The sequence below is a fragment of the Sinorhizobium sp. M4_45 genome (genome assembly GCF_002885915.1).
GTDB classification, from domain to species: domain Bacteria; phylum Pseudomonadota; class Alphaproteobacteria; order Rhizobiales; family Rhizobiaceae; genus Sinorhizobium; species Sinorhizobium meliloti_A.
Window position 1 is genome coordinate 342,268 of sequence record NZ_NWVE01000005.1, and the last position, 57,096, is coordinate 399,363.

Genomic DNA, 57,096 nt, shown 5'->3' on the forward strand with positions numbered 1-57,096 from the left:
TTTCACCGCGCGGCTGAAATGCACATGCACCAGCGTCAGCAGAAAAACGCAGAGAATCTTCGCATGCAGCCAGCCGCCCATAAAGCCGTAGACGCTCCAGGCGAGGTAAAGTCCGAGCACCCAAGAGATCATCATGGCCGGATTCATGATGACCTTGAGCAGTCGCTGTTCCATCATCTTGAAGGTCTCGGACTGTTCCGATCCGGGCGCTGCATCGGTGTGATAGATGAACAGACGCGGCATGTAGAGCAGCGCCGCCATCCAGGAGATCACCGCGATGATGTGGAGCGCCTTGATCCACAGATAGAGGTCGTCCGGCTGCCCGGCGAAGAGGCCGATCAGCAAAGCCGCAAAGGCCGCGACCGCGATCGCCGCACGAAGGCGCGCCCGTTTACCCGGAACGCTGTCGGTTTGGCGTTCCCCTCTCATAGCTGCCCTTTCATCGCGATCCCCGAACGCGGGCGACGAGTGCGGCAACGTGATCCGGATCGGCGTCCGGCGTTATGCCGTGGCCGAGATTGAAGATCAGCGGCCCCTGGCCGAGGACGTCCAGGATGCGATCGGTTCCATGCTCCAGCGCCGCGCCACCTGCCACGACCCGTACCGGATCGAGATTGCCCTGAACGGGACCGTCCTTCTGCAATTCGGCGGCGAAGGAGAGCGGCACCGACCAGTCGAGGCCGATCGCATCCGCACCGGTCGCCTGCCGATAATTCTTCAGCAGAAGGCCCGCACCCTTCGCGAAAGCGATGATTTTCGCAGAGGGGCGGCGCGCGCGGACGGATGCGATCATCCGCCGGACGGGCTCGATCGCGAATCGCTGAAACTCCTCCTCACCAAGCACACCGGCCCAGGAATCGAAGATTTGCACCGCATCGGCGCCGGCATCGATCTGCTCTACCAGATAGTCGGCGGAAATATCGGCGAGCAGCGTCAGAAGGCGCTCGAAAGCCTTGGGATGACGGTAGGCGAAAAGACGCGCAGGCGCCTGATCCGGCGTCCCGCGGCCGGCGATCATATAGGTCGCCACCGTCCAGGGCGCCCCGCAGAAACCGAGGAGCGTGGTCTCCGTCGGCAGTTCGCGTCTCAGCCGGGCGACCGTCTCGAAAACCGGAGCCAGGTGAGCGATGACGCCATCGGGGCTCAGCCGGCCAATCCCGTCCTCGTCGATCGGATCCATTCGTGGACCCTGTCCCTCTTCGAAGCGGACATTGCGCTTGAGCCCATCGGGCACCACGAGAATATCGGAGAAAAGGATCGCGGCGTCGAAGCCGTAGCGGCGGATCGGCTGTAAGGTCACTTCGACCGCGAGATCCGGCGTGTAACAGAGGTCGAGAAAGCTTCCGGCCTTCGCACGCACCGCCCTGTATTCGGGGAGATAGCGTCCTGCCTGTCGCATCAGCCAGATGGGGGGAGGGGTGAGCGTTTTGCCGCTCAAAACCTCCAGCACTTTGCGATGCGTTCCGCTCACTTGCCGCTTCCTAATCTAAAAATAAAACTGAATTTATAAGGTTTCTATTTCTTAGAGTCGGTGGGTATCAAGGATTAAAATCGATCCTCATCCTATCCAGTCCGCCTCAATCTCCCGCAAAAAGGCGGGAGGGATTCCGGCCAATTTGCGCGTTGAGCGGGGAAACCCGGGAAAACACTGCAGAGTCAGTCCTTTGCCGGCGGTCGGGAGTTTGCGGTTCCTGTGGATGAGGAGTCGATCCGCGTGACAATTTGTCGTGGCCATGAGTCTTGTCCACATGCCCCGGCAAGAGATTTCCGGTTCGGTGTCAGATGTGAACAAGTCGCCGCTTTTCCACTTGCCTGAAGCCAGGCGCCGCCGTTAGCTGTTTTTGTCCCGCCTTATCAACAGACCGCGGAGAATTGCGTGGAGAACCGCAAAAACTACTTCCATCTGCATCTGATCTCCGATTCGACCGGCGAAACTCTGATCGCCGCCGGTCGAGCCGCTGCAGCGCAATTCCAGACCTCCCATGCGCTGGAACACGTCTATCCGCTGATCCGCAACCGGAAGCAGCTGATGCAGGTCATGGACGCGGTCGACGGGGCACCGGGAATCGTCCTCTACACGATCGTCGACCGGGAACTTGCCGGCCTCATCGATCAGCGGTGCCGCGAGATCGGCGTGCCCTGCGTCTCGGTCCTCGACCCGATCATCGAACTTTTCCAATCCTATCTCGGCTCGCCCTCGCGCCGCCGCTCGGGCGCGCAGCATGTCATGGATGCCGAATACTTCGCCCGTATCGAGGCGTTGAACTTCACGATGGATCATGACGACGGTCAGATTCCCTCCGATTTCAACGAGGCGGATGTGGTCCTTGTGGGTGTGAGCCGCACGTCGAAAACACCGACGAGCATCTATCTCGCCAATCGCGGTATAAAGACGGCGAACATTCCGATCGTGCCCGGCGTGTCCCTGCCCGATGCGCTCCTGAAGGCGACGAAACCGCTCATCGTCGGGCTCATCGCTTCGGCCGAGCGCCTCTCCCAGGTGCGCCAGCATCGCGTGCTCGGAACGACGCAGAGCTTCCACGGGGAAGACTATACCGACCGGGCGGCGATCGCCGAGGAGCTGAAATATGCCCGCTCGCTTTGCGCGCGCAACAACTGGCCGCTGATCGACGTGACGCGGCGCTCGATAGAGGAGACTGCCGCCGCAATTGTTGCCCTGCGGCCGCGGCTTAGATAGAGCGAGCCGCAAGAACAGCTTGCAGACCGCGAACACGGAACCGGAAAAATGAAATCCTTGCTCGTATTGGCCTCGGCCAGTCCTTTTCGTCGCACTCTGCTTGCCAATGCAGGATTGGCCTTCGAGGCCCGGGCCGCCGCGATCGACGAGCGTGCGCTCGAGCAGCCGCTGGAAGCGTCTGGTGCTTCGCCGGCCGATGTCGCCCTGGCGCTTGCCGAGGCCAAGGGGAAGGATGTCGCACGGTATTTTCCGAACGCCCTTGTCATCGGTTCGGATCAGACGATGTCGCTTGGAACCCGCGTCTATCACAAGCCCCGCGACAAGACGGAAGCCGCCGAGCATCTCCGGTCGCTCTCGGGCAGGACGCACAGTCTCAACAGTGCGATCGTTCTCGTGCGCGACGACGAGGTCGTTTGGCGGCACGTCTCGACTGCGAAGATGACCGTGCGGCCATTGAGCGACGGCTTCATAGATCGACATCTTGCAAGGGTGGGCGAGAAGGCGCTGACAAGCGTCGGCGCCTATCAGCTCGAAGGCGAGGGCATCCAGCTCTTTGAGACCATCGAGGGCGACTACTTCACCATACTCGGCCTGCCGATGCTGCCGCTTCTCTCCAAGCTCCGCGAACTGGGTGCGATCGATGCATGATTCACGTGAAACATTTGTTAACCATGCCTTTGTAACCGGCTATCCGGTGAAGCATTCGCGATCGCCGCTCATTCATGGCCATTGGCTGAAGCAGTTCGGAATTCGGGGAAGCTACCGGGCCCACGAGGTCACGCCCGAGGCCTTCCCCGATTTCATGCGGCAGATCAAGGAAGGAAGAACCGATTTCTGCGGCGGAAATGTCACGATTCCGCATAAGGAGACCGCCTTCCGGCTGGCCGATCGGCCGGACGAGCTCAGCGCCGAACTCGGAGCGGCCAACACCCTCTGGCTCGAAAATGGAGAAATCCGCGCGACGAACACCGACGGGCGTGGCTTCGTCGCCAATCTGGACGAGAACGCCAAAGGATGGGACCGCATCTCGGCCGCAGTGATTCTCGGTGCCGGCGGCGCCAGCCGGGCGGTGATCCAGGCGATCCGGGACCGAGGGGTCAAGACGATCCATGTGGTGAACCGCACCCCCGAGAGGGCGAGGGAACTGGCCGATCGCTTCGGCACGGCGGTGCACGCACATTCGATGGCGGCGCTTCCCGAGGTCGTTTCCGGTGCCGGCCTCTTCGTCAACACGACCTCGCTCGGCATGAACGGCGAGCCGGCGCCGGCGATCGACTTTTCGGGCCTGGCGCCAGAGGCCGTCGTCACCGACATCGTCTACGTGCCGTTGACAACGCCGCTGTTGCGGCAGGCGGAAGAGCAGGGCTTCCGCACCGTCGACGGACTCGGCATGCTTCTCCATCAGGCAGTGCCCGGATTCGAGAAATGGTTCGGTCTGAGGCCGGTCGTCGACGAAACGCTAAGACAGATCATCATCAGCGATATGGACAGGCACGCATGATCATCGTCGGGCTTACCGGCTCCATCGGAATGGGAAAATCGACCGCTGCGGGCATGTTCCGGGAACTCGGCGTGCCGGTGAACGATGCCGACGAAGTGGTGCATATGCTCTATAGCGGTGAAGCGGTGGCTCCGGTCGAAGCGGCCTTTCCGGGCGTTGCCAGGGGCGGCGTCATCGACCGGGCCGAGCTTTCGCTTCGGCTTGTTGCGGCGCCCGAGCGGCTCGCCGAGCTGGAACGGATCGTCCATCCGCTGGTGCGCGCCAAGGAGCAGGAGTTCATTGCGCGGCACAGAGCGGACGGTGCGCCTTTCGTGCTGCTCGATATTCCGCTCCTCTTCGAGACCAAGGCGGAAGCGCGCCTCGACCGCATCGTCGTCGTGACCTGCGATCCGGAGATGCAGAGGGAACGCGTCATGAAGCGCCCGGGAATGACCGCCGAGAAATTTGCGATGATCCTCGAGCGGCAGGTGCCCGACAGCGAGAAGCGCGCCCGCGCCGACTATATCGTCGACACCAGCGACAGCTTCGACGTCACACGGCAGCAGATCCGTGCGATCGTCGATGATTTGCGGGCGGCTTAACCTTCGCAAACGTCCCTGACCCTAGCCGTCTCCCGAATGCGGGGAGAGGGAACGAGTACGACGCTGCCGCGAGTTTCCTTCGCCCCGCTTTCCGGGAGAAGGTGGCCGGCAGGCCGGATGAGGGCGGCGATGGCCTTCAATTGCGCAGCAAATGACATTAAGAATGGAGGTCAGCTTCGGGTGATTCGTCCCGAAACATCGTCCACAGGGCTCCCGCATGCGTGAAATCATCTTCGATACGGAAACGACCGGCCTCGACAATCGCGAGGACCGGGTGATCGAGATCGGCGGAATCGAGCTCGAGAACCAGTTTCCGACGGGGCGCACGATCCATATCTATATCAATCCGGGGGAGCGCAAGGTTCACCCGGAAGCTCTGGCCGTCCACGGCATCACCGACGAGTTTCTGAAAGACAAGCCGCCCTTTGCCGATGTCGCCCGGGAAATCGTCGATTTCTTCGGCGATGCCCGTTGGGTCGCCCACAACGCCACCTTCGATATCGGCTTCATCAATGCGGAGTTCGAGCGGCTCGGCCTGCCGCCGATCGGCAGCGACCGGGTTATCGACACTCTGGCTCTTGCCCGCCGCAAGCACCCGATGGGACCGAATTCGCTCGATGCGCTCTGCCGTCGCTACGGTATAGACAACTCCCATCGAACCAGGCACGGGGCCCTGCTCGACTCCGAGCTGCTGGCCGAGGTCTATATCGAGATGATCGGCGGCCGCCAGGCCGCGCTTGGTCTCGTGATGACGGAGACGGATGGCCGGTCGATGGAGGCCGACGACGGACCGGTCGTCGTCATCAAAAGGGAGCGGCCTTTGCGGCCACGATTGACGGAGGCAGAAATCGCTGCCCATGCGGCGCTCGTCGCGAAGATCGGCGCGAATGCGATCTGGGAGAAATACAGCGAATCCGACTATGCCCTCAGATCGGAAGCCGTTTAGAGCACTTCCAGGAAAAGTGTCTAACGGTTATCCGTCCGCAAGTGCGTGGGATCAAATGCTCTAGGCCTGTCCGTATCGCGGCGCCCGCGGGTCTCTCAAGCGAATCGCGCAGGCCGGGCATAAAAAACCCGGCTCGGTGAGCCGGGTCTACCAGTCGTTCGGACCGATCAGTTGGCCGTGTCGTTGGTATTGGCCACCTGCGCGCGGACCTTTTCCTCAGCCATGCGCTGGGCAAACATCTGCGCGAAATCGATGGGATCGATCATCAGCGGCGGGAAGCCGCCGTTGCGGGTGGCGTCGGCTACGATCTGGCGCGCGAAGGGGAACAAGAGGCGCGGGCACTCGATGAAGAGCAGCGGCAGCATGTGCTCCTGCGGGAAGCCGGCGACGCGGAAGACGCCGCCATAGGCGAGTTCGACGTTGAAGAGCATCTTGTCGCCGTCCTTGGCCTGGGCGCTCAACGACAGGACAACGTCGAAATCATTCTCCGCCAGCGGATTGGCATTGACGTTGACATTGATGTTGATCGACGGGGAGCGGTCGCGAGCCTGCAGCGAACGCGGTGCGCCGGGGTTCTCGAAGGAGAGGTCCTTGACGTACTGGGCCAGGATATTGAGCGACGGGCTCTGCTGCTGCTGGGCACTGCCGTTGCCGTTGGATGCGGTATCAGTCGTCATAAGAGTTTCCTCGGACTTCGAAATGGTGAGGCCATCTAACATTTAGGGCTTGGGCTTACAACCCTCGTGGCCCGGCCCGGCCCGACGCAAGAGCACATCCGGCCCTTCTTTGGAAACCGGATTATAGACCCGATTGGAGCCGGGATCAGAAAAAGTGAAGCTCGGATCAATGAGGCAGACGATCCGGCGGCGGCGGGTCGTCTTCGTCCTTTTTCTTGCGCGAAAATTCGTCCTCGTCGAGATCGATCGTCAGCGGCCCGCGGCGCTCCTCGCGAGGGGTGCCAGCCGACCGGGGCCCTGCGGATTGAGGGCCAGAGGACCGGGAACCGGAGGATTGGGGCCTCGAGGCACGATAGAAGCCGGTTGCGCTGCTCAAAATCGTCATCCGGCTGCGCAGGAAGTCGGCTATGGCGCGCCGGACCGGGGGCAGAAAGATCAGAAGGCCGGCGAGGTCGCTGATGAAACCGGGCACGATCAGGAGGATAGCGGCGATGAAGATCAGCACACCGCCGAGAACGTCCAGCCCCGGATCGTTGCCCGTCCGTGCCGCCTCCTGCACGCGCCGGAGCACGCCGAAACCCTGGATGCGCAGGAGCACGATGCCGGCGACGGCACTTGCGAAAACGAGAAGAAGCGTCATCGCCACGCCGATCTCGCGCCCGACGGCGACGAAGCCAGCGATTTCCGCAAGCGGCAGCCCGAGAATGACGAGCGGGATCAGGAAACGCATCGCCCGTGCTCGCAAGAAGGTGAGTGCAATTGTCCGGTCTCCGGTTTATGGGTGCGACATCGTCGTTTGAATGGTCTATCCTTCCGGACTATATGGAACAGTACGAGAAATTCTAACAGCGGTTCCGGGTGGAAATGGGCTCTTTTGATTTCATCACATTTTTTTTCCTGATCGCTGCCGTGGTCATCTTCCTGCAATTGCGTAGCGTTCTAGGTCGCAGGACCGGCAGCGAGCGGCCTCCTTTCGATCCCTACTCTCCACGGGATATCGCCCAAGGGCCGGAAGCCAAGGATAACGGCAAGGTCGTTCAGCTTCCCCGTCGCGAGACGGCGGAAGACGAGTCGCGCTATGCCGCGATCGAGACCGTCGCCAAGGCCGGGACTCCGCTGAACGCCCAACTCCGGGCGATGACCGACGCGGATCCCAACTTCAATCCCACCGAATTCCTCAACGGTGCGAAGATGGCTTACGAGATGATCGTCATGGCCTTTGCCGATGGCGATCGTAAAACTCTCAAGGGTTTGCTGTCCCGCGAAGTCTATGAGGGTTTCGAGGCCGCGATTGCGGAACGCGAGGCCAAGGGCGAAGTTGTCAAGTCGACCTTCGTCGGCATCGACAAAGCCGATATCGTGCACGCGGAGATCAAGGACGCCGAGGAAAACATAACGGTCAGGATCATCAGCCAGCTTATTTCCGCGACCTACGACAAGCAGGGCAAACTGGTCGACGGAGACGCCGATTCGGTTGCCGAAGTGAACGACCTGTGGACGTTTGCGCGCGATATCCGTTCACGCGACCCGAACTGGAAGCTGATCGCCACCGAATCGGAAAACTGACCGGGAAGCGGGCGGCCATGACTTTTCATCTCGAGCCGGTCTCCTATTCGGAGCTGCCCGGCTGGTCTGCGGACGACCCGGCGCCGGTGATCGCTTCGCTTCGGCGCTGTCACCGGCATGTAACGCAGGTGAAGCCGTACAAGACCGGCTCGCTCGGTATTTCGGTCGCCGACCTCCTGCCCGCCTTCGACGCGGCAGGCAGCGATTTCTCCGATGCGGCCGCCGCACGCGGATTTTTCGAGGCGCAGTTCGTTCCCTTCCGAATCCGCCCGGAAGAGAAAAGGACCGGCTTCGTCACCGCTTTCTACGAACCCGAGGTCGAGGTACGGACTGAGCCGGATGCGGAGTTCCGATTTCCCTTCTACCGGCGTCCCTCGGACCTCGTCGAGGTCGACGACATAAACCGGCCGGCAGGAATGGACCCATATTTCGCCTTCGGCCGCTGTCGCGACGGCAGGATCGAGGAATATCCGGACCGCCGCGCGATCGAAGAAGGATTTCTCGCCGGCCGCGGTCTGGAAATCGCCTATGCCCGCGACAAGGTCGACGTGTTCTTCGTCCATGTGCAGGGCGCCGCGCGGCTGATCTATCCGGACGGATCCCGCCGCCGCATCACCTATGCCGCCAAAACCGGGCATCGCTTTTCCGCCGTCGGGAAGCTGTTGATCGATCGCGGCGAGATCGACGCCGCCACCGTGTCGATGGCGAGCATTCGCGACTGGCTGGCGGCCCATGCCGACAAGGCGGACGAGGTTCTGTGGCACAACCGGTCCTTCATCTTTTTCCGCGAGGCGCCGGTCGAGGAAGAGGGGCTCGGCCCCGTGGCGGCTGCCAAGGTGCCGCTGGAGCCGGGACGCTCGCTTGCTGTCGACCGCCTCATCCACACATTCGGCGTTCCTTTCTACGTCGCGAGCGAAACCCTGCTCCATCTCGACGGCGGACATCCCTTCGGGCGCCTGATGCTCGCGCTGGACACCGGTTCGGCCATCGTCGGCCCGGCGCGCGGCGATATCTTCACGGGCTCCGGCGACCGGGCGGGGAAACTCGCGGGTTCGGTGCGCAACGACGCAGACTTCTTCATTTTCGTGCCTCGCGCGGCCGCGGTCCGATATCTCCCGCAGTCCAGCCATGGCTAAGGACAGGAAGCTTTCCACCGAGGACCGCATTCTCTGGGGGAAGGTCGCGCGTTCGGCGCGGCCCATGCCCGGGCGGTTGGACGCTCTCGAGGAGCTGCTGGGCGGGACCGCGGAAATCAAGGCTGTACCCGGCCCGGAGGCGACGCCTCCCTCGAGCGCGCCCGAAAAGGCCGGCAAAGGCTTTTCACTCAGCCGCGACAAGGCAGAACACCCCCCTCATCATCCGCTGGAGCGGCCGGTCAAACGCAAACTGGCGAAGGGCAGGCTGACGCTCGAGGCGAGGATCGACCTGCACGGCATGATCCAGAGCGAGGCGCACGGACTGCTGCTGCAGTTTCTCCTGAGGGCGCGCGACCGCGGCTTGAGGCATGTCCTCGTCATCACCGGCAAGGGGACGTCGCTCGGCAGCGACGGCGCCCTGAAGCGAGCCGTGCCGCTCTGGTTCTCGCTTCCCGAGTTCCGGCCCTTGATATCGTCCTACGAACCGGCAGCCCGCAATCACGGCGGCGAAGGCGCGCTCTATGTGCGGCTGGCGCGGGCGAAGGGGGGCGCATCATGACTCCCTTCGGCGAGGCAGTGCGCGAACTTCGCCGGCGCAAGGGCGTGTCTCAGAAAGAGATGGCGGCTGCAATAGGGGTTTCGCCCGCCTACCTCTCGGCTCTCGAACACGGCAAGCGGGGAGCGCCGAGCTTCGACTTTCTCCAGCGCGTTGCCGGCTATTTCAACGTGATCTGGGACGAGGCCGACGAACTCTTCCGGATAGCACATCTTTCAGATCCGAAAGTCGTGCTCGACACGTCCGGCCTTCCGCCCGGTCACACTGCCTTCGCCAACCGTTTGAGCATGGAGATTCGCGGACTGTCGGCGGAGACGATTCGGGCACTGGAAGATGTTTTGGAAAAAGCCACATTTCCTGATAAGGACAGGGGATGAAAGCCCATCCCGGCCGCGATCTTCGCGTCGGGATTTGGAACAATTGGACAAATTTTCTATAGTCCGCGAGGCATCTCGCGCTGTGATTCGCAATGAATCGCGACGTCCGAAAACCTGGAAAGATCTGAGCCCGAATGACCGATATTTCTGAGACCGAAGCCGGCGCAATCGCCGAATATGGTGCCGATTCCATCAAGGTGCTGAAAGGCCTCGATGCAGTGCGCAAGCGCCCGGGCATGTATATCGGTGACACCGACGATGGCTCAGGTCTGCACCACATGGTCTACGAGGTCGTGGATAACGCGATCGACGAGGCGCTTGCCGGCCATGCGGACATCGTAACGGTCACGCTCAATCCCGACGGTTCCGTCACGGTGACGGACAACGGTCGCGGCATACCGACGGACATCCACCGGGAAGAAGGCGTCTCGGCGGCGGAAGTCATCATGACGCAGCTTCATGCCGGCGGAAAATTCGACCAGAATTCCTACAAGGTCTCCGGTGGCCTGCACGGCGTCGGCGTTTCGGTCGTCAACGCCCTCTCCGTGTCGCTGAAGCTCAAGATCCGCCGGTCGGGCAAGATTCACGAAATGAGCTTCACCCACGGCGTTGCCGACGGGCCGCTCAAGGTAACGGGCGACGCCGGCGGCGAGACCGGAACCGAGGTCACCTTCACGCCGAGCGAAGAGACCTTCTCGAACATCGAGTTCGAGTTCGGTACGCTCGAGCATCGCCTGCGCGAGCTCGCCTTCCTGAATTCCGGCGTCCGTATCGTGCTGACCGACAAGCGCCATTCCGACATTCGTCGGGAAGAAATGATGTATGACGGCGGTCTCGAAGCCTTCGTCGCCTATCTGGATCGGGCGAAGAAGCCGCTCGTGCAGAAGCCGGTGTCGATCCGCGGCGAGAAGGACGGCATCACCGTCGAAGTGGCAATGTGGTGGAACGACAGCTATCACGAGAACGTGCTGTGCTTCACCAACAACATTCCGCAGCGCGACGGCGGCACGCATATGGCCGGCTTCCGCGGCGCGCTCACGCGTCAGATCACCTCCTATGCCGACACATCCGGCATCACCAAGAAGGAAAAGGTATCGCTCACGGGCGACGATTGCCGCGAGGGGCTGACGGCTGTGCTTTCGGTGAAGGTTCCCGATCCCAAATTCTCCTCGCAGACCAAGGACAAGCTGGTGTCCTCGGAAGTCCGCCCGGTCGTCGAAAGCCTGGTCAACGAGGCCCTGAGCGTCTGGCTTGAAGAACATCCTTCGGATGCCAAGATTCTCGTGGGCAAGGTCGTGGAAGCGGCCGCCGCGCGCGAAGCCGCGCGCAAGGCACGCGAGTTGACGCGCCGAAAAGGTGCGCTCGATATCTCGTCGCTGCCCGGCAAGCTCGCCGATTGCTCCGAGCGCGACCCGGCCAAATCCGAACTCTTCCTGGTGGAGGGCGACTCGGCAGGCGGCTCGGCCAAGCAGGGCCGCTCGCGTGAAAACCAGGCGATCCTGCCACTGCGCGGCAAGATCCTCAATGTCGAGCGCGCGCGTTTCGACAAGATGCTGTCGAGCCAGGAAATCGGCACGCTGATCACCGCGCTCGGCACGTCGATCGGCAGTGACGAGTTCAACGCCGACAAGCTGCGCTATCACAAGATCATCATCATGACGGACGCCGACGTCGACGGCGCCCACATCCGCACGCTGCTGCTCACCTTCTTCTTCCGGCAGATGCCGGTGCTGATCGAGCGGGGCCACCTCTATATCGCCCAGCCGCCGCTCTACAAGGTGGCCCGCGGCAAGTCCGTCCAGTATCTCAAGGACGAGAAGGCGCTTGAAGATTATCTGATCAACATGGGCCTCGAGGAGGCTTCGCTCGAACTCGCTTCGGGCGAAGTGCGCGTCGGCCAGGATCTCCGCGAGGTCATTAACGATGCGCTGCGACTGCGCTCGCTGATGGATGGGCTCCACTCCCGCTACAATCGCTCGGTCGTGGAGCAGGCTGCCATCGCCGGAGCGCTCAACGTGGAACTCAACGGCGAGCGCGACGAATATCAGTTGATCGCCGCCGAAGTGGCCCGCCGGCTGGATGTCATCGCCGAGGAGACCGAGCGCGGGTGGGAGGCAACGGTGACGGCGGAAGGCGGGCTGAAGCTCGAGCGCATGGTGCGCGGCGTCAAGGAAGCGGCTGTGCTCGACATGGCGCTGATCGGTTCTTCGGATGCACGCCATATCGATCAGCTCAAGGCACGGCTGAAGGAGGTCTATGGCGCTCCGCCGGTGCTGCGCCGCCGCGACGGCACGCAGGAGATCAGCGGTCCGCGCGCACTTCTCGACGCGATCTTCGCCGCCGGCCGCAAGGGGCTCACCATGCAGCGCTACAAGGGCCTGGGCGAAATGAACGCCGAGCAATTGTGGGAGACGACCCTCGATCCGAACGTCCGTTCGCTGCTGCAGGTCAAGGTTACCGATGCGACGGATGCGGATGGTCTGTTCTCGCGCCTGATGGGCGACGAAGTGGAGCCGCGGCGCGACTTCATCCAGGAAAACGCACTGAGCGTTGCCAATCTCGACATCTGACGCGCAAATATAGCCGCGGCACTTTGATATGGTTCCGACGAGAGCAGGGCGGTCCTCCGCCCTGCTCTCGTCTTACGGAAGCTCGATCGCTCGCGTATCATTCGCCCGTGAAACGTCCTTCGAAGACGAATTCGCTGACGGGCTTGCGCTGGCTTGGTTTTTCGCGTTCCCGCAGATCGTCCGGCAGGGTGGAAGGATCTGCAATCCTGCCGATCGCGACGGCTGCCTCGACCCGGTAGTGCTCCGGAACACCGAGCACCTGCATGGCCTTCTCCCTGTCGACCCCCGCCATCGCATGGGCATGCCATCCGGCGAGCTGCGCCTGCAGCGCGAGCGCGAACCAGGACGCCCCCGTGTCGAAGGCGTGCGTATAGGCCGGCCTCAGCTCGCCGGTCGATGTGACCCTGTGGGTCTTCGAAAGGATGATCACCAGGGCAGAGGCGTTTTTCGCCCAGCGCTGATTGCCTTCGTCGAGCGTCGACAGCAGGCGAGCGAAATGCTCGGTGCCGTGGCGGGCGTAGACGAAGCGCCAGTGCTGTAGATTGCTGGCCGAGGGCGCCCAGCGAGCGGCTTCGAAGAGGGCGAGCAGATCCTTTTCCCCGATCTCCTCGCCGGTGAAGGCGCGCGGCGACCAGCGCTCCAGAAAGATCGAGTGGATGGGGTGATCGGCTCTTCTATGGTTGATTTCTGTCACGAACGAACATCCTTATTTCTTGCAGATACGCACCCGTCCGACGCATCGCCATTCCTGCGCGTCAGCTCAGTAGGCGCGGAGGATCCGTAAACCGCAATCATGTGATTGTCGAACCGGCGAAAAAAGTTGTATAAGTTCTGTAGATTTTTTGAGGAAGGACTCGACATGAATCTGAAAGACCCGTCGCTGTTTCGCCAGGCTGCTCTCGTGGGCGATACCTGGATCGAAGCCGACCCCAAGAATGCGATCGAGGTGAACAATCCGGCGACCGGCGAAATCATCGGCCGCGTTCCGAAGCTCGGCGCCGCCGAGACCAGAACGGCGATCGAGGCCGCGGCGCGGGTGCAGAAGGAATGGGCGGCGCGGACCGCCAAGGAGCGCTCGGCGGTGCTGCGCCGCTGGTTCGAGCTGATGATCGAAAACAAGGACGATCTCGGCCGGATTCTGACGATGGAGCAGGGCAAGCCGCTCGCGGAGGCGACCGGCGAGATCGTCTACGGAGCGAGCTTCATCGAATGGTTCGCGGAAGAGGCGCGGCGTGTCTATGGCGACCTGGTCCCCGGCCATCAGAAGGACAAGCGCATTCTGGTGATGAAGCAGCCGATCGGCGTCGTCGCCGCGATCACGCCGTGGAACTTCCCGAACGCGATGATCACCCGCAAGGCCGGGCCGGCCTTTGCCGCCGGTTGCGCCATGGTCTTGAAGCCGGCCGCGCAGACGCCGTTTTCGGCGATCGCCATCGCCGTGCTCGCCGAGCGCGCGGGCATGCCGAAAGGCCTCTTCAGCGTCATCACCGGCTCAGCGCGCGAGATCGGCGCCGAGATGACTTCGAACCCGACCGTCCGCAAGCTTACCTTTACCGGCTCGACCGAGGTCGGCGCGGAGCTCTATCGCCAGAGCGCGGCCACGATCAAGAAGCTTGGCCTGGAACTCGGCGGCAACGCCCCGTTCATCGTTTTCGATGATGCCGATCTCGATGCGGCGGTCGAAGGCGCGCTGATCGCCAAGTTCCGCAACAATGGCCAGACCTGCGTCTGCGCCAACCGCATCTATGTGCAGGACGGCGTCTACGAGGCGTTTTCGGAGAAACTCGCCCAGGCCGTCGCCAAGCTCAAGACGGGCAACGGGATGGAGGACGGCGTCATCCTCGGACCGCTGATCGACCAGCCGGCGCTGAAGAAGGTCGAGGAGCACGTGGCGGATGCGCTTGCGAAAGGCGCGCGCGTGGTGCAGGGCGGCCGTCGCCATTCGCTCGGCGGCACCTTCTACGAAGCGACGGTGCTGGCCGACGTGACCCAGTCGATGGCGGTCGCGCGGGAAGAGACATTCGGCCCGGTGGCGCCGCTCTTCCGCTTCAAGGACGAGTCGGATGTGATCGCACAGGCGAACGACACCGAATTCGGCCTTGCCTCCTATTTCTATGCCAAGGACCTCGCCCGCGTCTTCCGCGTGGCGGAAGCGCTGGAATATGGCATGGTCGGTGTCAATACCGGCCTGATCTCCACGGCGGAGGCACCCTTTGGTGGCGTCAAACTCTCGGGCCTCGGCCGCGAGGGCTCGAAATACGGCATCGAGGAATTCATGGAGATCAAATATGTCTGCCTCGGCGGCATCGCCTGAGGCGGCGCTCTCTCGAAGAACCGGCCGGAAAGTTCTGGCCGGTTTTTTCTTTTGCCGGTAAGAGGCTGGGAAGCACTCGGTCGCCGCCGGCAGATTGCGGCAGACACACTCGGACGCAGAAGGAGAGCAATCGATGCCCGCCCCGAACAACACCTTCAAAGCGGCGATCCGCGAAAACCGCTTTCAGCTCGGTCTCTGGGTGGCGCTCGCCAGTCCCTATGCGGCGGAAGTGGTGGCCGGCAGCGGTTATGACTGGCTGCTGATCGATGGCGAGCATGCGCCGAACGATATTCCCATGCTGGCGGCGCAGTATCGCGCCGTCGCCGGCGGAGGCAGTCATCCGATCGTCCGCCTGCCGGTGGGCGACGCGGTCATGATCAAGCAGATCCTCGATGCCGGCGTGCAGACGCTGTTGATCCCGATGGTCGATAATGTCGAGCAGGCGCGGCAGCTCGTGCGCGCCGTGCGTTATCCGCCGCATGGCGTGCGCGGTGTCGGTGCCGCTCTCGGCCGGGCAACGAACTTCAGCCGCATCGGCGACTACCTCGAAAACGCCAACGACGAGATCTGTCTGCTGCTGCAAATCGAGAGCCGGGCAGGGCTCGAGGCGATCGACGCCATCGCTGCGCTGGACGGCGTCGACGGTCTGTTCGTCGGTCCGGCGGATCTTGCCGCGGACATGGGGCACCTCGGCAATCCGGGTCATCCGGAGGTGCGGACAGCCATAATCGAGGCCTTCGCGCGGATCGAGCGAGCCGGCAAGGCACGCGGGATCATGACCCTCGATCCCGCCCAGGCGCGCGACTATCGCGAGCTCGGTGCCGATTTCATGGCGATCGGCACCGACGTCACCTTGCTCGTCAGCGCAACGGAGCGGCTGCGCCGGGAATTTCTTGGAGAGAGCGAACCGATACGGACGGAATCCGGCTATTGATCGAAAGTTTTCGGAGGACTGCCATCCCTCCTCTCCTCATCGTGCTCGTCACAGGGGTGAGGCGATCAAGCGGCGAACACACACATTTCATGGAAATGCTCCAGTCATCGTGACCTACGGAATCGACTGGAGCAGCGTCTCCCGCGCCGATTTCAGGTGTCGCCGGCAGGCCTGTTCGGCGAGCGTGGGATCGCGCGATTGCAGCGCGGCGATATAGTCGAGATGCTCCTCCAGCGCCCGGGCGTTGCGCTCCCGCGCATTCGCCTTGTTCCACTGGTAGTGATAGTGAAAGACGATGGCGATGACATCGTAGAAGTCGATGATGAAGCGGTTGCTCGACGATTTGTGCACCAGCAGGTGGAGGCGCTCGTCGAGTTCGGAAAATTCGCTGTAGCGCCTGTCGATGTCGGCGAGAATTTCCCGATGCACCGCCTCGATCTTCTTCAGTTCCTCCCAGGCCGGGTCCTGATCGGGAAGGGAGACGAAGCGAGCGGCCGAGCGCAGCTCGAACATCTCCCTCACTTCCGTCAGTTCGAGTGCGAACTCGCGCGTGAACCCCTTGAGGACCCAATGGCTGTTCGGCCGTTTTTCGATTAGCCCGAAACGGCTGAAGCGGATCAGGAATTCGCGCACGCTGGTCGTTCCGGCACCGATCTCGCGGGCAAGCTCGAGCTCGTTGATCTGCATGCCGGGCTCGGCGCCGCCAGCGAGAATCCGGCGCATGAAGCTCCGCTCGATCCTTTCGGCAAGCGAATCAGTCTCCGCGGTCGGGAAGTAGTCCGAGGGCTCAGGTCGTCTCAACACCGTCTTGCTGCGCTTGTCCCAGGCGATGAGGCTCAGTTCCTCGCAGCGCGTCAGGATGGCGCGCACGGTCGTGCGGCTGACGCCGAGCGCCTGCCCGAGCTCCGGTTCGGAGGGAAGCGTGGAAGTCTCCGCGAACAGCTCCAGGCAGCGGTTGAAGGCATCCTTGAAAACGGTGTTCTGCTTCGCCATGGCGAGGATCCGGCCCGGTTCGGGTTTCTCGTGTCGGCACGTCGAGGCTCCCGTTCCGCGACGGCCGCAATGGGCCCATAATAGCCATTGACGAACATCTGTCTATTGTAGATAAAAGACAGAACCAGTGTTTTCACATGTGGGGAACCGTTCGGGAGGAGCTTGATTTGCCCGCACCGTCTTCGATCCTTCTTTCGCCGGACGATAACGTCGTCGTCGCCACCGCTGCGATTGCGCCGGGCGACCGGCTGGCCGGCGGCGTGTCGGCGGTCGCGCGCATCGAGCCGGGCCACAAGGCCGCGATCCGCAGGATCGACGTCGGTGAGTCGGTGGTCAAATACGGCCAGGCGATCGGCCGCGCCACGTCTCCCATTGCGCCCGGCGAACACGTTCATTCGCATAACCTTGCCTTCGATCAGGGTCGGCTCGCCATTGGTGCCGCCGTTCCGCCGGAGGCTGCCAGCGAGGCGGACAAAGCGCGCACGTTCCTCGGCTATCGACGGGCGGACGGCCGGGCCGCAACGCGCAACTATATCGGCATCGTCGCCAGCGTGAACTGTTCCACCACGGTCTGTCGCGCGATCGCCGACGAGGCGAACAGGCGCATTCTGCCGAAATATGAAGGCATCGACGGTTTCGTGCCGATCGTCCACGACCAGGGATGCGGCATGTCGTCTACGGGCGACGGCATGAAGAACCTGCACCGGACGCTCGCCGGCTATGCGCGTCACGCGAATTTCGGCGGCGTGCTGATGGTCGGGCTCGGCTGCGAGGTCAATCAGCTGACGCTCTACGGCCAGAGCGGGGCCGGGGCCGAGAAGCGGCATTTCAACATCCAGGAGGCCGGCGGCTCGCGCCGTTCCGTCGAGCGCGCGCTCGGCATTCTCGACGAGATCGCCAAGGAAGTCGCGGCCGCCAGGCGCGTGCCGATCCCGGTCAGCGAGATCATCGTGGGGCTGCAATGCGGCGGTTCGGACGGGCTTTCCGGCATCACCGCCAATCCGGCGCTCGGTGCGGCGGTCGACATACTCGCCGCCGCCGGCGGCACGGCGATCCTTTCCGAGACCTCCGAGATTTACGGAGCCGAGCATCTGCTGCGCAGCCGTGCGGTAAACGAGACGGTCGCGGTCAAGCTCGATGGCTTGATCGCCTGGTGGGAGGACTATGTGGCGATGCATGGCGCGTCGCTCGACAATAATCCTTCGCCGGGTAACAAGAGGGGCGGCTTGACGACGATTCTCGAGAAATCGCTGGGCGCCGTCGCCAAGGGCGGCCGCTCGCCGTTGACGGCCGTCTACAATTACGCCGAGCGCGTGACGGAGCCCGGACTGGTCTTCATGGACACGCCCGGCTACGATCCGGTTTCGGCCACCGGCCAGGTCGCCGGCGGCGCCAACGTGATCGCGTTCACGACCGGCCGCGGCAGCTGTTTCGGCTGTCGGCCGGCGCCGTCGATCAAGCTCACCAGCAACACGGCGCTCTATCGGGCCATGGAAGAGGACATGGACATCGACTGCGGCGTCATCGCCTCGGGTGAAGCGACGATCGCCGATCTCGGCCGGGGGATTTTCGAGCTCATCATCGAGACCGCCTCGGGCCGCAAGACCAAGAGCGAGCTTTTCGGCTACGGCGACAACGAATTCGTGCCCTGGCATCTGGGGGCGACGCTTTAAGGCTGAGGGGCGAAGCGAGACGCATGTAAGGGCGCAATCCTTGGGGGAGGAAAACAAGGAATGCAGACGAGAAGGATAGGCCGGACCGCGCTTGCGGTGACGGAGTACAGTTTCGGCACAGCGGGACTGGGCGGTCTCTATCGGGAATGCACCCGTGAAGCGGCGATGGCGACGCTCGACGCCGCCTGGGAAGCGGGTATCCGCTATTTCGATACGGCGCCGTTCTATGGGCTTGGCCTTGCCGAGCGGCGGGTCGGCGACTTCCTGCGCGACAAGCCGCGCGACAGCTTCGTGCTGTCGACGAAGGTCGGTCGCCTGCTTCACCCGGTGCCCGAGAACCAGGTTCCTGACTTTTCCTACGTCAAGCCGCTGAACTTCGACGTCACCTATGACTACGGCTACGACGCGATCATGCGGTCGGTCGAGATGAGTTATGCCCGTCTCGGTCTCAACCGCATCGATATACTTTATGTCCACGACATTGGCGGCTACACGCATGGCGCGGCGAAAAACGCCGTCTACCTGCGGCAGCTTCTGGATTCCGGCCTGAAAGCACTCGAGGAGCTGAAATCGAGCGGCGTCATTTCCGCCTACGGTCTCGGCGTAAACGAGGTGCCAGTCTGCCTCGACGTCATGCGCCAGGCCGACATCGATTGCATCCTGCTTGCCGGCCGCTATACGCTCCTGGACCGCTCCGCGGTTGCCGAGCTCCTGCCGCTCTGCGCGAAGAAACACACCTCGCTGGTCGTCGGCGGCGTGTTCAATTCCGGCATTCTCGCGACCGGACCTGTCGAGGGAGCGCGTTTCGATTACATGCCGGCGACCGACGAGGTGCGCGCCAAGGTCGCGGCGATGGAAGCCATCGCCGGGCAGCGCGCCATGCCGCTGGCCGCCCCGGCCCTGCAGTTCCCGCTGGCCAATCCCAACGTCGCCTCGGTGCTGCTCGGAACCGCCAAACCGTCGAGCCTGAAACGGAACATGGAACTGACCCGCTACGGGATCGCGCCGGAAGATTACGCGGCCTTCGAACCCCATACGCTTGTCGCGCCCGAGCTGGGGCCGGAGGCGGTAAGGGCCTGATGCTTCGCCGCCCTCGAGGGCGGCCGCCACTCTCCATAAGCAACCGGGCCGCATGCACCTGGCGACCCGGTCGATAACGGAACAAGGTGTAACTGAGGAGAACCCGATGAGCATAGCCAAGCGCATTCTTTCACGCCGTGCCTTCAATGCCCTGGCCGGCGCCGCTTTCGTCGCCGCAATGGTCCCCGCGACCTCTTTCGCGCAGGACGTCACCATTCCCATCATCGTCAAGGACACCACCTCCTTCTACTGGCAGATCGTGCTTGCGGGGGCGCGCGCCGCCGGCAAGGATCTCGGTGTCAACGTGCCGGAGCTCGGCGCCCAGTCGGAATCCGACATCAACGGCCAGATCACCATCCTGGAAAACGCCGTTGCGGGCGCGCCGGCCGCGGTCGTGATCGCGCCGACGGAGTTCAAGGCGCTCGGCAAGCCCGTCGACGAGGCCGCCAAATCGGTTCCGGTGATCGGCATCGATTCCGGGGCGGATTCGAAGGCCTTCACCTCGTTCCTGACCACGGACAACGTCCAGGGCGGACGCATAGCCGCCGACGGTCTTGCCGCCGCCATCAAGGAGGCGACCGGCAAGGAAGAGGGCGAGATCGCGATCATCACCAGCCTGCCGGGTGTCGGCTCGCTCGACCAGCGCCGCGAAGGCTTTCTCGATCAGGTCAAGACGAAATATCCGGGCCTGAAAGTGGTTGCCGACAAATATGCCGACGGTCAGGCGACGACCGGTCTCAACATCATGACCGATCTGATCACCGCCAATCCCAACCTCGTCGGCGTTTTCGCCTCGAACCTGATCATGGCGCAGGGCGTCGGCCAGGCGATCGCCGAGAACAAGCTCGGCGACAAGATCAAGGTGATCGGCTTCGACAGCGACGACAAGACCGTGGGCTTCCTCAAGGAAGGCGTGCTGGCGGGCCTCGTCGTCCAGGATCCCTACCGCATGGGCTATGACGGCGTGAAGACGGCTCTTGCGGTCTCCAAGGGCGAGAAGGTCGAAGCCAATGTCGATACCGGCGCGAATCTGGTCACCAAGGCCAATATGAGCGAGCCGAAGATCGACGCGCTTTTGAATCCGAAGGTCAACTGACGAGCGCGATTGCGCGGCGCCGTAGGACCGGCGCTGCGCATCGCCTTCAGGAGAACAGTGCAACGGCCGAAGGGAATCGGCCGCTGCGATCCCGGAAGTGGAGGACAATGCCATGATAGGGCTTCAAGAGGTCAGCCATCGTCATGACGAACAGGTGAGGGCGGCGGGCGCCCATCCGGTTCCAAAGGGCGAGCCCATCCTGGAACTCCGCGGCCTGCAGAAAAACTACGGCGCGGTCGAGGCTTTGAAGCCCGCGACCATGACCTTTCTATCCGGCGAAATCCACGCGATCGTCGGCGAGAACGGTGCCGGCAAATCGACGCTGATCAAGCTCCTGACCGGGGTCATCGCCCGCAGCGCCGGAGAAATCCGCTGGTGCGGCGAGACAGTCGACCTGGCCACGCCCAACGAAGCGATCGCGCGCGGCATCAACGCGGTTCACCAGGAGGTGGTGCTTTGCCCGCATCTGAGCGTCGCGGCGAACATGTTCCTGGGCGACGAGATGAACCGGCGCGGGCTGATGCGCAAACGCGCGATGACCGGCGCGGCCCAGGGCGTGCTTGACGATCTCGGCTTCAACCTGCCCGCCAATGCCGAACTCGGCAGCCTGACGATCGGCCAGCAGCAGCTGGTCGCCACCGCTCGGGCGGCCATGCGTGGCACGCAGTTCCTCATCTTCGACGAGCCCACGGCCTATCTCACGCGACAGGAATCGGCACAGCTTTTCCGCCTGATCCGCCGGCTGCAGGGCGAGGGCGTCACGATCGTCTATATCAGCCACAGGCTGGAAGAAGTGTTCGAGCTCGCGGACCGCGTCTCGGTGCTTCGCGACGGCACGCATGTCGGCACGCGCGCGATTTCCGAGACGAACGAGGCCGAGCTTATCGCTCTGATGATCAACCGCACGATCGAACAGATCTACCACAAGGAACGTTTCAAGCCGGGCGAGATGATCGTCGAGACGCGCGGGCTTTCCGGTCCCGGTTTCCGCGACATATCGCTCTCGGTCAGGGCGGGTGAGATCGTCGGGCTCTACGGTCTGATCGGTGCCGGCCGCAGCGAATTCGCGCTCGGACTTTACGGGCGCAACACGGTGAGCGAAGGAGAGATATTCTGGCAGGGCCGAAAGGTCGAGATAGCCAATGAGCGCAAGGCCATGGACCTGGGGATCGCGCTTGCGCCGGAGAGCCGCCGCGATCAGGGCCTGTGCCTCAACCTGCCGATCGGTCTCAACATCAACCTGCCTGTTTTCAAAAGGCTGACGCGCGGCTTGACGATCAACCGCGCGCAGGAGGCCTCCAATGCCGAACGTCAGATCCGGGATCTGAAGATCAAGACGCCGTCGCGGCGCGTGCTTGCCTCCGCCATGTCCGGCGGCAACCAGCAGAAGATCGTGATCGGCAGATGGCTGAGCCACGGCGCGAAGCTCTTCATCTTCGACGAGCCGACCGTGGGCGTCGATGTCGGCACCAAGGCGGAAATCTATCGGCTGTTTGCGCGGCTTCTGGAGAACGGGGCAGGGATCATCCTGATCTCCTCCTACCTGCCGGAGGTCTATGAACTGGCAGATCGCCTGCATGTGTTCCGGCAGGGACGGCTTGTGGCAAGCCACGACTACCGGGCCGCAAGCCATGAGGAAGTGCTGGCGCAGGCGATCAATGCCTGAGAGCCGGATGAGGAAGGACGCAGGGAGGAAGCGATGAGTGTGGAAACGGTTGAAAGCGCGGGACCGACGCCGAAGAAAGGCGTCAGCATCCTGTTCGGTCTTACGCTCGTGGGATTGCTGGTCGTCCTCTGGCTGCTCCTGGGCCTGGCGACCAATGCCTTCTGGACGCCGAACAACATCAGCAACCTCCTGCGTCAGGGGGCGATGACCGCGATTCTCGCCGTAGGCCAGACCTTCGTCATCATCACGGCCGGCATCGACCTTTCGGTCGGAGCCGTCGTCGGTTTCACCAGCGTCATCGTCGCCTGGCTGCTCGCGGCGGGGGTTCCGCTCTGGCTCGCGATCATCGCGACGCTGGCGATCGGCGTGCTGATCGGCGCCTTCCATGCCTTCGGCATCGTCCGCATGGGGCTGCCGCCCTTCATCATCACGCTTGCGACGCTGACCTCGCTTCGCGGCATCGGTCTCCTGATAACAAACGGCTCGACCATCTCGATCACCAACGATGCCTTCACCACTTTCTCACGCGCCGACTTCCTCGGAATTCCCAGTCTGTTCTGGATGGTGATCGTCGTTGCAATTCCGGCTTACGTCTTCCTGCATCTGAGCCGCTTCGGCCGCTATCTCTTCGCCGTCGGCTCCAACCGCGAGGCGGCGCGCCTTTCCGGCGTCAACGTAAACCGAACGATCTATCTGGCCTATATCCTGTCATCGACCTGCGCCGCCTTTGTCGGGCTTCTGCTCGCCTCGCGCATCGGCATCGGCAACGCCACGCAGGCCGAAGGCTGGGAGCTGCAGGCGATCGCTTCGTCGGTCATCGGCGGCACGAGCCTTTTCGGCGCGGTCGGCTCGGTTCACGGTCCCCTGCTCGGCGCCTTCATCCTTGCCACGATCAACAACGGTGCCAATCTCCTGAACGTCAATTCCTTCTGGCAGCGCATCATCACCGGGCTGCTGATCATCGTGATCGTCTATTTCGACCAGTTGCGGCGGCGGGGGACGCGGTGATGGCCGCCTGCCCGCAACCGGTCCCCAGCAAGCTTCGGAGCGCCGCATGAAAGCCGTCGTCTGTTCAGAGCCCGGCCGCCTCGCGCTCATCGCCCGCAGCGGGCCCGAGGCACCGCCAACCGGCTCGGTGCGCCTTGCCGTCAGCCGCGTCGGGATCTGCGGTACCGATTATCATATCTTCGAGGGCAAGCATCCTTTTCTCGAATATCCGCGCGTGATGGGCCACGAGATCTCTGCGAGGGTGATCGAAGGGGGCCCCGGCACCCGGCTCGCGCCGGGGACGCTCGTCGTCGTTAACCCCTATCTCTCCTGCGGGGAGTGCATCGCCTGCCGCAAAGGCAAGCCGAACTGCTGCACGGCGATCCGCGTCCTCGGCGTTCACACCGACGGCGCCTTCTGCGAAGAAATCGTCATGCCCGAACAGAACCTCTATTCGGCCGAAGGCCTTTCGCCGGAAGCCGCCGCGGCGGTCGAGTTCCTTGCGATCGGCGCCCATGCCGTCCGGCGCTCGGCGGCTGGCCGAGGCGACCGTTCGCTGGTGATAGGTGCCGGACCGATCGGCCTGGGGACGGCCGTCTTTTCCCGCATTGCCGGCCACGACGTACGGCTGTTCGACACGAGCGAGGAGCGCCTGGCCTTCGCCACGGACAAGCTCGGCTTTTCGCCCGGCATCCTGGCGGGCGACGATGCGGCGCTCGCGCAGGCGACGGGCGGGGAGGGCTTCGACGTCGTCTTCGACGCCACCGGCAATGCCCGGTCCATGGAAGGGGCGTTTGGCCATGTCGCCCACGGCGGCACGCTCGTCTTCGTCAGCGTGGTCAAGGAGGAGATCCGTTTCTCGGATCCCGAATTCCACAAGCGGGAAATGTCCCTCGTCGCCAGCCGCAACGCTACCCGCGAGGACTTCGATCACGTGATTCGGTCGCTTGCGGCGGGGCTGGTTCCGATCGAGGCGCTCGTCACCCACCGCACGACGCTCGAGGACCTCGTCCGCGATCTTCCCCGCTGGGCTCACGACAAGTCAGGGCTCGTCAAGGCAGTTGTGGCTGTGAGCGACGGGTGAGAGGCCTCGTTCCGCGCGCACGTCCTTCCCCAAAAAGTGAGGGGCGGGTTTGTTGCGCTGCACAAGAAAAATGCTAGTGTAGCAGCGATTGCGGACACCAGAGACGAACAACCGCAAGCTAGATCGTTCGCCGTCCCGGTGAAACGATCTTACTCTTCGTGACTACGCTTCCGACGGAAACCGATGCAACCGTTTCCTGAGGAGGCGCTCCGGCGTCGGACTGGGAGCGGCGTTTTCGTTGATTTGAGACAAGGGATACGCGCCCATGTTCTACCAGCTTTATGAGATGAACCATGCGATGATGGCTCCGTGGCGCACGGCGGCAGACGCCATGCGGCTGGCCTTCAGCAATCCGATGAATCCGGTTTCACATACCTATTTCGGACGCGCCGCGGCCGCAGGACTGGAAGTTTTCGAGCGTGCCACCCGCCGCTACGGCAAGCCGGAATTCGGCCTTGCGGAAACCGAGATCGACGGGCAGCCCGTGCCGGTCCGCGAAAGGATCGTCTGGCGGGAGCCGTTCTGCAATCTCATCCATTTCGAACGCAGCCTGCCGAGGGACCGCACTCCGGATCCGAAAGTCCTGATCGTTGCGCCGATGTCCGGCCACTACGCCACGCTGTTGCGCGGAACGGTGGAAGCACTGCTGCCCCATTCCGACGTCTACATCACCGACTGGATCGACGCCCGCATGGTTCCCTTGAGCGAGGGAACCTTCGATCTCGACGACTATATCGACTACGTCATCCAGATGCTGCATTTCCTCGGGCCGGATGCGCATGTGATCGGGGTCTGTCAACCGGCCGTTCCGGTTCTGGCGGCCGTTGCGCTGATGGAGGCGGCGGAGGATCCCCTCGCACCGTCGACGATGACGCTGATGGGCGGGCCGATCGACACGCGCATCAACCCGACCGCGGTCAACGAGCTTGCGAAGGAACGGCCGATCGAGTGGTTCCGCGACAATGTCGTCATGCCGGTTCCGTGGCCGCAGCCCGGCTTCATGCGCATGGTCTATCCGGGCTTCCTCCAGCTCTCCGGCTTCATGTCGATGAACCTCGACCGGCACCTGATCGCCCACAAGGAATTCTTCGCCCATCTGGTCAAGAACGATGGCGACGCGGCCGAAAAACACCGTGACTTCTACGACGAATATCTGGCGGTGATGGATCTGACCGCGGAGTTCTACCTGCAGACCGTGCAGGTGGTGTTCATGCAACATGCGCTGCCCAAGGGCGAGATGATGCACCGCGGCAAGCGGGTCGATCCGACGGCGATCCGGCGCGTGGCGCTGCTGACCGTCGAGGGCGAGAACGACGATATTTCCGGCCTCGGCCAAACCAGGGCGGCGCAGACGATCTGCACCGGCATTCCCGATTCGATGCGGCAGCACTACATGCAGCCCGATGTGGGCCATTACGGCGTCTTCAACGGTTCGCGCTTCCGCCGCGAGATCGCACCGCGCATCGTCGCCTTCCAGCGCCGGCATTCACGCCATGCGGAGCCGGTCAAACAGCTCATAAAGGGTGGCAAATCGGCCTGAGCAAGTCACCGGAGCGCTCGATTTGCCGGAGGAAAGTCAGGGGGTTGTCCGATTCCTTGATGCAATGTCTTGCGCCGGGGCCGTGGCTTTCCCACATCGTTTTCATCGGGCCGCGAAGGGCGGCCCGCCGACTGCGAGGAATCCTGAAGATGAACCAATCTGCACTGATCCGTCCGGACTGGACGCCCGCGACCATTGCATTGATGGTGCTGGGTTTCATTGTGTTCTGGCCGCTCGGCCTGGCAATGCTCGCCTACATCCTCTTCGGCGACAAGCTGAGGGCGTTCAAGAAGGACGCCAATGAAGGAGTGGATCGCATGTGTGCCGGCTTCAAACGGAACCACCGGGGACATTGGGCACATCATCGTACCGGCAATGTCGCCTTCGACGACTGGCGGACAGCGGAACTTGCCCGTCTCGACGAGGAGCGCCGCAAGCTTGACGAGATGCGCGAGGAATTCGACGGCTATGTACGCGAACTCCGTCGTGCCAAGGACCAGGAGGAATTCGACCGCTTCATGCGCGAACGCAAGAACGGCCGCACCGGTCCGGAAGCCGGCTTCGAATCGAGCTGATCCCGCAAGGCATCCGGTGTTTCATGTGAAACGCCGGATGTCGCTCGTCCATCTGCCAAGTCCCCTGCGAATCGGCTAGAACGGCCTCATGTTTTCATCTCTCAAGCGGCGCCGTGGCAGTGGACCGCCCCTTGATGTCGTCCGTGACATCGAGGTCGCCGGCAAGGTCCTTCCCCTGACCATTCGGCAAAATGCGCGCGCGACGCGGATGACGCTTCGCATCGAGCCCGGAGGGCGAGCGTTGAAGCTCACCGTGCCGGAAGGCCTGCCGGAGCGCGAAGTCAGCGCCTTCCTCACCCGGCACCAGGGCTGGCTGATGACCAAGCTTGCCCGCTTTTCCGGCGAAAGCGAGCTCGAGGACGGCGGCACCATCCTTGTTCGCGGCGTCGCGCACCGCATCGAGAGAACGGGCCGCCTGCGCGGCTTGACCGAAGCGCTCGTGATCGGCGAGGAGGCGGTTCTCAGAGTGGGCGGTGCCGAGGAGCATCTGCGCCGGCGCATCGCCGACTATCTCAAGAAGGAAGCCCGCAGCGAACTCGAACGCCTGGTCGCCGTCTATGCCGGCAGGACGGGAAGCAGGGCACGCTCCCTCAGCCTGAAGGACACCCGCAGCCGCTGGGGCTCCTGCTCCGCCGAGGGCGATTTGAGCTTTTCCTGGCGGATCGCCATGGCGCCGCCGAAGGTGATCGCCTATCTCGCGGCACACGAGGTCGCCCATCTGCAGGAAATGAACCATGGACCGCGTTTCTGGGCGCTATGCGAGAGCCTGTGCCCGGAAACGAAGGACGCCAGGCACTGGCTCAAGCGCAACGGTACGATGCTGCACGCGATCGATTTCGGGTAGATCGAGCGTGGCCGAAGGGCCCCTCACCCCGCAGGCGGGGAGAGGGAAATTGGGAGGCATGCGGTTTGTCCCGTCGCTCCGCTTGCGGCGAAAAGGTGCAGGAAGGGCGGAGGAGGGCGCGGGCTTGGTTCGCCCGAAAAACACCGGATGCCCGCCACCCCCTCTTCCTAAGATTGGCCGCTGGCGCGCAACGGTTTTGCTCGACTCGGGCGGCATTTCATGCAAGGTCGCTTTCCATGAAAACGGAAGTGAAGATCTGTGGTTTGAAGACGGTCGAAGCCGTGGAACGTGCCGTCGCGCTCGGCGCTTCCCACGTGGGCTTCATCTTCTTTCCCAAGAGCCCCCGCAACATCGAACCGGACGATGCCGGCCGCCTTGCCGCGCGCGCCCGCGGGCGCGCGAAGATCGTTGCGGTCACGGTCGATGCGGACAATGACGGTCTCGACGAGATCGTCTCGGCGCTCGCCCCCGACGTCCTCCAGCTTCACGGCTCGGAGACCCCGGAGCGGGTCCTTGCCATCAAGGCGCTTTACGGTCTTCCGGTGATGAAGGCGCTTGCCGTCCGTGAGGCCTCCGATCTGGAGCGGATCGATCCCTATGTGGACATCGTCGACCGCTTTCTCCTGGATGCGAAGCCTCCGGCTGGTTCCGATCTGCCGGGCGGCAACGGGATTTCTTTCGACTGGCGGCTTCTCGACGCGCTTGACGGAAGCGTCGATTACATGCTTTCCGGTGGATTGAACGCGAGCAACATCGGAGACGCACTTGCGCGGACCGGCGCCCGCGCCATCGATACATCCTCCGGAGTCGAGAGCGCGCCGGGGATAAAGGATCTGACGCTCATGGAAGCGTTTTTCGAAGCGGTCCGCCGGGCGGAAGCTTGAGCGGCCGCGATCAGGGAGCAAGACGTGAATCAACCGCCTAAACCGAACTCCTTCAGGTCCGGACCCGATGAAGAGGGCCGTTTCGGCATATTCGGCGGGCGCTTCGTCGCCGAGACGCTGATGCCGCTGATCCTCGATCTCCAGGATGAGTGGGCGAGGGCGAAGAACGATCCGGCCTTCAAGGCAGAGCTCGAAAATCTCGGCACCCACTATATCGGCCGGCCGAGCCCGCTCTATTTCGCCGAGCGCCTGACGGCCGAACTCGGCGGCGCCAAGATCTATTTCAAGCGCGAGGAGCTCAATCACACGGGCTCCCACAAGATCAACAATTGCATCGGTCAGATCCTGCTCGCCAAGCGCATGGGCAAGACCCGCATCATCGCGGAAACCGGCGCCGGCCAGCACGGAGTGGCATCGGCGACGGTCGCGGCGCGCTTCGGCCTGCCCTGCGTGGTCTATATGGGTGCGACCGACGTGGAGCGGCAGGCGCCGAACGTCTTCCGCATGAAGCTTCTCGGCGCCGAGGTGAAGCCGGTGACCGCCGGCAACGGCACCCTCAAGGACGCCATGAACGAGGCGTTGCGCGACTGGGTGACCAATGTCGACAGCACCTATTACCTGATCGGCACGGCTGCCGGCCCGCATCCCTATCCGGAGATGGTGCGCGACTTCCAGGCAGTCATCGGTGAGGAAGCCAAGCGGCAGATCCTCGAAGCCGAAGGCCGGCTTCCCGATCTCGTGGTCGCTGCCGTGGGCGGCGGTTCCAATGCGATCGGCATCTTCCATTCGTTCCTCGACGACGAGGGCGTCAGGATCGTCGGCGTGGAAGCGGGTGGCAAGGGGCTCGACGGCGACGAGCACTGCGCTTCGCTCACCGCCGGTTCGCCCGGCGTGCTCCACGGCAACCGCACCTATCTTCTTCAGGACGGTGACGGCCAGATCAAGGAAGGCCATTCGATCTCGGCCGGGCTCGATTATCCGGGCATCGGACCGGAACATGCCTGGCTGAACGACATCGGCCGCGTCGAATATGTGCCGATCATGGACCATGAGGCGCTCGAGGCCTTTCAGACATTGACGCGGCTCGAAGGCATCATCCCGGCGCTCGAACCGTCCCATGCGCTTGCCGAAGTCATCAAGCGCGCGCCGAAGATGGGCAAGGACGAGATCATCCTGATGAATCTCTCCGGTCGCGGCGACAAGGACATTTTCACCGTCGGCAAAATTCTCGGTATGGGGCAGTAAAGATCATGACCGCACGCATGGAGCAACGGTTCGCCGACGTCGCGGCCGAGGGGCGCCCGGTTCTCGTGACCTATTTCATGGGCGGCGACCCGGATTTCGAAACGTCGCTGGCGATCATGAAGGCGCTGCGGCAGGCGGGTGCCGACATCATCGAACTCGGCGTGCCTTTTTCCGACCCGATGGCCGATGGACCGGCGATCCAGCTCGCCGGCCAGCGCGCGCTGAAGGCCGGGCAGTCGCTCGCCAAGACGCTGGAGCTCGCCCGGCTCTTCCGGGCGGAGGACCAGCGCACCCCCATCGTGCTGATGGGCTATTACAACCCGATCTATATCTATGGCGTCGAGCGGTTCCTGGAGGACGCGCTCGAGGCCGGCGTCGACGGCCTGATCGTCGTGGACCTGCCGCCGGAAATGGACGACGAACTGTGCATTCCTGCGCTTGAGAAGGGCATCAGCTTCATCCGCCTGGCAACGCCCACGACGGACGATCGCCGCCTGCCCAAGGTTCTCGAAAACACGTCGGGTTTCGTGTATTACGTGTCGATGACCGGGATCACCGGCTCGGCGCTGCCCGATCCGTCGTTGATCGCCGGAGCGGTCGCACGCATCAAGGCGCATACGCCCTTGCCTGTCTGCGTCGGCTTCGGGGTGAAGACCGCCGACCATGCGCGCGCCATCGGCGCATCCGCAGACGGCGTCGTCGTCGGCACGGCGATCGTCAATCAGATCGCGTCGAGCTTGACCGAAGAAGGCCAGGCAACGGAAGCGACGGTCCCGGGCGTCGAAGCGCTCGTCAGGGGGCTTGCGGCCGGCGTACGGGCGGCACGGCTTGCTGCAGCCGAATAATTGCCCATATTGACGCGCACAAGCCGAAGGAAAATCTTCAGGAGACTGCTTAATTGAACTGGATCACAAACTACGTTCGGCCGAAGATCAACTCGATGCTCGGCCGCAGGGAAGTTCCGGAGAACCTCTGGATCAAGTGCCCTGAAACGGGCGAGATGGTGTTCCATCGCGATCTGGAAGAGAACAAATGGGTCATCCCGCAATCCGGCTTCCACATGAAGATGCCGGCGAAGGCCCGTTTGAAGGATCTCTTCGACGGCGGAATCTACGAGGCCTTCCCGCAGCCCAAGGTGGCGCAGGACCCGCTTAAGTTCCGCGACTCGAAGAAATACTCCGATCGCCTGCGCGACAGCCGCGCCAAGACCGAACTCGATGACACGATCGTTGCCGGCCTCGGCCAGGTCCAGGGCATCAAGCTCGTCGCCGTCGCGCATGAGTTCAACTTCATCGGCGGGTCGCTGGGCATTGCCGCGGGCGAAGCGATCGTGAAGGCCTTCGAGCGCGCGATAGCGGAGAAGTGCCCGCTGGTGATGTTCCCGGCCTCGGGCGGCGCTCGCATGCAGGAAGGCATCCTGTCGCTGATGCAGCTGCCGCGCACGACCGTAGCCCTGAACATGCTCAAGGAAGCGGGGCTTCCCTATATCGTCGTCCTCACGAACCCGACGACCGGCGGCGTCACCGCATCCTATGCGATGCTGGGCGATATCCACATGGCCGAGCCAGGCGCGGAAATCGGCTTTGCCGGCAAGCGGGTGATCGAGCAGACGCTGCGGGAAAAGCTTCCCGATGGCTTCCAGACTTCGGAATATCTGCTGGAGCATGGCATGGTCGACATGGTCGTCAAGCGCCACGACATCCCGGAGACGCTCGCGCGCGTTCTCAACATTCTGATGAAGAAGCCGGCCAAGGCGGTCAAGCGCGATACCGCGACGGAGTTGGCCCCGCTGCCGGTGGCCGCGAGCGCCTAGATTAGGGCTACCATCATGACGGCGACACAGGTCAGCGAGGCGGCGCAGGAGATCGAGAAGCTTCTCGCCCTGCATCCCAAAGGGTTCGACCTTTCGCTCGACAGGATCACGCGGCTGCTTGCCGCCCTCGGCAATCCTCACGAGCGCCTGCCGCCGGTCATCCACGTGGCCGGCACCAACGGCAAGGGCTCGGTCACGGCCTTCTGCCGGGCGATCCTGGAGGCCGCGGGCCTCAGCGTCCATGTTCACACGTCGCCGCATCTGGTGAATTGGCACGAGCGCTATCGCCTGGGTGTAAAGGGCGGCAAGGGCGCCCTGGTCAGCGACCCCGTGCTTGCCGATGCCGTACGGCGCGTTGCCGAAGCGAATGGCGGTGAGAAGATCACCGTCTTCGAAATCCTGACCGCGGTCACTTTCCTGCTCTTCGCGGAGCATCCGGCCGATGTCGCGATCATAGAAGTCGGCCTCGGCGGACGATATGACGCGACCAATGTCATTGCCCGGCCGGCCGTCTCCGTGATCATGCCGATCTCGCTCGATCATCAGGCCTATCTCGGCGACCGGGTCGAACTGATCGCTGCGGAGAAGGCGGGGATAATGAAGCGGGGCTGCCCGGTGGTGATCGGCCACCAGGAGGAAGAGGGCGCACGCAATGTGCTGATCGCGACCGCCGAACGTCTCGGCTGCCCCATATCCGTCTACGGACAGGATTTCATGGCGCATGAGGAGTTCGGCAGGCTGATCTTCCAGGATGAGAACGGCCTTGCGGATCTGCCGCTGCCGCGCCTGCCGGGCCGGCATCAATATGCCAATGCCGCGGCGGCGATCCGTGCCGTTCGGGCAGCCGGTTTCGATGTTCCCGAGGCGGCCATCGAGAAAGGGCTGGCCGGCGTCGAGTGGCCCGGGCGCCTGCAGCGCCTCCCCGGCGGCAGGCTCTCGCATTTCTGCCCGCCGGGCGCCGAGATATGGATCGACGGCGGACACAATCCGGGCGCCGGCCACGTCATTGCCGAGGCGATGGCCACCTTCGAGGAGCGCGACCCGCGACCGCTCTTCCTGATCATCGGCATGATCAATACCAAGGAACCGATCGGCTATTTCAAGGCTTTCCTCGATCTGACGGAACAGGTCTTCACCGTGCCGGTGCACGGGTCCGACGCGGGACTGGACCCGCTGGCGCTGGCCGCCGATGCGGCCGCAGCCGGGCTCGAGGCCAATGCAACCTCCTCGGTCGCCGAAGCGCTCGGGCAGATCGCGGAACTCACCGACGAGGACCCCGTGCCGCCGCGCGTGCTGATCGGCGGCTCCCTCTACCTGGTCGGCGACGTGCTCGCGGAAAACGGCACGCCGCCGCGCTAGATCACGACGATTTCAGGCGAAAAAAAGCCCGGCCAGGCCGGGCTTCGCATTGTCGGATTGAAGTCCTGGCGGATCAAGCCACCGCGTTCGAAATCCAGGAGCTGAGCGCCGTCTTCGGTGCGGCGCCGACCTTGATGTCGGCGACTTCGCCGCCCTTGAACATGGCGAGCGTCGGGATCGAACGGACGCCGTATTGCGCCGCGAGTTCGGGGTTTTCGTCGATGTTGAGCTTGACGACCTTGACCTTGCCGGCAAGCTCGGTTGCGATTTCTTCGAGGCTCGGCGCAATCATCTTGCACGGGCCGCACCATTCCGCCCAGAAGTCGACGACGACCGGTTCGGCCGAGTTCAGAACTTCTTTCTGAAAATTGGAAGTATCGACTTTCACAGTAGCCATCGGGTGCTCCTTCGGAATGGCAGTGTCCAGATGTTGTGTCTCATGTGAGGCATCGCCACCGGATTTTCAATATCGTGTATCTCACTTTGTCGCGAGCTCTTCAAGACTCCTGTCTAGCATCGGCTCGGGAAGCACCCGGATCGCCGGGCCTTCGGTGAAGATCAGCACGCATCGGAAACGCTTGCCGGCGTAAAGAGGTTTTAGGATTTCGCGATAGATCGCGAGCTGGTTTCTGTAGACCGGCGCGATCTCTTCGGGCGATTCCGGGATTTCGCGGTTGGTCTTGTAATCGGCGATCGTCACAATGTCGCCGGTGACGGCCAGACGGTCGATACGGCCCGATACGGCGAATTCGCGTGTCCCGAGCTTCAGCGTCCCCATGACGGAGACTTCCGCCCGGCTGTGCTCGCCGAAAAGCGGTTGCAGATCCGCATGGTCGAGCACGTCCATGACGTTCCCGGCAAGTGCGCGCCGTTCGGCTTCGGGCCAGCGCGGCACGGAACGGGCGAGATAGCGCTCCGCCGCGGCCAGGCGCTCGCGGCCGTCGACCGACGGAAGAACCTGCAGCAACCGGTGCAGGATCGCGCCGCGGAGCATCGAGAAATTCGGCGCGCTCTTCCCGGCGAAAAGGGCCGAGCCGACGATCGCTTCGCCGTCGGGGTCGTCGATTGCGATGGTCGTGCCGGACGGGGCAAGAGGCCGGGGCAGCCGCCGCGGCGCGGCCGGAGGCGTGAAAAGCGCCGTCGGCAAGCCGGCTGTCGGCCGTTGCGATTCTTCGGATCCGCCTTCGGACGTCGGGAGGTCGCGCGGCACATGCGCTTCGCGCCAGGCAATGCCCTGCCACTCCTCGCTTCCGGCGCGGAAAAGCCTCGGCGTTCCGCGGCCCTTCAGGTCCTGTGCCAGCGTTCCCTGCACCATCGAATGCCAGGTGTCGGTGTTCTGCCGCTGTCCGCGATAGCCGCAGACGATCAGGCGGTCGGCTGCGCGCGTCATGCCGACATAGAGGAGCCGGCGGTATTCCTCCTCGGCGAGCTTCTTCAGCCGCTCGTTGTCGGCGGCGATGAGCGAGTTCGGCGCAGAACCCGGCGCGCGCCAGACCGGGACCGTGAGCCCGGAATGATCGGCCTGCGTTTTCTCCACGAAGCGAAGGTCCGAGACCTGCTGGCGGACGAAGGCCTCGCCGCCGCCGTCGACCAGGAAGGCGACCGGCGCCTCGAGGCCCTTGGCGGCATGTACGGTCATAACGCGAACCTCGTCGCGTTCCTTGTCCTGTTCGCGCTTGACCGTGGGCGCTTCGATCTCCAGCGTCGAGATGAAAGCCTGCAGGCCCGGCAGACCGCTCCTTTCATGATCGAGAGCGAAGGTGAGGAATTCGTCGAGAATATCGCTGACTTCGCTGCCGAGCCGCGCCAGGAAGGCACGCCGTCCGCCATCGGCGCCGAGGACGCGGGCATAGAAATCGTGCGGCAGCAGTTCCCGCGCCAGGCCGGCATAACGCGAAAGCGTGCGGACCGCTCCGTGATAACGGCTCGTCTCCTCCGCGCCCGCCTGACGCAGCCGTCGCCAGAGGCTTTCGCCCTCGGTCCGCCGTGCGGCGAGTTCGAAGACATCCTCCTCGGCAAAACCGAGGAGCGGGCTCTTCAGCAGCGCCGCGAGCGACAGATCGTCCTCGGGCAGAAGCACGAACCGGCCGAGCGCGATCAGGTCCTGCACGGCGATATGGCTGGTCAGAACCAGTCGGTCCGCGCCGGCGACGGGGATATTGCCCCGCCGCTTGAGGGCGCGCGTCAGGGCATTGACGAAGGCGTCGCGTTTGCGCACCAGCACGATGACGTCGCCGGGCCGCATGGCTCGGCGCACGCCTTTTTCGATCACCGTCTCCTGGCCGATCCAATCCTCGAGGACCGCTGCAATGCGCCGGGCGAGGATGTTGACCGGCGCGCGCTCGGGCGTCGCGTCGAAAGGAGCGGTCCAATCCTCTTCCGAAGCCGCCGGCTCGGGCGCGATCACATCCCAGAGGTCGACGGCGCCCGGCTGGCCGATCCGATTCGACGCATGCACGATCGCCTCGCTCCGAGCGCTCAGACCTCTCGCATTCCCGGAATTTGCAAAGACCGTATCGACGGCGGAGAGCACGTCCACCGTCGAGCGGAAAGAAAGCTGCAGGCGGATGGGGCTGAAGTGTCTGTTGCCCGCGCGCACCCGCCGCTCCGTCAACGTGCTCTCACGCGAGAAGCGCTCCGGCCGGGCTCCCTGGAAGGAGTAGATCGACTGCTTCTCGTCGCCGACGGCGAAAATCGTTCGGTCATCCGCGCGCGCCGTTTCGCCGGCAAAGAAATCCGCCGCGAGCGACTGGATGATCGCCCATTGCGCAGGACTCGTATCCTGCGCCTCGTCGACGAGGATATGGTCGATCCCCTGATCCAGCTTGTAGTGCACCCAGGCGCCGACGTCGCTTCGGGCAAGCAGTGCCGCCGTGCGGTTGATGAGATCCTCGAAATCGAGCTGGCTGCGTGCCTTCTTGAGCGCCTCGTAGTCGCGGTTGAGCCTCTCGGCGAGAATGAGGGCGGCGCGGGTCGCCCCGTACATCTGGACGATGCTCAGGCGGTCCACGCAGGCGAGCATGTGGCTGCGCGCCTCTTCCATCCTGAGTTCGAGCTGCGGCGCTGCACGGCGCATGGCAGCGTTCAGAAAGGCCGATTCCGCCTTGGGCTTGCCGCCGCCGTTGAAGAAGAGTTCCACGAGTTTGGCATAGCGGGCGGTGACATCTTCGATCGCGCGGACGGCCCGCAAGCCTTCTGCGATGGCAGAGGGCTTGGCGCCGCCGAGGCGCAATCCAAGGTCGATATAGTCATCGAGTGCCGGGCCGTTGAGTCCCGCCAGCGGCCAGACCGCGGCCATGGCAGTCTCGGCGGTCTCGCCGGGCTCGAGGCCGAGCGCCGTCCGCAGATGTGCGTCCATCCCGCCGCGTCCGGAGACGTGATCGAGAAAGGCCTGGATCGGCGCCCGGTTGGCGACGATCGCCGCAAGCAGCTTTTCAAGCCCGGTATCGTCGGCAAGATCGAGGACTGTGGCGAAGGCCTCCGCCAGTTCCCGGTCGCTTGCCGCTGCCGTGGCGGTCAAGAGAGCCCTGCGGGCGTCGGCGAGCAGCACCGCCGCTGCGCGGTCGTCGAGAACGGAGAAATGCCCTGCGACATTGGCCTCGAGCGGGAACTGGTGCAGAAGCGCCTCGCAGAAGGCATGAATCGTCTGGATTTTCAGTCCGCCCGGGGTTTCCAGGGCGCGCGCGAACAGCCGGCGGGCCTCCTGGATCTTGGCCGTTGGCGGCCGCTTGCCTTCGATCGCCTCTATGCGCTTTTCGAGGGTGCTATCGTCGAGGGTCGCCCATTCGGCGAGTTTCTCGAACACGCGGTTCGACATCTCGGAAGCGGCCGCCTTCGTGTAGGTCAGGCAGAGGATGGCGGACGGCCGGCAGCCCGCAAGCAGAAGCCGGATGACGCGCTGCGTGAGCACATGCGTCTTGCCGGAGCCGGCATTGGCGGAAACCCAGGCGGAACGCGCGGGATCGGAGGCGAGCGCCTGCCGCTGCGTCGTCCAGTCGAGCCACCCCTCGGGGGTTCTCTCCTCCGGGCCTGTCGCATCACTCCTCATCGTCGTCCTCGCCATCCGCGGTCGCCCATTCGGCGACGCGCGCCAGATGATCGTATTCGCCGCCGTAGTCGCGCTGTTTCTGAACGATCAGGCGCGAGGCGAAACCGAACCTGCCGCTCATAAGCGCGGAAAGCAGCTTCCGGAGCTCGACGAGCGACTCGTCCGCCAGTTGTTCGGTGGATTTCGTCTCCTTCGAACGGGCGCCCTCGTTGTTGACGGTGTCGACGGCAAACCGGCTGCCCGGCTTCAGCCGGACATAGCGCAGGGAGTGCGGCCGAGCCGGCCCGATCATACGGAATGCCCCGGCCCTGAGCGCTGCCGCCTCGAGCGCCAGCTGCGGGTCGAGAAGTGCCCGTGCCTCTTTGGGCGAGGGGCTCGATCCGGTCTTGTAGTCGATGATGTCGATCGTTCCGTCCGCCAGGCGATCCAGCCGGTCGGCGATGCCGGTCAGCCGGATATCTCCGATGCCGAGATCCATCGCCGCCGGAACCTCGGTGAACGAGTTCACAATGCCGTGCCGGCGCTCCCGTTCCCACTCGAGGAACGCCCTTCCGACTGCCTGGAAGCGTGGCCGCCAGATGGTGTCGATATGCGCAGGCAGTTTCTCCTCGTCGAAAGCCTCGTCGGTGAGGCGGATCATCGCTTCCTCGCCCTCGCATGTCGCCGGGTCGAAGCCGCCCTTGACAAAGCGATCGACGATCCGGTGATAAAGCAGGCCGCGTTCCGCCGCCCCCGGATCGCGGTTGAACGGTTGGATCGGTTCCAGCCGGAGAATGCGCCTCGCGTAGACGGCATAGGGATCGCGGCGCAGGCGCGTCACCTCGCTGAAGGAATATTTTCGCGGCTGCAGCTCCGCGGGAGGCTTCGGCTCCGGCCGGTCCGACAACGGCTGACGCTCGCCTTGGTCGAGAATGCGCATCCAGTGGAGATAGTCGGCGCCATTGGCCTTGAGCAGTTCCGTCAGCCTCTTGCCGCCGAGCGCCTGAAGGCGCTGCAGCCATCGGGAAGCCACCGTCGGCGCCGATCCCTGACGCATGGAGCGCGAAAGGATCAGCCGGCGGGTACCGCAGGCCATCTGGAAATCATGCGCGAGCTGGCCGATTCGCCGCTCCGGCGGCTCCAGTCCGATACCCGCCTTCATCGTTCGCGAAAGGAACGGATCGTTCGAGGTCTGCCCCGGCCAGGTGCCCTCGTTCATGCCGCCGAGCACCACCAGGTCCACACTTTGCAGGCGCGATTCAAGCGCTCCGAAAATGAAGACGCGGGGATGGCGCATCGATCGCGGCTTGACCGCTTCGCTTGCGGCAAGCGCCTCGAGAATGTCGCACCATTGCGGTCCGTCGGCCTCCATCTGGCCATCGGTTTCGATGATGCCCCTGAGGAGCGTCGCCAATATTTCGCCGGCTTCCGAAGCCCAGAGCGCCCCAAGGTTGCCTTGCTCGTCGATGGCGGCCGCCTCCAGAGCGCGCCCTGTACGCTCCGCCCAATCCGAAAGGGGCAGCACGGCCGAGCGGTGACGGCCGGTTTGCGGATCGGCAGAGAGAGTGCTGGCCAGGGGGGCGACCGCCGAGGCTATCCGGCGTGCGAGTGCGCGCGCGATGGCGATGTCGTCGGGGCCGATGCCCGCTCTCCAGGGCGGCGGGTGCCGGTCGGTCTTCTGCCTGTCGAGCGCCTTGTCGATGACCCCCTCCAAGGACGATATGTCGGCCGCATCGGTGCCGCCGCGCAGGGCCGCGAGCTCCAGCACGTCCGCGGCTCGGCGCGCACCCTCTGCCGTCTGGCCGAAGCGCGCCAGCGGATGCTTGAGAAGTGCGACCAGGGCAACCGGATCGTCCGGCCTCAGCGTCGCTTCCAAGAGCAGCCGGGCAAGTGCGCCCGCCGGCGTCGCCGAGAGCGGAATGCCTGCGGAATCGTCCGCCTCTATACCGAAGCGGGCAAGCTCGGTGCCGACGCGACGCGCAAGCCCTCGGTCGGGGGTGATGAGCGCCGCCTGGCTCTCCTCATCGGCTTCGAGCGCGAGCCGAAGCGCGATCGCGATGGCGGTTGCCTCTTCGCGTTCGTTCGCCGCTTCGATCAGCGCCACATCCGCAAAGGCGGACAGGAGTCTATCCGCATCGAAGCTCTGGCGGGCCTCCATCCAGACATTCGTCGCGTCGGCGGGCAACAGCGCCCGCGACAGGACCGCGCTGCGATAATCGAGATCATCGGCAGCGCTCGCGAGGGCGGGCACGTCGCCGCGTTCGATGCCCATGCGCTTGAGCAGACGGTGAAATCCATATTGCGGGTGGGTGCGGCTTGCCGGGCTCCTTGAAGAAGCGCCGGCGCCGGGGGTCTCTCCGGCGATCAGCCGCCACTCCGCGTCGCTCATCGATCCGTCGAGACCCGGGAGCACGATCGTACCGTTCGGCAGCGCCTTGACCGCGGCGATCAGGGCGGCCGTCGCCGGGATCGAACCGGTCGAACCGGCGATGATGATCGGTCCGCTCACTTTTCCGGCGGCGATACGCTGGGTTTCGGCTTTCAGCACCGCATTGCGGTGGCGTGCGGGCGAGGAGTGCTTGAGTTCCGCCAGCCGCTCCGGCCAGTAGGTGCGGGCGATCTTGAGGAAGGCGAGCGTCAGTTGCCACCAGAGCGCATGTTCGCCGCCGTCGAGTCCGTCGAGGGCCTCCCAATCGAGTTCCTCGGTCTCGATCGCGTCGATGAGTTCGGCGAGGTTCCGCGCGAGCCAGATGGCGTCGGCAGGGCTTGCCGGCGCGATCAGCGGGCTTTCCGCGTGGATGTCGAGGACCACCTGGGGCAGGCGGTTTCGCCAGGCGAGAATGAGGCGGCCGAGTTCGATGAGCCTTGCCGTTCCGGAAAGCGGCGGCGCGAGGTCGAGGATCGCCGGCACCTCGGCGTCGAAGAAGCCGCTGTCGTCGTCGGTCTCGCCGAGCGCCCGGATCATCGGCAGGATGGCCGATCGGCCGCCGAGCAGATCGACGAACTCCGAGCGCAGCACGCGGGCGGAGCGCCGGGTCGGCACGAAGATCGTCACACCGGCCAGTGCCAGCGGCTGCGCCGGATCGTAGCGGAAGCCCGGGGTCAGCTCGCCACTGCAGAGCCTTTCCGCGACCGTCCTCAGAAAAGGCAGGCCGGCGGGAACCGTGAAGACGTTCGGATGTGCGGGCACCTCATCCCTCCGGCCGGAAGCGGCGGATCGCAGCCTCGGCCTCCGCTATGGCTTCCGGCGAGCCGACGGTGATCCAGTGCCCTTCGAGCATCAGACCGAAAAGACGTCCCCTGGCGATCGCCCGGTCGAAATAGATGTTGAGGTTGAACGCCTCGTCCGGCGCGTCTGCAAGCAGCGCTGCGTCCATGGCGATCGCGCCGGCATAGACGACGGGATTCGCCATGCCGTCTTCATAGCGCGTGAGCCGGCCGTCTTCCGATAGCGAGAAATCCCGTTTGCCGTTGTGCCCGGTCGTGTTCTCGAGACGCACGCAGAGCAGCGCCATGTCCATGCGCTCCGGATCGAAGAACTCGGCAAGCTTTTTCAGGTTGCACGGTTGCCGCGGCTTCTCGCCGATCCAGAAAAGGTCGGCATTCATGACGAGCACCGGCCCGCCATCGAGCAGTTTCAGGCCCTTCGCCAGCCCGCCGCCGGAATTCATCAGCGCATCCCGCTCGTCCGAAATCAGGATATGCGGCGCCTCTCGCCGGCCGAGGTGCTCCTCCATCTGGCCGGCGAAATGATGGACGTTCACAACGGCCCTGGTGACGCCCGCGGCGGCGAGCAGATCCAGCACATAGTCGATCATCGGCTTGCCGGCTATCCTGACAAGCGGCTTCGGCAGCGTGTCGGTGACCGGCCGCAGGCGGGTGCCCAGTCCGGCCGCAAGCACCATGGCATTGGTGATGGGCATCGTGTCCTAACGGTTTGCTGATTCGGGAGCGAGGATTCCAGCCTTAATGCACCATTCGCGCAAGGGTGTCAGCACCTGATGGGAGAGCGCATGCTCGAGATAGGCGAAGGTGCGCGGCATGTGCTTCATGTAGCCGGGTTTGCCGTCGCGCTCCTTGAGCCGCACCCAAATTCCGGCGAGCTTGCAGTTGCGCTGAGCGGCCATCAGATGCCAGTCGCGCCGGAAGGCGGCCTCGTCGAAGGGACCCAGACCACGGCGCTCGGAGATGTAGGCAGTCATCATCCGCTGGGCGAGATCGGGTTCGATCGTCACTCGCGCATCCTGCACCAGCGAGGCCACGTCATAGGCTGTCGGCCCGATCATCGCGTCCTGGAAGTCGATGATGCCGATTCGGTCGAAGCCGGTGCGGTCCTGACGCCAGAGAATGTTCGGCGAGTGGAAATCGCGCAGAAGCAGGTTCTTCTCCGCGGAAGCGAGAACGCCGATCAGTCCATCCCATACGGCGAAGTATTCCCGCCGCTCATCGTCTGAGGCAGGCCGCCCCCGTTTCCACGGGAGATACCAGTCGACGAGCAGACTGGTTTCGATCTTGATCGCCGTCCGGTCGAAAGCGGGGATGTGGTGAACCACCCCTTCAGCCACTGCGATGTCGCGCTCCGCGGGCTGAGCATGCAGCCGGGCCAGAAGGCGTGCGCCTTCGATGTAGCGCTCCGCCACGGGGCGGCCATCGGCGTCGAGGATGCCTTCGGACCCAAGGTTTTCGATGAGAAGCAGACCCTGGTCGAGGTCGCGCGCGTAGATCGCCGGTGCCGCGAAACCACGTTTGCGCAGGAGTTGCGAGATCGCGACGAAGGGGACGACGTCCTCGGCGATATGGGCGAGCTGCTGGTAGTACTTGCCGTCCTCGAGGATAGGTCCCGGCTTGTGTCTCGGCGCATCCATCAAGATCTTCGCCGGCGCACCATCCCCGGTGTCGATGCGTTCATAGGCCCGGATCGAAGCGTCGCCGCTCAGGTGGCGCCGACGGGCGTCGGGATAGGCTGCATCGAGCAGGAACTTGCGAATGGCAAGCGAGCGGTTGATCCGTTCGAAAGCCGCGTCCGGAGCCGTCAGGTGAATGCGCCGGCCCTCGTCTTCATGCGAGAAGGTCAGGGTGATTCGGTCGGCCGGAAGCGCCTCCTCGGCCTTCTCCGGCCATTCCACGAGACAGATGCCGTGGGCGAGCGCCTCGTCGAAACCGAGCTCGTCAAGCTCGGATGCGTCCGCGAGCCGGTAGAGATCGAAATGAGCGACCGGGATCCTGAGGTCGTAGCTTTGAACCAGGGTGAAGGTGGGACTGGGCACCTCGAGCGTCTCGTCGTCGGCCATGGCCCGGATGAAGGCCCTTGCCAGGGTCGATTTTCCCGCGCCGAGGTCGCCCGAGAGAGCGACGCATTCGCCGCCCTTCAGCGCCAATGCGAGATCTTCGCCGAATTCGATGGTGGCGGCCTCGTCCTTCAGCAGACGTTCGAGAGATTTCATTTAGTTCATCTATTCCGCCGCGATGACCTTCGGCGCTTCGGCGGAGGGAATGCGGCAGGTTACTGCCGTGCCTTCGCCCTCCTTGCTGCGGATCGAAACATTGCCGTGGTGAAGACTGACGAAGCTCTCCACGATGGACAGGCCCAGGCCCGCGCCGCCGCGCTGGCCATAGCTTTCGAAGCGGTTGAACACGGTGTTGAGAACGTCCTGCGGGATCCCTGGCCCCGTGTCGGTGACAGAGAAGGCAAAGTCGCTCCCCTCGCGCCAGCATTTGAGCTCGATCGTACTTCCGTCCGGGGCGAAATTCGCCGCATTGGTGAGAAGCTTTATGAAGATCTGCTTCAGCCGTTGCTGGTCCGCGGTGATGCGGCCGAGATTGTCGGGCGCTTCGGTTCGAAGCGACACGCCGCTCTCGATCAGCCGGTCGCCCATCTGCTGCGTCACGTCGTCGATCAGATCGATGAGATTCACTTCCGCGAGTTCGAGCTCGACGATGCCGGCATCGACGGTCGCAAGATCGAGGATGTCGTTGACGATCGTCAGAAGCAGCGACGAGGAGGTGGCAATGTGGTCGACATATTCGGCCTGGCGCTCGTTGAGTTCGCCGAACACCGGCGTTTTCAGAAGGTCGGCAAAACCGATGATGTTCGTCAGCGGCGAGCGCAGCTCGTAGGAGACGTGGTGCACGAAATCGTTCTTCAGCGCATCCGCCTTGCGCAGCGCTTCGTTCTTTTCGGTGAGCGCGCGCTCTACGCGGACGCTGTCGGTGATGTTGACGAAGGTCAGCATCGTCTGGGCGTTGGGCAGCGGAATAACCGCGTAGTCGAGGATGAGGCCGGTGCGCAGCTCCAGAATGCCGCGGCTCGACGGCCGCTCGTCGTCGAAGCTTGTGATGATATGGGCGAAGCGCTTCCAGCCGTCCGGCTGGTCGTAGGAGGCGAGACAAGCCTGCTCGATCGCGCGGATATGGGTGCCCGGCTGAGCCTCGGTCTCGTTGATGCCCCAGATCGCCCGGAAGGCCGGGTTCGAGAGCCGGATGCGGCCGTCGGGTCCGAAAACGGCGACGCCTTCGGCGAGATGGTCGATCGTTTCGCCCTGGACCTGGACCAGCGTGTTGTAGCGCGTTTCCAGATCGACCCTTTCGGTCAGGTTCTCGAACACCCAGGTGGCGCCGCCCTGCGGCCGCGCGGTGGCGAAAACGCGTAGCGTCTGGCCGTTCGGCAGGTGCCAGAGATCGGACTGCGTGTCGATTGCCTGATAGACGGAAAGCGCACTCGTCTTCCATTGCTTCCAGTTGAGCTGCTCCGGCAGCTTGCCGCCGGCACGCAGCCGATCGAGCACCTCGCCGTTGTCGGGCTTGCGCTCGAGGAACCCCATGTCGAGATCCCAAAGCCGCTGGAAAGCCTGATTGTAGAACTGCAGCCGCTGATTGCCGTCGAAGATCGCCACCGGCGTCGCCAGGTGTTCGAGCGTCTCGGCATGGCTCTTGAGCGTCCGCGCCAGCTCCTCGCGCACCGCCTCGATGCCGGAAACGTCGATCGCGATTCCGGCAGAGCCGGCGGGCGTGCGGGCGTCCACGACGTCGAAAAACGTCCGGTTGCCCCTGACCACCGTCGAAACCTTGTCGCGGAACGGCGTCTGGAGCGTCGAGACCGCCCGGATCCGCTCGCGGGCCGTGGTCGCAAGCAGCTCGCGCTCTTCGGCGACGGCCGTGCTCGCGCTCTGGGTTTCGACCGCATTGGCATAGGCCGCATTGACCCATTCGAGCCTGCCGTCTCCTGCGCGCTGCCACGCGGGAAGATCGACCGCGTCGAGCAGCGTCCGAACCGTCGAAAGCGAAGCATGCAGCTGGTCGCGTTCGAGCTTCAACTCGGCGAGTTCGGCCCTGAGATTGTTGAGCGCGATGAAGCGCACGAAGGCCCGCCCGCCGGATACGCGGCCCTGGGCCTCGAGGACCTCGTTACGCTGGGTTTCGAGCACGAGATCGAAGCTCTGCGCCTGGGCACGCAAGGATTCGATCGCCTTTTCGAGCAGACCTGCCGATTGCGGCTTGATCCAGCGGCCGAAGGCGAGAAAGTCCCGGTCGTCCTGCGGCGCGCCGGTTTCGACCGGAAGCTGACCGAGGAATTCCGGGCGCTCTGCGAGCCCGTCCCAGATCACGATGCGCCTGTTCTTGTCCGCAATGAGAGCCTGGAAGCGGGAAATTCGCTGGTTCGCGTCGGATAGATTGGAACGAAGCTCGCGGTTCTCGGCCTCGATATTGCCGCGCTGGCGGATGAGCCAGATCGCCGAAATCATGGCGGCGGAAATGACGCCGATCAAAACGGAGAAGGTCACCACCTCCGTCGTGCCGAATATGCTTCTGCCGGGATCGGTGGCCTGAGCTGCGGCATCGCTTGCCGCAAGCAATACCGTTCCCGCAAGGAGCCGCTTGAGCAGTCTCGGCGCCCCCTGCCGTCCTGCAGAAGACATGGATTCATGTGTTTTCACGGCGCCGTCCCCGTTCGTCCGGAAAGTGCCGGCGACCTTGCGCCCCCGCGCGCCGGAGCCCGTTCAAAGGCTCCTGTCAGTTCCGATTGCATCTCCGGTCTGTCTCCGTCTGTTTGCCGCCTGTCCGACAAGACATCCCATTTCGACCGCGCCGCCGGCCCGAAAAATCCACACCGGCATAACGAATCGATAAGCTAAACATACTTCTTTGACGATTCGGCTGAAAGTGCGAGCCCCAAAAAAGCGGCCGCGATCTCTTGTCAAGATCGCGGCCACAAGATGTTGTGGATTGCTCGGGTAAGGATCAGTACCGGTAGTGTTCGGCCTTGAACGGACCCTGCTGCTTGACGCCGATATAGGAGGCCTGTTCTTCCGAGAGCTCGGTCAGCTTGGCGCCGAGCTTGGTGAGATGCAGGCGCGCCACCTTCTCGTCGAGCTGCTTCGGCAGCACGTAGACCTCGTTCTTGTACTGATCGCCCTTGGTGAAGAGCTCGATCTGCGCCAGAACCTGGTTGGAGAAGGATGCCGACATGACGAAGGACGGATGTCCGGTGGCGTTGCCGAGATTGAGCAGGCGGCCTTCCGAAAGCAGGATGATGCGGTTGCCCTTCGGGAACTCGATCAGATCGACCTGCGGCTTGACGTTCGTCCACTTCAGGTTCCGAAGCGCCGAGACCTGAATCTCGTTGTCGAAATGGCCGATATTGCCGACGATCGCCATGTCCTTCATCGCGCGCATGTGCTCGATGCGGATGACGTCCTTGTTGCCGGTGGTGGTGATGAAGATGTCGGCGGATGATACGACGTCTTCGAGTTGGACGACTTCAAAGCCGTCCATGGCCGCCTGGAGAGCGCAGATCGGGTCGACTTCCGTGACCTTGACGCGTGCGCCGGCGCCGCTGAGCGAAGCCGCCGAGCCCTTGCCGACGTCGCCGTAGCCGCAGACCACCGCGACCTTGCCGGCCATCATCACGTCGGTGCCGCGGCGGATGCCGTCGACGAGCGATTCCTTGCAACCGTACTTGTTGTCGAACTTCGACTTCGTGACGCTGTCGTTGACGTTGATCGCCGGGAAGGGCAGCAGGCCCTTGGCCTGGAGCTGGTACAGGCGGTTGACGCCCGTGGTCGTTTCTTCCGTCACGCCCTTGATCGCGTCACGCTGCTTGGTGAACCAGCCCGGTGTCGCGGCGAGGCGCTTCTTGATCTGCGCGAAAAGGATCTCTTCTTCTTCGGAGCCCGGATTCGTCAGAATGTTCTCGCCGGCCTCGGCGCGGGCGCCGAGCAGGATGTACATGGTCGCGTCGCCGCCGTCGTCGAGAATCATGTTCGAGACGCCGCCGTCGGCCCATTGGAAGATCTTGTCGGTGTAGGTCCAGTATTCCTCCAGCGTCTCGCCCTTGATGGCGAAGACGGGTACGCCGCTTGCAGCGATGGCGGCGGCAGCGTGGTCCTGGGTCGAGAAGATGTTGCACGAGGCCCAGCGCACTTCGGCACCGAGCGCAACCAGCGTCTCGATCAGCACGGCGGTCTGGATGGTCATGTGGAGCGAGCCGGTGATGCGGGCGCCCTTCAGCGGCTTCGATGCGCCGAACTCCTCGCGGCAGGCCATCAGGCCCGGCATTTCCGTTTCGGCGATGGCGATTTCCTTGCGGCCGAAATCGGCAAGCCCGATGTCGGCGACGATATAGTCCTGAGTTGCGCTCATGAAGTTCTCCAGGCTGATCCTAGGGCCGCGCGGCCACATGGCCGTTTGGCGGCATGACAGTGCCTCCCGCGATCGCGGGCAGCGTGCCTTCCGTCTATCAGGAAACCCCGTGGAGGGCAACCGACATATAAAGAGGTCTTTATATGTTTATATCGGTCACATCTCTTCGCCGAACTTGTCGCGAACCAGCGTATCCAGCGCGTTGAGCGCCTCTTCGGCCTGAGCGCCGCTGGCGGTGACGAAGACCGAGCAGCCGGTGCTGGCCGCCAGCATCATCAGCCCCATGATCGAGGTCCCGCCGACGGTCATGCCGTCCTTGGACACGGTGATCTCCGCGTCGAAGGTCTCGACGGTCTGCACGAATTTCGCGGAGGCACGCGCATGGAGGCCGCGTTTGTTGACGATGAGCAGTTCGCGCGTCAGAGCCGTGTCGGGGCGGTGATCCATCATTTTCCACTCAGAACCCGACTGGCGACGTTGATGTATTTGCGCCCCGCCTCGGAGGCTTCCACCAGCGCCTTGTCCATGTCGCTTTCGCCGCGCACGCCTGCGAGCTTGATCAGCATTGGCAGGTTGACGCCGGCGATGACCTCGACGCTGCCGCCGCGCATCACCGAAATGGCGAGATTCGAAGGGGTGCCGCCGAACATATCCGTCAGGATGATGACGCCGTCGCCTTGATTGGCCTTCTCGACGGCGTCGAGGATATCCTGACGCCGCTGATCCATGTCGTCCTCGGGGCCTATGCAGACGGTCTCGATAGCTTTTTGCGGACCGACGACATGCTCCAAAGCATGCCGAAACTCATCCGCCAGCTTGCCATGAGTGACAAGCACAAGTCCGATCATGGGTATCTTTGCTCCAACTGCATATGCAACTCGTTGATGGCCGGATATCGCAATGCAGCAATTTCGTCCACCTGTTGGGGGCGCCATCTTGGCAAGGAAAAGGCGAAGTGCAAGCCAAAAATGCCGAAAAAGCAGCCGCACTGCCTTTCGATAAGGCTAAAGTCCTACATTTTCGGGCAGAAGGGCGGCGAGCGCGTCGAGCGGCGACAGCGGCCCCTCGATGGGGAGGCGCAACAGCGGCAGATTTCGCCAGATCCCGAGCTCCAGCTCCTCCTCCTCCGGCGGCAGACGCGGCTCGAAGGGTGCCCTGACCGGCGTGATCGCCCAATCGAGAACACAGGCGGAGACGGTACCGACTTCCGCAATTCCGGATCCGCGGATTTCGAGGAGCCCGCGAATGGCGGCAGGGCAGCGCGCGACGATGCGCCCGTTCTCGAGCGTCAGATCCACGCGGTCGTCCGCGACGAGCGCGGCGAAGCGGCCCCGGCGTCTCACTTGCGAGAGGCAGGAAAGCGCGAGCGCCGACTTGCCCGAGCCGGACGGCCCTGTGATCAGCAGCCCGGTCGTGCCGAGAACGATCGCGGTTCCGTGGACATTGACGAAGGGCGCAGTCACGGGTGCGGCTCGGCGGGCAGCGAGAGAACGAAGCGGGCGCCGCCGATGTGGCCGTCCTTGCCGGCGATGTTCTCGGCTCTGAGCGTTCCGCCATGCGCCTCGGCGATCTGGCGCGAGATCGAAAGGCCGAGCCCCGAGTTCTGGCCGAAGTCCTCGCCCTCCGGCCTGTCGGTGTAGAAGCGCTCGAAGATACGGTCGATGTCCTCCGCCTGGATGCCCGGACCGTTGTCTTCGACATAGACGATGCAGCGCGATCGCGACCGGGTCAGCCGGACGACGATGCGGCCGTTCTGCTCGGAGACGAAGGAGCGGGCGTTTTCGATCAGGTTCGTGATGATCTGACCGATGCGCAGTTCGTAGCCGCTGACGATGAAGCTTGCGCGCGGGTTGTCCTTACGGTCGACGACGAAGTCGAGCAGCACCGGTTTCTTGCTGCCCCGGATCTGGCGTGAAATTTCGACGAGGTCGCCGAGCAGCTTTTCGAGGTCGACCTTCTTCGCGTCGGCGCGTGCAAGCTCCGCATCCAGACGCGAGGCGTCGGAGATATCGCTGATCAGCCGGTCGAGCCGTCGCACGTCGTGCTGGATGACGTCCATCAGCCGCTTCTTCGATTCCTCGTTGCGCGCGAGCGGCAAGGTTTCGACCGCGCTGCGCAGCGACGTCAGCGGATTCTTGAGTTCGTGGCTCACATCGGCGGCGAAGTTCTCGATTGCCGCGATGCGGTCGTATAGCGCGGTCGTCATTTCGCGGAGCGCCACGGAAAGATTGCCGATCTCGTCCTGGCGGGATGAGAAGTCGGGGATCTCCTCCCGTTCCTTGGCGCCGCCGCGGCGCACGCGGATGGCGGCGGCCGAAAGCCGCCGCAGCGGGTTGGCGATCGTCGACGAGAGAAGCAGCGAGAGTATGACGTTGACCAGCGCCGCCACGCCGAAAACGCGGATGATCGCCAGCCGTTCTGCATGGACGATCTTGTCGATGTCGCCGGCCTGGGTGGAGAGGAGGAGCACGCCGAGGACCGCGCGGAAGCGCTGTACCGGAACGGCAACCGAAACGATCAGCTCGCCCTTCTCGGTCACGCGCACCACGGCGCCGCGCACGCCGGTCAGGGCGTTCATCACCTCCGGATAGATAGAGCCGTTGCCGCCGGGCGGCTCCTTGTAGAGCGGCAGGTCGCCCGGCTGCAGCAGCCGGTTGAACCAGGTGCCGAACTCGTCGGCGAGGCTCGGACTTTCCGGATCGACCGGCGGCAGGTCGAAACGAAGCACCTGTCCGCCGCTATAGAGGTGGCGCGAATCGAGCAATAGGTCGGCATCGGCATCGAAGAGGCGAGCGCGCGTGCGCGTCGGCGAGATCAGTCTTCTCAAGACCGGCGCCACGCGTTCCTGAATGATCGGGAATTCGAGGTCTTCGTCGCTCGGCAGCGGCGTGATGCTTTCGCCGGCCTGCAATTCGAGCAGCTTTTCCGGATCGATGGTGATCGAATTGGTGTCCACCGAGGCGGAGGCCGAGATGGCGCCGGCGATGATCTCGCCCTGCGTCAGAAGGCTCTCCACCCGGGCGTCGATCAGACCTTCCCGGAACTGGTTGAGATACATGATCCCGCCGACGAGGACCACGAGCGCCACCAGGTTGAAGAAGACGATGCGCCGCGTGAGGCTCGAGAAGACCGCATTGCCGAACAGGCGCCGGATCAGCGTAAAGGGATGCGCCCATCGCCGCTGCCCGCGCAGCGTCGATGCCCGTCCTTCCGCTTCTTCGATATCGCCCTGCAAGACTTCTACCAAGTCTCCCGCTCCCGCGACGCGACCTTCGCTTCTGCCCGCGTCGCCTGTCGCATTCGCCCGTTCCCGCGATGCCCTACGCCAGCCGGCGCTGCTGCGCAAGCGCTAGCAAGGGAGGGACGGGCGGCAGCGCTCCGGCCACGAGTGATCCGCAATCCGCCGGCTCGCTCCCTCAGGCCGTTTCGCGGAAACGATAGCCGACGCCGTAGAGCGTCTCGATCATGTCGAAGTCGTTGTCTACCATCTTGAACTTCTTGCGAAGCCGCTTGATGTGGCTGTCGATCGTGCGATCGTCGACATAGACCTGTTCGTCATAGGCGGCATCCATCAGCGCGTCGCGGCTCTTCACCACGCCGGGTCGCTGCGCCAGTGCGTGCAGGATGAGGAACTCCGTGACCGTCAGCGTGACGGATTCGTTCTTCCAGGTGCAGGTATGCCGCTCCTGGTCCATGACGAGCTGGCCCCGTTCGAGCGAACGGGAAGGCGTGTCGGCATTCTTCACCGGTCCGGCGCCTCCGGCCGCAGCCTCCCGGTTGGCCGCGCGACGCAGGATCGCCTTGACGCGCTCCACCAGGAGGCGCTGTGAGAAGGGCTTGGTGATGAAGTCGTCGGCGCCCATCTTCAGACCGAAGAGCTCGTCGATCTCCTCGTCCTTCGACGTGAGAAAGATGACGGGCAGGTCGGACTTCTGCCTCAGCCGCCGCAACAGCTCCATGCCGTCCATGCGGGGCATCTTGATGTCGAAGATAGCGAGCTGCGGCGGACGCGCCAGCAGACCCTCCAGCGCCGATGCGCCGTCCGTATAGGTTTCGACCTTGTAGCCCTCGGCTTCCAGCGCGATGGACACGGACGTCAGGATGTTGCGGTCGTCATCGACAAGCGCGATGGTCTGCATCTTATTCTACTCCGTTTCGAGGCCCGGTTGCCGAGACGCTTCGAGATGCGTTGCAAGAATCGCGGCAACCGCGAGTCACGGCCGCGTTAATTGAGTATAAAGGTGGAACAAATTGTGGCGAAGTGCAAAAGCACCTGATCCGGTTCCCCGCAACCGGCCTCGCAGCTGGGTTTCCGGAAGCTGCGATTCAACCGATTAAAAAATGCATATTTTTCTTTAAATCGATTAATATACTGAATTCATTATTGTTTTAGAATTGGCTATCTTGTCTTGGATCGGCCTTGCCGGTATGTTCCGACGAAATTCAACGCCAATGGCCAACCACGAAGGAAGCTTGACCATGGATGAGCTCGGGAGCCGCAATCCCTCTATCGGACTGGAATCGATCGGATTTTCCGACCTCTCGGTCGTCCGCTACAACTTCGAGGCGCCACAGCTCTACGAAGAAGCCCTGGCCCGCGGTGAAGCCGAACTGACGGTCCATGGAGCGCTTTGCGCCCGCACCGGCCAGCACACGGGCCGCTCGCCCAAGGACAAGTATGTCGTGCGCGACGCCAACACCGCCGACCAGATCTGGTGGGACAACAACAGCGCGATTTCGCCGGAGCATTTCGAGCGTCTTCGTCAGGACATGCTCGCCCATGCCAAGGGCATGTCGCTCTACGTCCAGGACCTCGTCGGCGGTGCCGACCCGGAGAACGCGCTCCCGACGCGCGTCGTCACCGAGTTCGCCTGGCACTCGCTGTTCATCCGCAATCTGCTGATCCGGCCGGAGCGCGAGGCGCTTCCGTCTTTTCAGCCGAAGCTGACGATTATCGACCTGCCGAGCTTCAAGGCCGATCCCGCACGCCACGGCTGCCGCAGCGAGACGGTCATCGCCTGTGACCTGACCAACGGCCTCGTGCTGATCGGCGGCACGTCCTATGCGGGCGAGATGAAGAAGTCGGTTTTCACCGTCCTCAATTACCTGCTGCCCAAGAAGTCGGTGATGCCGATGCACTGCTCGGCCAATGTCGGGCCCGCCGGTGACACGGCGATCTTCTTCGGCCTCTCGGGTACCGGCAAGACGACGCTCTCCGCCGATCCGAACCGCACGCTGATCGGTGACGACGAGCACGGCTGGAGCGAAAAGGGCGTCTTCAATTTCGAGGGCGGCTGCTATGCCAAGGCGATCCGCCTGTCGGAAGCGGCAGAGCCCGAGATCTTTGCGACGACGCGCCGCTTCGGTACGGTGATGGAGAACGTCGTCCTCGACGAGCGGCGCCTTCCGGACTTCGACGACGGTTCGCTGACGGAGAACACCCGCTGCGCCTATCCGCTGCACTTCATTCCGAACGCCAGCAAGACCGGCACGGCGCCACAGCCACGCACGATCATCATGCTGACGGCGGACGCCTTCGGGGTTTTGCCGCCGATCGCCAAGCTGACGCCGGAACAGGCCATGTACCACTTCCTCTCCGGCTACACCGCCAAGGTCGCCGGTACCGAAAAGGGCGTGACGGAGCCGGAGGCGACTTTCTCGACCTGCTTCGGCGCTCCCTTCATGCCGCGCCATCCGTCCGAATACGGCAATCTTCTCAAGGATCTCATCGCCAGGAACGGCGTCACCTGCTGGCTCGTCAACACCGGCTGGACCGGCGGCGCCTTCGGCACGGGAAGCCGCATGCCGATCAAGGTGACGCGCGCGCTTCTTTCGGCGGCTCTCGACGGCTCGCTGAACAGTGCCTCGTTCCGCACGGATGCGAATTTCGGCTTTGCGGTGCCGGTGTCGGTACCGGGCGTCGAGGCCGGCATTCTCGACCCGCGCTCGACCTGGGCGGATGGTATGGCTTATGACGCCCAGGCACGGCGGCTCGTCGACATGTTCATCGCCAACTTCGCCAAGTTCGAGGGCCACGTCGACGGCAGCGTGCGCGACGCAGCCCCGGGCGCGAGGGTGGCCGCCGAATAATCCGGTCTCTTGCCATGATTCACGTGAAACCCGGCTGCCTGCGGCCGGGTTTTGCATTTGCGGCCGGTTTTCAAGCATGCGATAGAAACGGCCGAGGAAGATTCATGGCAAGCGAACCGCTTTACATCAACGAAAACATCGTGATCGCCGGATGGGAGCTCACGGAGCAATTCGTGCTGGCCGGCGGACCGGGCGGACAGAACGTCAACAAGGTCTCGACGGCCGTCCAGCTCTTCTTCGACGTGCAGGCTTCGCCGACCCTGCCGGAGCGCGTGAAGGCCAATGCCTTGAAGCTCGCCGGACGGCGCGCCTCGAAGGAGGGCGTCCTGATGATCGAAGCCAATCGCTTCCGCAGTCAGGAACGCAATCGCGAGGACGCCCGCGAGCGGCTGAAGGAACTGATCCTGAAGGCGGCGGAACCGCCGCCCCCGCCGCGCAGGAAGACGAAGCCGACGCGCGGATCGATCGAACGCCGGTTGAAGGAGAAATCCGGCCGTTCCGAAATCAAGAAGCTGCGCGGCCGCCCCGGCGGCGACTGACCGCGCCCGAAAGTTGCGCCCGCGCCCTTGTCTTTTGCGCGCAACCGCACTCTCTTATCCGCTGACGCATGTCGCCAAGCCGTACGGCGGTCGTGGGGAAGACGACATGTGCAGGCTCCAGCCGCGCGAGAGAGGAGACAAGCATGGGTTTGTTCGATTTTATCAAGAATGCGGGAAAGAAGCTCGGAATCGGCGGCGACGACACGCCGCCGGATGCGGCAAGCGTCGAAAAGGAGCTCGCATCCCATGACCTCGGCACCAAGGACGTCAAGGTCGACGTCGTGGACGACAAGGTCGTGCTGAAGGGTGTCGTCAAGGACCAGTCCACCTTCGAGAAGGCGGTCGTGGCCGTCGGCAATACGCTCGGCATATCCAAGGTCGAGGCATCCGAGCTCAAGGTCGCCGACGGCGCCGCCGCGCCGGCCGAGGCGAAGGCCCCGGTCTTCTACACCGTGAAGAAGGGCGACAATCTCTGGAAGATCGCCGAGGCCCATTACGGCAAGGGCAAGGGCGCCAAGCACACGGCGATCTTCGAAGCGAACAAGCCCATGCTCACCCATCCCGACAAGATCTATCCGGGCCAGGTGCTGCGCATCCCGGATCTGGATGCCGGCTGAACGAAGGCTGTTTCGGGTCGATCCCGACCCCGGTGAGCGCTATGTACCTGTCATCTCCCGCCGGATCTGCTGACGGGAGGATCGATCGAAGCCGTATGACAGGATGCCGCCAATGCTTGTGCTGCCGAAAGGGGTGAGACACATCCCCGGTTTCCTCGACCGTTCGCGCCAGCAGGAACTGGTCGAGGCCGTCCGCGCCGTCGTCGCGGAGGCTCCGCTCTTCGCGCCCGCGATGCCGAAGACCGGCAAACCCATGTCCGTGCGCATGACCAATTGCGGCGCGCTCGGCTGGGTCACCGACCGCGAGCGCGGCTACCGCTACCAGGCGACGCATCCGGTCACCGGCAAGCCATGGCCGCCGATTCCACGCATGCTGCACGACATCTGGAATGCCGTGGCCGGAAGCGACAAGTCCCCCGAGGCCTGCCTGGTGAATTTCTACTCGGCAGAGGCGCGCATGGGGCTCCACCAGGACCGGGACGAGCGCGATCTCGAGACTGCCGTCGTTTCGATCTCGCTCGGCGACGACTGCCTTTTCCGCGTCGGCGGCCGCACACGCGGCGGACAGACCGTGTCGTTCAGGCTCGAAAGCGGCGACGTCGTCGTGCTCGGCGGCGAAGGACGGCTCGCCTTCCACGGCGTCGACCGCATCTATCCGAACACATCGACGCTCCTGAGGAGCGGCGGCCGGCTCAATCTGACGCTGCGAAGGGTCAATCCTTGAAGCTTCGCCCCGTCCGAAGCGGTTCCTTTCCCGCAGGCGGCGCGATTCACCTCAAAGCTTCCTGAGCGCCACCGTCTGCGTCAGGTGGTTGGGGCCCTTCTGCAGGATGAGATCGGCGCGCGGCCGCGTCGGCAGAATGTTCTGATGCAGGTTCTTAAGATTGATATTGTGCCAGAGGCCCTCGGCGATCGCGCGCGCCGCATCCTCGCTGATCGTCGCATAGCGATGGAAGAAGGATTGCGGGTTCTGGAACGCGGTTTCGCGCAGTCGCATGAAGCGGTTCACGTACCAGCTGTGGATCAGGCTCTCCTCGGCATCGATATAGATCGAAAAGTCGAAGAAATCCGAGACCATCGGCACGATCTTGCCGTCGGCCGGCAGATCGCGCGACTGCAGCACGTTTATCCCCTCGAAAATCAGGATGTCCGGCCGGTCGATCACCTGGAACTGGTCGGGGATCACATCATAGGTCAGGTGCGAATAGGTAGGAGCCTTGACGTTCGGACGGCCCGCCTTGATCGCCGAGAGGAATCTGAGCAGCGCGCCGATATCGTAGCTCTCGGGAAATCCCTTGCGATCCATCAGGTTTTCCCGCTGGAGAACCGCATTCGGATAAAGGAAGCCGTCGGTGGTGACGAGGTCGACCTTCGGGCTCGAGGGCCAGCGCGCGAGAAGCTCCGCAAGGATGCGCGCCGTCGTCGACTTGCCGACGGCGACCGAGCCGGCGACACCGATGACGAAGGGCGTCTTCGTCTCGTTCGACATGCTCAGGAAGCGGGTGCGCTGCCGGAAGAGGATCTGCGACGCCTCCACATGGGCGGAGAGGAGCCGTGAGAGCGAGAGATAGATCCGTCGCACCTCGTCGAGATCGACCGGATCGTTGAGCGAGCGCAGGCGCTGCACCTCGTCGGCCGTCAGCGTCAGCGGCGTGTCGGCGCGAAAGCGCGACCATTCCTCCGCGGAGAAGACGTGATAGGGCGAATATTCGCCCCCCTGGAGATTGCCCGGAATGTCGGCCGGTTCGATGTCTTCCGCGGCGATGCTCATGGATTCTGCCGGTTCGCCTTTTCCTGCAGGCCGGATTGGCTTGTCCGCCTGGCCAGTTCGCTCATCACATCCTGCAACGGGACGGCGGCGATATTCAATACGACCATAAGATGATAGAGGAGATCGGCACTCTCATCGACCAGATTCTTCCGGTCCTCGCCGATCGCGGCGATGACCGTTTCCACCGCCTCCTCGCCGAGCTTCTTGGCAGCCTTCGTCTGCCCGGCCGCCACCAGCTTGGCGGTCCAGGACTCCTCCGGCGCCGCCCGGGCGCGGGACGCCACGATCTTCTCCAGGTCGGAAAGGGTGAAGTCGGTCATTATCGGATCCCTTCTCGTTGGCAGCGCCGCCTCAATCAAGCCGCATGGCGATGCCGTGCTCGGCCATGTGGCGCTTCGCCTCGCCGATGCTGTAGGTGCCGAAGTGGAAAATCGAGGCGGCGAGCACGGCAGTCGCATGGCCGTCGCGGATGCCCTCGACCATGTGGTCGAGCGTGCCCACGCCGCCGGAGGCGATGACGGGAGCGCGTACCGCATCGGCGATCGCCCGTGTCAGGCCGATGTCGTAGCCGCTCTTCGTACCGTCTCGGTCCATGGAGGTGAGAAGGATTTCGCCGGCCCCGAGATCGACGACCTTTTGCGCAAATTCGATCGCATCGATGCCTGTCGGTTGCCGCCCGCCATGGGTAAAGATCTCCCATCGGTCCGCCTCGCCTTGCGCCGAGACTTTCTTGGCGTCGATGGCGACGACGATGCACTGGTCGCCGAACTTGTCGGCGGCTTCAGCGACGAATTCCGGATTCTTCACCGCCGCCGTGTTGATCGACACCTTGTCGGCGCCGGCAAGCAGGAGCTTGCGGATGTCCGCCACGTGGCGCACGCCGCCGCCGACGGTAAGCGGCATGAAGCATTGCTCCGCGGTGCGGGCGACGACGTCGAAGATCGTTTCGCGATTGTCGGAAGAGGCGGTGATGTCGAGGAAGCAGAGCTCGTCGGCCCCGGCCGCGTCATAGGCGCGTGCCGCCTCCACCGGGTCCCCGGCGTCTATCAGATCCACGAAGTTCACGCCCTTGACGACGCGGCCGTCCTTCACGTCGAGGCAGGGGATTACACGGGCCTTAAGGGTCATGGCATCTTCCCCTTTCTTGCTTCGCGGATCAGATCCAGGGCTTCCTTCGGATCGATCCGCCCGTCATAAAGCGCCCGACCGGAGATCGCGCCTTCGAGCTTTTGCGCATCCGGTTCGGTCATGCGGCGGATGTCGTCCATCGAGGCGAGGCCGCCCGAGGCGATGATCGGGATTGAAACCGCGTCCGCGAGTTCGAGCGTCGAGGCCCAGTTGATGCCGGTCAGAATGCCGTCACGGTCGATGTCCGTATAGATGATCGCCGCGACGCCCGCGCCCTCGAACTTCCTGGCAAGTTCGATCACCCCGAGCTCGGACGCTTCCGCCCATCCCTCGACGGCGACCTTGCCGCCCTTCGCATCGATGCCGACCGCGACCCGTCCCGGGAACTTGCTGCAGGCTTCGATCACCAGGGCGGGATCGCGCACCGCGACGGTACCGAGGATGACGCGCTTCAGCCCGCGCGAAAGCCAGTTCTCGATATGCTCCAGCGTGCGGATGCCGCCGCCGAGCTGCACCGGGTTCTTCGTCGCCTTGAGGATGGCGTCGACCGCCGCACCGTTGACGGTCTCCCCGGCAAAGGCGCCGTTCAG

The 57,096-nt window shown here is 63.7% G+C and carries 52 protein-coding genes (2 of these 52 cut by a window edge); 30 read left to right on the top strand and 22 right to left on the bottom strand.

What is annotated here, in order from left to right:
- Together hemJ and hemE are read right to left on the bottom strand one after the other, a co-directional pair.
- A protein-coding gene (gene hemJ / locus CN933_RS16755; protein ID WP_018098696.1) for a protoporphyrinogen oxidase HemJ crosses the window boundary here: on the bottom strand, positions 1 to 429 show its 5' portion. It extends 114 nt beyond the left edge of the window; 429 of the gene's 543 nt are visible here — the first part of the coding sequence; the start codon lies at positions 427 to 429; its stop codon lies beyond the left edge, outside the window.
- 10 nt (positions 430 to 439) lie between these two features.
- Positions 440 to 1,471, bottom strand: a complete 1,032-nt coding sequence (gene hemE / locus CN933_RS16760) for a uroporphyrinogen decarboxylase (protein ID WP_018098695.1) — start codon at positions 1,469 to 1,471, stop codon at positions 440 to 442.
- A 405-nt stretch (positions 1,472 to 1,876) separates the two neighbouring features.
- Here hemE and CN933_RS16765 point away from each other — a divergent pair, with 405 nt between their 5' ends.
- The 5 genes from CN933_RS16765 (at position 1,877) to dnaQ (ending at position 5,726) form a co-directional block, all read left to right on the top strand.
- A complete protein-coding gene (locus CN933_RS16765; RefSeq protein WP_018098694.1) occupies positions 1,877 to 2,698 on the top strand; it encodes a pyruvate, water dikinase regulatory protein in 822 nt (273 codons plus the stop codon).
- A gap of 48 nt (positions 2,699 to 2,746) precedes the next feature.
- On the top strand, positions 2,747 to 3,346 hold the full coding sequence (locus CN933_RS16770) for a Maf-like protein (protein ID WP_018098693.1): 600 nt from the start codon (positions 2,747 to 2,749) through the stop codon (positions 3,344 to 3,346).
- Positions 3,339 to 4,199, top strand: a complete 861-nt coding sequence (locus CN933_RS16775) for a shikimate dehydrogenase (RefSeq protein ID WP_018098692.1) — start codon at positions 3,339 to 3,341, stop codon at positions 4,197 to 4,199. Before CN933_RS16770 ends, CN933_RS16775 begins: the two co-directional genes overlap by 8 nt.
- Complete coding sequence (gene coaE, locus CN933_RS16780; protein ID WP_018098691.1) at positions 4,196 to 4,780, top strand: dephospho-CoA kinase; 585 nt, start codon at positions 4,196 to 4,198, stop codon at positions 4,778 to 4,780. Before CN933_RS16775 ends, coaE begins: the two co-directional genes overlap by 4 nt.
- A gap of 217 nt (positions 4,781 to 4,997) precedes the next feature.
- On the top strand, positions 4,998 to 5,726 hold the full coding sequence (dnaQ, locus tag CN933_RS16785) for a DNA polymerase III subunit epsilon (RefSeq protein ID WP_018098690.1): 729 nt from the start codon (positions 4,998 to 5,000) through the stop codon (positions 5,724 to 5,726).
- A 167-nt stretch (positions 5,727 to 5,893) separates the two neighbouring features.
- On the opposite strand, the gene secB is transcribed toward dnaQ, so the two are convergent.
- Positions 5,894 to 6,403 carry a protein-export chaperone SecB gene (gene secB, locus CN933_RS16790; protein ID WP_026169012.1) on the bottom strand — a complete coding sequence of 170 codons (510 nt, stop codon included), beginning with the start codon at positions 6,401 to 6,403 and terminating at the stop codon, positions 5,894 to 5,896.
- A 166-nt stretch (positions 6,404 to 6,569) separates the two neighbouring features.
- Complete coding sequence (locus tag CN933_RS16795; RefSeq protein ID WP_102761831.1) at positions 6,570 to 7,133, bottom strand: FxsA family protein; 564 nt, start codon at positions 7,131 to 7,133, stop codon at positions 6,570 to 6,572.
- A gap of 134 nt (positions 7,134 to 7,267) precedes the next feature.
- On the opposite strand from CN933_RS16795, the gene CN933_RS16800 reads away from it, so the two are divergent.
- The 5 genes from CN933_RS16800 (at position 7,268) to gyrB (ending at position 12,608) form a co-directional block, all read left to right on the top strand.
- Entirely contained in the window at positions 7,268 to 7,969 is a 702-nt protein-coding gene (locus CN933_RS16800) for a Tim44/TimA family putative adaptor protein (RefSeq protein ID WP_018098687.1), read from the top strand.
- A 17-nt stretch (positions 7,970 to 7,986) separates the two neighbouring features.
- Positions 7,987 to 9,105 (top strand): murein transglycosylase A, encoded by a 1,119-nt coding sequence (mltA, locus tag CN933_RS16805; RefSeq protein WP_018098686.1) that lies wholly within the window; start codon positions 7,987 to 7,989, stop codon positions 9,103 to 9,105.
- Positions 9,098 to 9,664: a Smr/MutS family protein gene (locus tag CN933_RS16810; RefSeq protein ID WP_018098685.1), complete on the top strand. Its 567-nt coding sequence runs from the start codon at positions 9,098 to 9,100 to the stop codon at positions 9,662 to 9,664. Before mltA ends, CN933_RS16810 begins: the two co-directional genes overlap by 8 nt.
- Positions 9,661 to 10,038 (top strand): type II toxin-antitoxin system RelB family anti-toxin, encoded by a 378-nt coding sequence (relB, locus tag CN933_RS16815; RefSeq protein ID WP_003531717.1) that lies wholly within the window; start codon positions 9,661 to 9,663, stop codon positions 10,036 to 10,038. Before CN933_RS16810 ends, relB begins: the two co-directional genes overlap by 4 nt.
- 134 nt (positions 10,039 to 10,172) lie before the next feature.
- Positions 10,173 to 12,608, top strand: coding sequence for a DNA topoisomerase (ATP-hydrolyzing) subunit B (gene gyrB, locus CN933_RS16820; protein WP_018098684.1), 2,436 nt, complete (start codon positions 10,173 to 10,175; stop codon positions 12,606 to 12,608).
- Positions 12,609 to 12,705: 97 nt separating this feature from the next.
- On the opposite strand, the gene CN933_RS16825 is transcribed toward gyrB, so the two are convergent.
- Positions 12,706 to 13,302 (bottom strand): nitroreductase family protein, encoded by a 597-nt coding sequence (locus CN933_RS16825; RefSeq protein ID WP_018098683.1) that lies wholly within the window; start codon positions 13,300 to 13,302, stop codon positions 12,706 to 12,708.
- Between the two features lie 165 nt (positions 13,303 to 13,467).
- Here CN933_RS16825 and gabD point away from each other — a divergent pair, with 165 nt between their 5' ends.
- On the top strand, positions 13,468 to 14,922 hold the full coding sequence (gabD, locus tag CN933_RS16830; RefSeq protein WP_018098682.1) for an NADP-dependent succinate-semialdehyde dehydrogenase: 1,455 nt from the start codon (positions 13,468 to 13,470) through the stop codon (positions 14,920 to 14,922).
- A 133-nt stretch (positions 14,923 to 15,055) separates the two neighbouring features.
- Entirely contained in the window at positions 15,056 to 15,856 is an 801-nt protein-coding gene (hpaI, locus tag CN933_RS16835) for a 4-hydroxy-2-oxoheptanedioate aldolase (RefSeq protein ID WP_018098681.1), read from the top strand.
- Positions 15,857 to 15,970: 114 nt separating this feature from the next.
- On the opposite strand, the gene CN933_RS16840 is transcribed toward hpaI, so the two are convergent.
- Positions 15,971 to 16,849 carry a GntR family transcriptional regulator gene (locus tag CN933_RS16840; RefSeq protein ID WP_018098680.1) on the bottom strand — a complete coding sequence of 293 codons (879 nt, stop codon included), beginning with the start codon at positions 16,847 to 16,849 and terminating at the stop codon, positions 15,971 to 15,973.
- Positions 16,850 to 16,986: 137 nt separating this feature from the next.
- On the opposite strand from CN933_RS16840, the gene CN933_RS16845 reads away from it, so the two are divergent.
- The 14 genes from CN933_RS16845 (at position 16,987) to CN933_RS16910 (ending at position 32,695) form a co-directional block, all read left to right on the top strand.
- Positions 16,987 to 18,522: a UxaA family hydrolase gene (locus CN933_RS16845; protein ID WP_018098679.1), complete on the top strand. Its 1,536-nt coding sequence runs from the start codon at positions 16,987 to 16,989 to the stop codon at positions 18,520 to 18,522.
- A gap of 60 nt (positions 18,523 to 18,582) precedes the next feature.
- A complete protein-coding gene (locus CN933_RS16850; protein WP_018098678.1) occupies positions 18,583 to 19,602 on the top strand; it encodes an aldo/keto reductase in 1,020 nt (339 codons plus the stop codon).
- 106 nt (positions 19,603 to 19,708) lie between these two features.
- The gene (locus CN933_RS16855) at positions 19,709 to 20,698 is read left to right on the top strand and encodes an ABC transporter substrate-binding protein (protein WP_018098677.1); all 990 of its coding nucleotides are present in this window, start codon (positions 19,709 to 19,711) and stop codon (positions 20,696 to 20,698) included.
- A gap of 112 nt (positions 20,699 to 20,810) precedes the next feature.
- A complete protein-coding gene (locus tag CN933_RS16860) occupies positions 20,811 to 22,364 on the top strand; it encodes a sugar ABC transporter ATP-binding protein (protein WP_018098676.1) in 1,554 nt (517 codons plus the stop codon).
- A 33-nt stretch (positions 22,365 to 22,397) separates the two neighbouring features.
- Positions 22,398 to 23,372: an ABC transporter permease gene (locus tag CN933_RS16865; protein ID WP_018098675.1), complete on the top strand. Its 975-nt coding sequence runs from the start codon at positions 22,398 to 22,400 to the stop codon at positions 23,370 to 23,372.
- 46 nt (positions 23,373 to 23,418) lie between these two features.
- On the top strand, positions 23,419 to 24,435 hold the full coding sequence (locus CN933_RS16870) for a zinc-binding alcohol dehydrogenase family protein (protein ID WP_018098674.1): 1,017 nt from the start codon (positions 23,419 to 23,421) through the stop codon (positions 24,433 to 24,435).
- Positions 24,436 to 24,700: 265 nt separating this feature from the next.
- Entirely contained in the window at positions 24,701 to 25,975 is a 1,275-nt protein-coding gene (gene phaZ, locus CN933_RS16875; RefSeq protein WP_018098673.1) for a polyhydroxyalkanoate depolymerase, read from the top strand.
- 149 nt (positions 25,976 to 26,124) lie between these two features.
- Positions 26,125 to 26,550 carry a DUF2852 domain-containing protein gene (locus CN933_RS16880; protein WP_026169010.1) on the top strand — a complete coding sequence of 142 codons (426 nt, stop codon included), beginning with the start codon at positions 26,125 to 26,127 and terminating at the stop codon, positions 26,548 to 26,550.
- Between the two features lie 88 nt (positions 26,551 to 26,638).
- Positions 26,639 to 27,394 (top strand): M48 family metallopeptidase, encoded by a 756-nt coding sequence (locus CN933_RS16885; RefSeq protein ID WP_018098671.1) that lies wholly within the window; start codon positions 26,639 to 26,641, stop codon positions 27,392 to 27,394.
- A gap of 236 nt (positions 27,395 to 27,630) precedes the next feature.
- Positions 27,631 to 28,278, top strand: a complete 648-nt coding sequence (locus tag CN933_RS16890; RefSeq protein WP_018098670.1) for a phosphoribosylanthranilate isomerase — start codon at positions 27,631 to 27,633, stop codon at positions 28,276 to 28,278.
- A 24-nt stretch (positions 28,279 to 28,302) separates the two neighbouring features.
- Entirely contained in the window at positions 28,303 to 29,523 is a 1,221-nt protein-coding gene (trpB, locus tag CN933_RS16895) for a tryptophan synthase subunit beta (RefSeq protein WP_018098669.1), read from the top strand.
- Positions 29,524 to 29,528: 5 nt separating this feature from the next.
- A complete protein-coding gene (gene trpA / locus CN933_RS16900) occupies positions 29,529 to 30,368 on the top strand; it encodes a tryptophan synthase subunit alpha (protein ID WP_018098668.1) in 840 nt (279 codons plus the stop codon).
- A 53-nt stretch (positions 30,369 to 30,421) separates the two neighbouring features.
- The gene (gene accD, locus CN933_RS16905; RefSeq protein WP_018098667.1) at positions 30,422 to 31,336 is read left to right on the top strand and encodes an acetyl-CoA carboxylase, carboxyltransferase subunit beta; all 915 of its coding nucleotides are present in this window, start codon (positions 30,422 to 30,424) and stop codon (positions 31,334 to 31,336) included.
- A gap of 15 nt (positions 31,337 to 31,351) precedes the next feature.
- A complete protein-coding gene (locus CN933_RS16910) occupies positions 31,352 to 32,695 on the top strand; it encodes a bifunctional folylpolyglutamate synthase/dihydrofolate synthase (protein ID WP_018098666.1) in 1,344 nt (447 codons plus the stop codon).
- Between the two features lie 73 nt (positions 32,696 to 32,768).
- On the opposite strand, the gene trxA is transcribed toward CN933_RS16910, so the two are convergent.
- From trxA to chvI, 12 genes are all read right to left on the bottom strand, one after another.
- A complete protein-coding gene (gene trxA, locus CN933_RS16915; protein WP_018098665.1) occupies positions 32,769 to 33,092 on the bottom strand; it encodes a thioredoxin in 324 nt (107 codons plus the stop codon).
- 81 nt (positions 33,093 to 33,173) lie between these two features.
- Positions 33,174 to 36,743 (bottom strand): double-strand break repair helicase AddA, encoded by a 3,570-nt coding sequence (gene addA / locus CN933_RS16920; protein WP_102761832.1) that lies wholly within the window; start codon positions 36,741 to 36,743, stop codon positions 33,174 to 33,176.
- Positions 36,733 to 39,912 (bottom strand): double-strand break repair protein AddB, encoded by a 3,180-nt coding sequence (addB, locus tag CN933_RS16925; RefSeq protein ID WP_018098663.1) that lies wholly within the window; start codon positions 39,910 to 39,912, stop codon positions 36,733 to 36,735. Before addB ends, addA begins: the two co-directional genes overlap by 11 nt.
- Position 39,913: 1 nt before the next feature.
- Positions 39,914 to 40,645 carry a nucleotidyltransferase family protein gene (locus CN933_RS16930; RefSeq protein WP_018098662.1) on the bottom strand — a complete coding sequence of 244 codons (732 nt, stop codon included), beginning with the start codon at positions 40,643 to 40,645 and terminating at the stop codon, positions 39,914 to 39,916.
- Between the two features lie 6 nt (positions 40,646 to 40,651).
- Positions 40,652 to 42,166 (bottom strand): bifunctional tRNA (adenosine(37)-N6)-threonylcarbamoyltransferase complex ATPase subunit type 1 TsaE/phosphotransferase, encoded by a 1,515-nt coding sequence (locus CN933_RS16935; RefSeq protein WP_018098661.1) that lies wholly within the window; start codon positions 42,164 to 42,166, stop codon positions 40,652 to 40,654.
- A gap of 9 nt (positions 42,167 to 42,175) precedes the next feature.
- Complete coding sequence (locus CN933_RS16940) at positions 42,176 to 44,656, bottom strand: sensor histidine kinase (RefSeq protein WP_018098660.1); 2,481 nt, start codon at positions 44,654 to 44,656, stop codon at positions 42,176 to 42,178.
- Positions 44,657 to 44,960: 304 nt separating this feature from the next.
- Positions 44,961 to 46,361 carry an adenosylhomocysteinase gene (gene ahcY / locus CN933_RS16945; RefSeq protein ID WP_018098659.1) on the bottom strand — a complete coding sequence of 467 codons (1,401 nt, stop codon included), beginning with the start codon at positions 46,359 to 46,361 and terminating at the stop codon, positions 44,961 to 44,963.
- Between the two features lie 156 nt (positions 46,362 to 46,517).
- Positions 46,518 to 46,811, bottom strand: a complete 294-nt coding sequence (locus tag CN933_RS16950; protein WP_018098658.1) for an HPr family phosphocarrier protein — start codon at positions 46,809 to 46,811, stop codon at positions 46,518 to 46,520.
- The gene (locus CN933_RS16955; RefSeq protein WP_018098657.1) at positions 46,808 to 47,209 is read right to left on the bottom strand and encodes a PTS sugar transporter subunit IIA; all 402 of its coding nucleotides are present in this window, start codon (positions 47,207 to 47,209) and stop codon (positions 46,808 to 46,810) included. Before CN933_RS16955 ends, CN933_RS16950 begins: the two co-directional genes overlap by 4 nt.
- A 156-nt stretch (positions 47,210 to 47,365) precedes the next feature.
- Positions 47,366 to 47,824: an HPr kinase/phosphorylase gene (locus tag CN933_RS16960; protein WP_102761833.1), complete on the bottom strand. Its 459-nt coding sequence runs from the start codon at positions 47,822 to 47,824 to the stop codon at positions 47,366 to 47,368.
- A complete protein-coding gene (gene chvG / locus CN933_RS16965) occupies positions 47,821 to 49,554 on the bottom strand; it encodes a two-component system sensor histidine kinase ChvG (RefSeq protein ID WP_234704988.1) in 1,734 nt (577 codons plus the stop codon). Before chvG ends, CN933_RS16960 begins: the two co-directional genes overlap by 4 nt.
- Positions 49,555 to 49,777: 223 nt before the next feature.
- The gene (chvI, locus tag CN933_RS16970) at positions 49,778 to 50,500 is read right to left on the bottom strand and encodes a two-component system response regulator ChvI (RefSeq protein WP_018098654.1); all 723 of its coding nucleotides are present in this window, start codon (positions 50,498 to 50,500) and stop codon (positions 49,778 to 49,780) included.
- Between the two features lie 340 nt (positions 50,501 to 50,840).
- On the opposite strand from chvI, the gene CN933_RS16975 reads away from it, so the two are divergent.
- From CN933_RS16975 to CN933_RS16990, 4 genes are all read left to right on the top strand, one after another.
- Positions 50,841 to 52,451, top strand: coding sequence for a phosphoenolpyruvate carboxykinase (locus CN933_RS16975; protein ID WP_102761834.1), 1,611 nt, complete (start codon positions 50,841 to 50,843; stop codon positions 52,449 to 52,451).
- Positions 52,452 to 52,555: 104 nt separating this feature from the next.
- A complete protein-coding gene (gene arfB / locus CN933_RS16980) occupies positions 52,556 to 52,990 on the top strand; it encodes an alternative ribosome rescue aminoacyl-tRNA hydrolase ArfB (protein WP_018098652.1) in 435 nt (144 codons plus the stop codon).
- 143 nt (positions 52,991 to 53,133) lie between these two features.
- The gene (gene lysM, locus CN933_RS16985) at positions 53,134 to 53,607 is read left to right on the top strand and encodes a peptidoglycan-binding protein LysM (protein ID WP_018098651.1); all 474 of its coding nucleotides are present in this window, start codon (positions 53,134 to 53,136) and stop codon (positions 53,605 to 53,607) included.
- 112 nt (positions 53,608 to 53,719) lie between these two features.
- Positions 53,720 to 54,331, top strand: coding sequence for an alpha-ketoglutarate-dependent dioxygenase AlkB (locus tag CN933_RS16990; protein WP_018098650.1), 612 nt, complete (start codon positions 53,720 to 53,722; stop codon positions 54,329 to 54,331).
- Between the two features lie 51 nt (positions 54,332 to 54,382).
- On the opposite strand, the gene coaA is transcribed toward CN933_RS16990, so the two are convergent.
- The 4 genes in view from coaA to hisA are tightly spaced (at most 31 nt apart) and all read right to left on the bottom strand, a layout consistent with a single transcriptional unit that may run on beyond the window.
- Positions 54,383 to 55,378 carry a type I pantothenate kinase gene (gene coaA, locus CN933_RS16995; RefSeq protein ID WP_018098649.1) on the bottom strand — a complete coding sequence of 332 codons (996 nt, stop codon included), beginning with the start codon at positions 55,376 to 55,378 and terminating at the stop codon, positions 54,383 to 54,385.
- Entirely contained in the window at positions 55,375 to 55,698 is a 324-nt protein-coding gene (locus CN933_RS17000) for a phosphoribosyl-ATP diphosphatase (protein WP_018098648.1), read from the bottom strand. Before CN933_RS17000 ends, coaA begins: the two co-directional genes overlap by 4 nt.
- Positions 55,699 to 55,729: 31 nt before the next feature.
- Positions 55,730 to 56,506, bottom strand: coding sequence for an imidazole glycerol phosphate synthase subunit HisF (gene hisF, locus CN933_RS17005; protein ID WP_018098647.1), 777 nt, complete (start codon positions 56,504 to 56,506; stop codon positions 55,730 to 55,732).
- Positions 56,503 to 57,096: the 3' portion of a 1-(5-phosphoribosyl)-5-[(5-phosphoribosylamino)methylideneamino]imidazole-4-carboxamide isomerase gene (hisA, locus tag CN933_RS17010; protein ID WP_018098646.1), read on the bottom strand. Its footprint extends 153 nt past the window's final position; only the last 594 of its 747 coding nucleotides appear in the window; its start codon lies off the right edge, out of view — the gene reads right to left on this strand; the stop codon is at positions 56,503 to 56,505. Before hisA ends, hisF begins: the two co-directional genes overlap by 4 nt.

What these genes read in the sequence shown, in the direction of transcription:
- CN933_RS16845 (WP_018098679.1), top strand. Translation starts at nt 16,987, where the DNA reads ATGTGGGGAACCGTTCGGGAGGAGCTTGATTTGCCCGCACCGTCTTCG.
- relB (WP_003531717.1), top strand. Translation starts at nt 9,661, where the DNA reads ATGACTCCCTTCGGCGAGGCAGTGCGCGAACTTCGCCGGCGCAAGGGC.
- CN933_RS16795 (WP_102761831.1), bottom strand. Translation starts at nt 7,133, where the DNA reads ATGCGTTTCCTGATCCCGCTCGTCATTCTCGGGCTGCCGCTTGCGGAA.
- CN933_RS16950 (WP_018098658.1), bottom strand. Translation starts at nt 46,811, where the DNA reads ATGATGGATCACCGCCCCGACACGGCTCTGACGCGCGAACTGCTCATC.
- mltA (WP_018098686.1), top strand. Translation starts at nt 7,987, where the DNA reads ATGACTTTTCATCTCGAGCCGGTCTCCTATTCGGAGCTGCCCGGCTGG.
- CN933_RS16860 (WP_018098676.1), top strand. Translation starts at nt 20,811, where the DNA reads ATGATAGGGCTTCAAGAGGTCAGCCATCGTCATGACGAACAGGTGAGG.
- CN933_RS16880 (WP_026169010.1), top strand. Translation starts at nt 26,125, where the DNA reads ATGAACCAATCTGCACTGATCCGTCCGGACTGGACGCCCGCGACCATT.
- gabD (WP_018098682.1), top strand. Translation starts at nt 13,468, where the DNA reads ATGAATCTGAAAGACCCGTCGCTGTTTCGCCAGGCTGCTCTCGTGGGC.
- CN933_RS16850 (WP_018098678.1), top strand. Translation starts at nt 18,583, where the DNA reads ATGCAGACGAGAAGGATAGGCCGGACCGCGCTTGCGGTGACGGAGTAC.
- CN933_RS16990 (WP_018098650.1), top strand. Translation starts at nt 53,720, where the DNA reads ATGCTTGTGCTGCCGAAAGGGGTGAGACACATCCCCGGTTTCCTCGAC.
- phaZ (WP_018098673.1), top strand. Translation starts at nt 24,701, where the DNA reads ATGTTCTACCAGCTTTATGAGATGAACCATGCGATGATGGCTCCGTGG.
- CN933_RS17000 (WP_018098648.1), bottom strand. Translation starts at nt 55,698, where the DNA reads ATGACCGACTTCACCCTTTCCGACCTGGAGAAGATCGTGGCGTCCCGC.
- CN933_RS16810 (WP_018098685.1), top strand. Translation starts at nt 9,098, where the DNA reads ATGGCTAAGGACAGGAAGCTTTCCACCGAGGACCGCATTCTCTGGGGG.
- addA (WP_102761832.1), bottom strand. Translation starts at nt 36,743, where the DNA reads ATGAGGAGTGATGCGACAGGCCCGGAGGAGAGAACCCCCGAGGGGTGG.
- CN933_RS16935 (WP_018098661.1), bottom strand. Translation starts at nt 42,166, where the DNA reads ATGAAATCTCTCGAACGTCTGCTGAAGGACGAGGCCGCCACCATCGAA.
- CN933_RS16885 (WP_018098671.1), top strand. Translation starts at nt 26,639, where the DNA reads ATGTTTTCATCTCTCAAGCGGCGCCGTGGCAGTGGACCGCCCCTTGAT.
- lysM (WP_018098651.1), top strand. Translation starts at nt 53,134, where the DNA reads ATGGGTTTGTTCGATTTTATCAAGAATGCGGGAAAGAAGCTCGGAATC.
- trxA (WP_018098665.1), bottom strand. Translation starts at nt 33,092, where the DNA reads ATGGCTACTGTGAAAGTCGATACTTCCAATTTTCAGAAAGAAGTTCTG.
- chvI (WP_018098654.1), bottom strand. Translation starts at nt 50,500, where the DNA reads ATGCAGACCATCGCGCTTGTCGATGACGACCGCAACATCCTGACGTCC.
- CN933_RS16870 (WP_018098674.1), top strand. Translation starts at nt 23,419, where the DNA reads ATGAAAGCCGTCGTCTGTTCAGAGCCCGGCCGCCTCGCGCTCATCGCC.
- CN933_RS16775 (WP_018098692.1), top strand. Translation starts at nt 3,339, where the DNA reads ATGCATGATTCACGTGAAACATTTGTTAACCATGCCTTTGTAACCGGC.
- coaE (WP_018098691.1), top strand. Translation starts at nt 4,196, where the DNA reads ATGATCATCGTCGGGCTTACCGGCTCCATCGGAATGGGAAAATCGACC.
- trpA (WP_018098668.1), top strand. Translation starts at nt 29,529, where the DNA reads ATGACCGCACGCATGGAGCAACGGTTCGCCGACGTCGCGGCCGAGGGG.
- CN933_RS16890 (WP_018098670.1), top strand. Translation starts at nt 27,631, where the DNA reads ATGAAAACGGAAGTGAAGATCTGTGGTTTGAAGACGGTCGAAGCCGTG.
- dnaQ (WP_018098690.1), top strand. Translation starts at nt 4,998, where the DNA reads ATGCGTGAAATCATCTTCGATACGGAAACGACCGGCCTCGACAATCGC.
- hpaI (WP_018098681.1), top strand. Translation starts at nt 15,056, where the DNA reads ATGCCCGCCCCGAACAACACCTTCAAAGCGGCGATCCGCGAAAACCGC.
- hisF (WP_018098647.1), bottom strand. Translation starts at nt 56,506, where the DNA reads ATGACCCTTAAGGCCCGTGTAATCCCCTGCCTCGACGTGAAGGACGGC.
- CN933_RS16910 (WP_018098666.1), top strand. Translation starts at nt 31,352, where the DNA reads ATGACGGCGACACAGGTCAGCGAGGCGGCGCAGGAGATCGAGAAGCTT.
- CN933_RS16840 (WP_018098680.1), bottom strand. Translation starts at nt 16,849, where the DNA reads ATGGCGAAGCAGAACACCGTTTTCAAGGATGCCTTCAACCGCTGCCTG.
- CN933_RS16855 (WP_018098677.1), top strand. Translation starts at nt 19,709, where the DNA reads ATGAGCATAGCCAAGCGCATTCTTTCACGCCGTGCCTTCAATGCCCTG.
- gyrB (WP_018098684.1), top strand. Translation starts at nt 10,173, where the DNA reads ATGACCGATATTTCTGAGACCGAAGCCGGCGCAATCGCCGAATATGGT.
- CN933_RS16865 (WP_018098675.1), top strand. Translation starts at nt 22,398, where the DNA reads ATGAGTGTGGAAACGGTTGAAAGCGCGGGACCGACGCCGAAGAAAGGC.
- CN933_RS16975 (WP_102761834.1), top strand. Translation starts at nt 50,841, where the DNA reads ATGGATGAGCTCGGGAGCCGCAATCCCTCTATCGGACTGGAATCGATC.
- ahcY (WP_018098659.1), bottom strand. Translation starts at nt 46,361, where the DNA reads ATGAGCGCAACTCAGGACTATATCGTCGCCGACATCGGGCTTGCCGAT.
- CN933_RS16955 (WP_018098657.1), bottom strand. Translation starts at nt 47,209, where the DNA reads ATGATCGGACTTGTGCTTGTCACTCATGGCAAGCTGGCGGATGAGTTT.
- secB (WP_026169012.1), bottom strand. Translation starts at nt 6,403, where the DNA reads ATGACGACTGATACCGCATCCAACGGCAACGGCAGTGCCCAGCAGCAG.
- arfB (WP_018098652.1), top strand. Translation starts at nt 52,556, where the DNA reads ATGGCAAGCGAACCGCTTTACATCAACGAAAACATCGTGATCGCCGGA.
- CN933_RS16800 (WP_018098687.1), top strand. Translation starts at nt 7,268, where the DNA reads ATGGGCTCTTTTGATTTCATCACATTTTTTTTCCTGATCGCTGCCGTG.
- CN933_RS16930 (WP_018098662.1), bottom strand. Translation starts at nt 40,645, where the DNA reads ATGCCCATCACCAATGCCATGGTGCTTGCGGCCGGACTGGGCACCCGC.
- CN933_RS16770 (WP_018098693.1), top strand. Translation starts at nt 2,747, where the DNA reads ATGAAATCCTTGCTCGTATTGGCCTCGGCCAGTCCTTTTCGTCGCACT.
- coaA (WP_018098649.1), bottom strand. Translation starts at nt 55,378, where the DNA reads ATGAGCATCGCCGCGGAAGACATCGAACCGGCCGACATTCCGGGCAAT.